At 65.2% G+C, this 56,767-nt stretch carries 52 protein-coding genes and 1 tRNA gene (1 of these 53 cut by a window edge); 35 read left to right on the forward strand and 18 right to left on the reverse strand.

What is annotated here, in order from left to right:
- Positions 1–247: 247 nt before the first annotated feature.
- From parC to CG50_RS12655, 5 genes are all read right to left on the reverse strand, one after another.
- A complete protein-coding gene (gene parC / locus CG50_RS12635; protein ID WP_036639000.1) occupies positions 248–2,506 on the reverse strand; it encodes a DNA topoisomerase IV subunit A in 2,259 nt (752 codons plus the stop codon).
- Positions 2,507–2,775: 269 nt separating this feature from the next.
- Positions 2,776–3,117 (reverse strand): 5-carboxymethyl-2-hydroxymuconate Delta-isomerase, encoded by a 342-nt coding sequence (locus CG50_RS12640; protein WP_051909987.1) that lies wholly within the window; start codon positions 3,115–3,117, stop codon positions 2,776–2,778.
- Between the two features lie 80 nt (positions 3,118–3,197).
- Positions 3,198–4,652 (reverse strand): glutamine synthetase family protein, encoded by a 1,455-nt coding sequence (locus tag CG50_RS12645; RefSeq protein WP_036639003.1) that lies wholly within the window; start codon positions 4,650–4,652, stop codon positions 3,198–3,200.
- Positions 4,653–4,721: 69 nt separating this feature from the next.
- Positions 4,722–5,966 (reverse strand): NAD(P)/FAD-dependent oxidoreductase, encoded by a 1,245-nt coding sequence (locus tag CG50_RS12650; RefSeq protein ID WP_081880430.1) that lies wholly within the window; start codon positions 5,964–5,966, stop codon positions 4,722–4,724.
- Positions 5,963–6,280 (reverse strand): 2Fe-2S iron-sulfur cluster-binding family protein, encoded by a 318-nt coding sequence (locus CG50_RS12655; protein ID WP_036639008.1) that lies wholly within the window; start codon positions 6,278–6,280, stop codon positions 5,963–5,965. Before CG50_RS12655 ends, CG50_RS12650 begins: the two co-directional genes overlap by 4 nt.
- A 464-nt stretch (positions 6,281–6,744) precedes the next feature.
- On the opposite strand from CG50_RS12655, the gene CG50_RS12660 reads away from it, so the two are divergent.
- The 5 genes from CG50_RS12660 to fghA all read left to right on the forward strand — a co-directional run bounded on the left by CG50_RS12660 (position 6,745) and on the right by fghA (position 11,407).
- Entirely contained in the window at positions 6,745–7,536 is a 792-nt protein-coding gene (locus CG50_RS12660; protein ID WP_051909988.1) for an IclR family transcriptional regulator, read from the forward strand.
- A gap of 93 nt (positions 7,537–7,629) precedes the next feature.
- Entirely contained in the window at positions 7,630–8,919 is a 1,290-nt protein-coding gene (locus CG50_RS12665; protein WP_036639011.1) for an O-acetylhomoserine aminocarboxypropyltransferase/cysteine synthase family protein, read from the forward strand.
- Between the two features lie 160 nt (positions 8,920–9,079).
- Entirely contained in the window at positions 9,080–9,334 is a 255-nt protein-coding gene (locus CG50_RS12670) for a metal-sensing transcriptional repressor (protein ID WP_036639014.1), read from the forward strand.
- 76 nt (positions 9,335–9,410) lie between these two features.
- On the forward strand, positions 9,411–10,520 hold the full coding sequence (locus CG50_RS12675) for an S-(hydroxymethyl)glutathione dehydrogenase/class III alcohol dehydrogenase (RefSeq protein ID WP_036639015.1): 1,110 nt from the start codon (positions 9,411–9,413) through the stop codon (positions 10,518–10,520).
- Positions 10,521–10,576: 56 nt separating this feature from the next.
- A complete protein-coding gene (gene fghA, locus CG50_RS12680; protein ID WP_036639017.1) occupies positions 10,577–11,407 on the forward strand; it encodes an S-formylglutathione hydrolase in 831 nt (276 codons plus the stop codon).
- Positions 11,408–11,515: 108 nt separating this feature from the next.
- Here the strand turns inward: fghA and CG50_RS12685 are convergent, their stop codons facing one another.
- A complete protein-coding gene (locus CG50_RS12685) occupies positions 11,516–12,091 on the reverse strand; it encodes a TlpA family protein disulfide reductase (protein ID WP_245615724.1) in 576 nt (191 codons plus the stop codon).
- A gap of 25 nt (positions 12,092–12,116) precedes the next feature.
- Here CG50_RS12685 and argH point away from each other — a divergent pair, with 25 nt between their 5' ends.
- From argH to CG50_RS12700, 4 genes are all read left to right on the forward strand, one after another.
- The gene (argH, locus tag CG50_RS12690) at positions 12,117–13,514 is read left to right on the forward strand and encodes an argininosuccinate lyase (protein WP_036639020.1); all 1,398 of its coding nucleotides are present in this window, start codon (positions 12,117–12,119) and stop codon (positions 13,512–13,514) included.
- Between the two features lie 38 nt (positions 13,515–13,552).
- Entirely contained in the window at positions 13,553–13,717 is a 165-nt protein-coding gene (locus tag CG50_RS17245) for a hypothetical protein (protein WP_169743353.1), read from the forward strand.
- Positions 13,718–14,218: 501 nt separating this feature from the next.
- The gene (lysA, locus tag CG50_RS12695) at positions 14,219–15,484 is read left to right on the forward strand and encodes a diaminopimelate decarboxylase (RefSeq protein ID WP_036639023.1); all 1,266 of its coding nucleotides are present in this window, start codon (positions 14,219–14,221) and stop codon (positions 15,482–15,484) included.
- A 99-nt stretch (positions 15,485–15,583) separates the two neighbouring features.
- A complete protein-coding gene (locus CG50_RS12700; RefSeq protein WP_051909989.1) occupies positions 15,584–18,103 on the forward strand; it encodes a DUF4175 domain-containing protein in 2,520 nt (839 codons plus the stop codon).
- Here CG50_RS12700 and CG50_RS12705 read toward each other — a convergent pair whose 3' ends face one another.
- A complete protein-coding gene (locus tag CG50_RS12705; RefSeq protein ID WP_081880434.1) occupies positions 18,104–19,309 on the reverse strand; it encodes a zinc-ribbon domain-containing protein in 1,206 nt (401 codons plus the stop codon).
- A 125-nt stretch (positions 19,310–19,434) separates the two neighbouring features.
- On the opposite strand from CG50_RS12705, the gene CG50_RS12710 reads away from it, so the two are divergent.
- Genes CG50_RS12710 through CG50_RS12720 form a run of 3 tightly spaced genes read left to right on the forward strand, consistent with a single transcriptional unit; the run spans position 19,435 to position 21,739 of the window.
- Positions 19,435–20,106 (forward strand): cell division ATP-binding protein FtsE, encoded by a 672-nt coding sequence (locus CG50_RS12710; RefSeq protein WP_036639030.1) that lies wholly within the window; start codon positions 19,435–19,437, stop codon positions 20,104–20,106.
- Positions 20,106–21,011, forward strand: coding sequence for a cell division protein FtsX (locus CG50_RS12715; RefSeq protein ID WP_152559515.1), 906 nt, complete (start codon positions 20,106–20,108; stop codon positions 21,009–21,011). Before CG50_RS12710 ends, CG50_RS12715 begins: the two co-directional genes overlap by 1 nt.
- The gene (locus CG50_RS12720; protein ID WP_338048282.1) at positions 21,011–21,739 is read left to right on the forward strand and encodes a lysophospholipid acyltransferase family protein; all 729 of its coding nucleotides are present in this window, start codon (positions 21,011–21,013) and stop codon (positions 21,737–21,739) included. The genes CG50_RS12715 and CG50_RS12720 overlap by 1 nt, the downstream gene beginning before the upstream one ends.
- A 103-nt stretch (positions 21,740–21,842) precedes the next feature.
- On the opposite strand, the gene queF is transcribed toward CG50_RS12720, so the two are convergent.
- Positions 21,843–22,307 (reverse strand): preQ(1) synthase, encoded by a 465-nt coding sequence (gene queF / locus CG50_RS12725; RefSeq protein ID WP_036639035.1) that lies wholly within the window; start codon positions 22,305–22,307, stop codon positions 21,843–21,845.
- A gap of 120 nt (positions 22,308–22,427) precedes the next feature.
- A complete protein-coding gene (locus CG50_RS12730; RefSeq protein WP_036639043.1) occupies positions 22,428–23,390 on the reverse strand; it encodes an acetyl-CoA carboxylase carboxyltransferase subunit alpha in 963 nt (320 codons plus the stop codon).
- A gap of 687 nt (positions 23,391–24,077) precedes the next feature.
- On the opposite strand from CG50_RS12730, the gene dgcN reads away from it, so the two are divergent.
- The 3 genes from dgcN to CG50_RS12745 all read left to right on the forward strand — a co-directional run bounded on the left by dgcN (position 24,078) and on the right by CG50_RS12745 (position 27,013).
- On the forward strand, positions 24,078–25,079 hold the full coding sequence (gene dgcN, locus CG50_RS12735) for an N-acetyltransferase DgcN (RefSeq protein ID WP_036639122.1): 1,002 nt from the start codon (positions 24,078–24,080) through the stop codon (positions 25,077–25,079).
- Between the two features lie 95 nt (positions 25,080–25,174).
- Positions 25,175–26,137: an N-acetyl-D-Glu racemase DgcA gene (dgcA, locus tag CG50_RS12740; RefSeq protein WP_036639045.1), complete on the forward strand. Its 963-nt coding sequence runs from the start codon at positions 25,175–25,177 to the stop codon at positions 26,135–26,137.
- A gap of 15 nt (positions 26,138–26,152) precedes the next feature.
- Complete coding sequence (locus CG50_RS12745; protein WP_036639046.1) at positions 26,153–27,013, forward strand: D-amino-acid transaminase; 861 nt, start codon at positions 26,153–26,155, stop codon at positions 27,011–27,013.
- A 258-nt stretch (positions 27,014–27,271) separates the two neighbouring features.
- On the opposite strand, the gene CG50_RS12750 is transcribed toward CG50_RS12745, so the two are convergent.
- On the reverse strand, positions 27,272–28,033 hold the full coding sequence (locus CG50_RS12750) for an N-formylglutamate amidohydrolase (RefSeq protein ID WP_036639048.1): 762 nt from the start codon (positions 28,031–28,033) through the stop codon (positions 27,272–27,274).
- Between the two features lie 134 nt (positions 28,034–28,167).
- Between CG50_RS12750 and pyk the strand changes: the two genes are divergently transcribed.
- The 7 genes from pyk to pheT all read left to right on the forward strand — a co-directional run bounded on the left by pyk (position 28,168) and on the right by pheT (position 34,639).
- Complete coding sequence (gene pyk / locus CG50_RS12755) at positions 28,168–29,613, forward strand: pyruvate kinase (protein ID WP_036639050.1); 1,446 nt, start codon at positions 28,168–28,170, stop codon at positions 29,611–29,613.
- A 35-nt stretch (positions 29,614–29,648) separates the two neighbouring features.
- The gene (locus tag CG50_RS12760; protein WP_036639053.1) at positions 29,649–29,870 is read left to right on the forward strand and encodes a hypothetical protein; all 222 of its coding nucleotides are present in this window, start codon (positions 29,649–29,651) and stop codon (positions 29,868–29,870) included.
- A gap of 123 nt (positions 29,871–29,993) precedes the next feature.
- Positions 29,994–30,194, forward strand: coding sequence for a 50S ribosomal protein L35 (gene rpmI / locus CG50_RS12765; RefSeq protein ID WP_036639056.1), 201 nt, complete (start codon positions 29,994–29,996; stop codon positions 30,192–30,194).
- Between the two features lie 15 nt (positions 30,195–30,209).
- Complete coding sequence (gene rplT, locus CG50_RS12770; RefSeq protein WP_036639060.1) at positions 30,210–30,575, forward strand: 50S ribosomal protein L20; 366 nt, start codon at positions 30,210–30,212, stop codon at positions 30,573–30,575.
- Positions 30,576–30,703: 128 nt separating this feature from the next.
- Entirely contained in the window at positions 30,704–31,786 is a 1,083-nt protein-coding gene (pheS, locus tag CG50_RS12775; protein WP_036639062.1) for a phenylalanine--tRNA ligase subunit alpha, read from the forward strand.
- Positions 31,783–32,205 (forward strand): hypothetical protein, encoded by a 423-nt coding sequence (locus CG50_RS16870; protein WP_152559516.1) that lies wholly within the window; start codon positions 31,783–31,785, stop codon positions 32,203–32,205. The genes pheS and CG50_RS16870 overlap by 4 nt, the downstream gene beginning before the upstream one ends.
- Before the next feature lie 13 nt (positions 32,206–32,218).
- Entirely contained in the window at positions 32,219–34,639 is a 2,421-nt protein-coding gene (pheT, locus tag CG50_RS12780) for a phenylalanine--tRNA ligase subunit beta (protein ID WP_036639064.1), read from the forward strand.
- Between the two features lie 88 nt (positions 34,640–34,727).
- Here pheT and aqpZ read toward each other — a convergent pair whose 3' ends face one another.
- Positions 34,728–35,414, reverse strand: a complete 687-nt coding sequence (gene aqpZ / locus CG50_RS12785) for an aquaporin Z (RefSeq protein ID WP_036639066.1) — start codon at positions 35,412–35,414, stop codon at positions 34,728–34,730.
- 249 nt (positions 35,415–35,663) lie between these two features.
- On the opposite strand from aqpZ, the gene CG50_RS12790 reads away from it, so the two are divergent.
- Complete coding sequence (locus CG50_RS12790; RefSeq protein WP_036639069.1) at positions 35,664–37,682, forward strand: M3 family metallopeptidase; 2,019 nt, start codon at positions 35,664–35,666, stop codon at positions 37,680–37,682.
- Positions 37,683–37,734: 52 nt separating this feature from the next.
- On the opposite strand, the gene CG50_RS12795 is transcribed toward CG50_RS12790, so the two are convergent.
- From CG50_RS12795 to CG50_RS12805, 3 genes are all read right to left on the reverse strand, one after another.
- Entirely contained in the window at positions 37,735–38,628 is an 894-nt protein-coding gene (locus CG50_RS12795; RefSeq protein ID WP_036639071.1) for a cation diffusion facilitator family transporter, read from the reverse strand.
- A 115-nt stretch (positions 38,629–38,743) separates the two neighbouring features.
- Positions 38,744–39,337, reverse strand: coding sequence for an SH3 domain-containing protein (locus CG50_RS12800; protein ID WP_081880431.1), 594 nt, complete (start codon positions 39,335–39,337; stop codon positions 38,744–38,746).
- A 126-nt stretch (positions 39,338–39,463) separates the two neighbouring features.
- Positions 39,464–40,246, reverse strand: coding sequence for an IclR family transcriptional regulator (locus tag CG50_RS12805; protein WP_036639073.1), 783 nt, complete (start codon positions 40,244–40,246; stop codon positions 39,464–39,466).
- A gap of 137 nt (positions 40,247–40,383) precedes the next feature.
- Between CG50_RS12805 and CG50_RS12810 the strand changes: the two genes are divergently transcribed.
- Positions 40,384–41,847 carry an NAD-dependent succinate-semialdehyde dehydrogenase gene (locus CG50_RS12810; protein WP_211248621.1) on the forward strand — a complete coding sequence of 488 codons (1,464 nt, stop codon included), beginning with the start codon at positions 40,384–40,386 and terminating at the stop codon, positions 41,845–41,847.
- Between the two features lie 24 nt (positions 41,848–41,871).
- Here the strand turns inward: CG50_RS12810 and CG50_RS12815 are convergent, their stop codons facing one another.
- A complete protein-coding gene (locus tag CG50_RS12815) occupies positions 41,872–42,969 on the reverse strand; it encodes an N-acetylglucosamine-6-phosphate deacetylase (RefSeq protein WP_036639075.1) in 1,098 nt (365 codons plus the stop codon).
- A 189-nt stretch (positions 42,970–43,158) separates the two neighbouring features.
- Here CG50_RS12815 and CG50_RS12820 point away from each other — a divergent pair.
- Positions 43,159–43,248 (forward strand) — tRNA-Ser (locus tag CG50_RS12820).
- 162 nt (positions 43,249–43,410) lie between these two features.
- On the forward strand, positions 43,411–44,679 hold the full coding sequence (locus CG50_RS12825; RefSeq protein ID WP_036639078.1) for a DUF6538 domain-containing protein: 1,269 nt from the start codon (positions 43,411–43,413) through the stop codon (positions 44,677–44,679).
- A gap of 224 nt (positions 44,680–44,903) precedes the next feature.
- On the opposite strand, the gene CG50_RS12830 is transcribed toward CG50_RS12825, so the two are convergent.
- Both CG50_RS12830 and CG50_RS12835 read right to left on the reverse strand, forming a co-directional pair.
- Complete coding sequence (locus CG50_RS12830; RefSeq protein WP_152559517.1) at positions 44,904–47,150, reverse strand: hypothetical protein; 2,247 nt, start codon at positions 47,148–47,150, stop codon at positions 44,904–44,906.
- 326 nt (positions 47,151–47,476) lie between these two features.
- Complete coding sequence (locus tag CG50_RS12835) at positions 47,477–48,193, reverse strand: hypothetical protein (protein ID WP_036639083.1); 717 nt, start codon at positions 48,191–48,193, stop codon at positions 47,477–47,479.
- 461 nt (positions 48,194–48,654) lie between these two features.
- Here CG50_RS12835 and CG50_RS12840 point away from each other — a divergent pair, with 461 nt between their 5' ends.
- From CG50_RS12840 to CG50_RS12860, 5 genes are all read left to right on the forward strand, one after another.
- Entirely contained in the window at positions 48,655–48,855 is a 201-nt protein-coding gene (locus CG50_RS12840) for a hypothetical protein (RefSeq protein WP_036639086.1), read from the forward strand.
- Positions 48,856–49,064: 209 nt separating this feature from the next.
- Positions 49,065–49,739 carry a tyrosine-type recombinase/integrase gene (locus CG50_RS12845; protein ID WP_211248622.1) on the forward strand — a complete coding sequence of 225 codons (675 nt, stop codon included), beginning with the start codon at positions 49,065–49,067 and terminating at the stop codon, positions 49,737–49,739.
- Between the two features lie 34 nt (positions 49,740–49,773).
- A complete protein-coding gene (locus CG50_RS12850; RefSeq protein ID WP_036639091.1) occupies positions 49,774–50,127 on the forward strand; it encodes a DUF3768 domain-containing protein in 354 nt (117 codons plus the stop codon).
- A gap of 2 nt (positions 50,128–50,129) precedes the next feature.
- Positions 50,130–50,747, forward strand: a complete 618-nt coding sequence (locus tag CG50_RS12855) for a hypothetical protein (RefSeq protein WP_036639093.1) — start codon at positions 50,130–50,132, stop codon at positions 50,745–50,747.
- Between the two features lie 57 nt (positions 50,748–50,804).
- Complete coding sequence (locus CG50_RS12860) at positions 50,805–51,848, forward strand: hypothetical protein (protein ID WP_152559518.1); 1,044 nt, start codon at positions 50,805–50,807, stop codon at positions 51,846–51,848.
- Between the two features lie 3 nt (positions 51,849–51,851).
- Here CG50_RS12860 and CG50_RS12865 read toward each other — a convergent pair whose 3' ends face one another.
- Entirely contained in the window at positions 51,852–52,085 is a 234-nt protein-coding gene (locus CG50_RS12865) for a helix-turn-helix domain-containing protein (protein WP_245615726.1), read from the reverse strand.
- Between the two features lie 305 nt (positions 52,086–52,390).
- On the opposite strand from CG50_RS12865, the gene CG50_RS12870 reads away from it, so the two are divergent.
- The 4 genes from CG50_RS12870 to CG50_RS12885 form a co-directional block, all read left to right on the forward strand.
- Positions 52,391–52,945, forward strand: coding sequence for a hypothetical protein (locus CG50_RS12870; protein WP_036639100.1), 555 nt, complete (start codon positions 52,391–52,393; stop codon positions 52,943–52,945).
- Between the two features lie 94 nt (positions 52,946–53,039).
- Positions 53,040–53,543 carry a hypothetical protein gene (locus CG50_RS12875; RefSeq protein ID WP_036639102.1) on the forward strand — a complete coding sequence of 168 codons (504 nt, stop codon included), beginning with the start codon at positions 53,040–53,042 and terminating at the stop codon, positions 53,541–53,543.
- A 385-nt stretch (positions 53,544–53,928) separates the two neighbouring features.
- On the forward strand, positions 53,929–56,145 hold the full coding sequence (locus tag CG50_RS12880) for a KAP family P-loop NTPase fold protein (protein ID WP_036639105.1): 2,217 nt from the start codon (positions 53,929–53,931) through the stop codon (positions 56,143–56,145).
- A 204-nt stretch (positions 56,146–56,349) separates the two neighbouring features.
- Positions 56,350–56,767: the beginning of a YiiX/YebB-like N1pC/P60 family cysteine hydrolase gene (locus tag CG50_RS12885; RefSeq protein WP_081880433.1), read on the forward strand. 569 nt of this gene lie beyond the right edge of the window; the window shows 418 of its 987 coding nt (coding positions 1–418); the start codon lies at positions 56,350–56,352; the stop codon falls past the right edge of the window.

Consider the following 56,767-nt stretch of genomic DNA (forward strand, 5'->3'; position numbering starts at 1 on the left):
GTTTCGTCCGTTCGTACTTTGCCTTTGCCATTTCGCGGGCGCCTCTGGGTTCGGGGGCCGGCACCGGCCCGTGTCAATATCGCCGGCTACCTATTGCTCCGGGCGGAAAAAATCAAGCCCAGTCCGCAGTCCCGGCGCAGATCGGACGTGGCGGCGTGGCCAATGCGCATACAGTCCGCGCCATGCCCCGCCGCCGCCCCGCGGAGGGACGCCGGAGCGGAGATCGACGCCGTCCCGAAGCCGGGTTTCAGCCGGTGAAGCGGTTGTCGCGCGGGAAGCCGCGCGGCGCCATGCGCCCCGCCGTCGCACGCTTTCCAAGCCATTCCGACAGGTCGGATTCGGTGCGGGTGCGTCCGGCCGGATCCTTCCAGCTCAGCCCCTCGGCGCGGGCGAAGGTGATGGCGTCGGCGAGCCCGCCGTCCTTGAACTTCTGCAACCTGACGCCCTTGCCGCGCGCCATCTCCGGCAGCTCGTCGAGGGCGAAGACCAGCATCTTGCGATTCTCGCCGACGCAGGCGACCGAATCGCCCGAGACCGGCCGGAACACCGCGGTGCGGATCCCCTCGCGCATGTTCAGCACCTGCTTGCCGGCGCGGGTCTGGGCGATCAGCTCCTCGGCGGGGGCGACGAAACCGTCGCCCTCGGACGAGGCGAGCAGGTATTTCTCGCCCGGTTTCGGCACCACGACATGGGTGATCTCGACCTCGTTCGGGATGTCGACCATCAGCCGCAGCGGATCGCCCATGCCGCGCCCGCCGGGCAGCGCGGCACCCAGCACCGTCCAGGCCCGCCCGTTCGAGCCCATCAGCACGATACGGTCGGTGGTCTCGGCATGGAGCGCGAAGGCCGGCCCGTCGCCGTCCTTGAACTTCACCTCGGCATCGAGCGGCTGCGTGCCCTTCATCGCGCGCACCCAGCCCATCTTCGACACGATGACGGTGATCGGCTCGCGCTCGATCATCGCCTCGATCGGCACCTCGACGACCTCGCCGGCCTCGGCGAAATCGGTGCGGCGCCGGCCGATGGCCGTGGCCTTGCCGAAGGCCTTGCGCACCGCGCCGAGTTCGGTCGAGATGGTCTTCCACTGCGCCTTCTCGGAGGCGAGCAGCGCCTCGAGCCCGTCGCGCTCCGTCATCAGCCCGTCGCGCTCGGCGCGCAGTTCCATTTCCTCAAGCCGGCGCAGACTGCGCAGGCGCATGTTCAGGATCGCCTCGGCCTGGGCTTCGGTCAGCCAGGCGGTGGCACCCTCGACCGGCCAGGGTTCGGCCATCAGGGCCTGCTTCGGCTCGTCCTCGTGGCGGATGATCTCGATCACCCGGTCGAGGTTGAGATAGGCGACGATGTAGCCTTCGAGGATCTCCAGCCGTTTCGCGATCTGGTCGAGCCGGTGCTGCGAGCGCCGGCACAGCACATCGCGGCGGTGGTCGAGGAAGGCGCGCAGCACCTCCTTGAGCGAGCACACCTTCGGCACCGTGCCGTCGATCAGCACGTTCATGTTCAGGCTGAACCGGACTTCGAGTTCCGAGTTGCGGAACAACATGCCCATCAGCTGCTCGGGGTCGACGGTGCGTGCGCGCGGTTCCAGAACGATGCGCACGTCATCGGCGCTTTCGTCGCGCACGTCGGCGAGGGCGGGGACCTTCTTCGCCTCGATCAGCTCGGCCAGACGCTCGATCAGCTTGGATTTCTGCACCTGATAGGGGATCTCGGTGACGACGATCTGCCAGTTGCCGCGGCCGAGGTCTTCCTTCGTCCAGCGCGCGCGGAGCCGGAACGCGCCGCGCCCGGTGCGATAGGCGTCGAGGATATTCTCGCGCGGTTCGACGAGGATGCCGCCGGTCGGGAAATCCGGGCCGGGGATCAGATCGACAAGGGCGGTGTCGTCGATCTCGGGGGTGCGGATCATCGCCAGACACCCCTCGATCAGCTCGTCGAGGTTATGGGGCGGGATGTTCGTCGCCATGCCGACCGCGATCCCCGAGGCGCCGTTCGCCAGAAGGTTCGGGAAGGCCGCGGGCAGCACCACGGGCTCGCTGAGCGTGCCATCGTAATTCGGGCGGAAATCGACGGCATCCTCGGCCAGGCCTTCGAGCAGCGCCTCGGCCGGGGCGGCCATGCGCGCCTCGGTGTAGCGGCTGGCGGCGGGACTGTCGCCGTCGATGTTGCCGAAGTTGCCCTGACCGTCGACCAGCGGATAGCGCATCGCGAAATCCTGCGCGAGTCGCGCCATCGCGTCATAGATCGCGGCATCGCCATGCGGGTGATAGTTGCCCATCACGTCGCCCGAGATCTTGGCCGATTTGCGGAAGCCCCCGGTCGAGCTGAGCTTCAGCTCGCGCATCGCGAAGAGGATGCGCCGGTGCACCGGCTTCAGCCCGTCGCGGGCGTCAGGCAGCGCGCGGTGCATGATCGTCGACAGCGCATAGGTCAGGTATCGGCTGCCGATGGCGCGCGCCAGCGGTTCGGAAGAGGTCGGGGGATGCTTGATGTCGTCGTGATCGCTCATGCGCGCGACATTACCGGCGGGGCGGCGGGGGGTCCAGAAGCAAAGCGCGCGGGCGGGCCGGGGCTTTGGACGGGGGAAGCCGCTTCGCCGAAGGAGAGGTGGGGTAGCTCTGCCCCGCAGAAAGTTAAGAGAGGGGGCTCTGCCCCGCAGAAAGAATAGCGAGGGGGCTCTGCCCCCTCGGGCCTTCGGCCCTCACCCCCGGGATATTTGCGGAAAGATGAAAGAGGGGGGGCGCTCTCGCGAGGGGAGGCAGAAAGGTTCGGGCCGGGTCAGGCGAGGCTTTTCTTGTAGCAATCGGGGTTCATGTCGCGGATGTCGGTGCTGATCGCGGCGATCTTCGGGAAGGCTTCGCGCAGGGCGGCGACGAGGGCGCGCGAGAGGCCGAGTTTCATCGCGTCGCTGCGTCCGGCGAGCAGCAGCACCGTCACATGGATGAATGAGCGCCGCCCGTCGCCGAACAGGATCGCTTCGGGCTGCGTGGTGCGGAGCTTGAGATCCTCGGGCTTGATGAAGCCGCAGCCGGCGCAGATGTCGAAGGCGAGGCGCATCGCGTGGGCGCCGTCGAAATCGGCAGGGGTTTCGGTGAAATGCTCGATGACGACATGAGGCATGGGGGAGACCTTCGTTCGGGGTGACATTGGCCGGACCGGGATATCCGGTCCGGAGGCGGGTGTATCTGCAGACGGGCGGATCAGAACAGGGCGAAATACTCGCGCTGTTCCCATTCGGTGACGGTCGAGAGGTAGCGCTTCCATTCGGCGCGTTTCAGGACCGACATGTAGTCGGTGAATTCGGATCCCAGCATGGCGCGAAACAGCGTGCCGGCCTCGAAAGCCTCGATCGCGGCGATCAGGCTCGGGGGCAGGGCGCGGGCCTCGGCGGTATAGGGGTTCTCGACCGGGGCCGGGGCGGCGAGACCGCGCTCGATCCCCGAGACGCCCGACAGGATCTGCGAGGCGAAGTAGAAATACGGGTTGGCGGCGGGTTCGGCGACGCGGTTCTCGATGCGGCTGGCGCTGTCGCCGGGCACCATCAGCGCGCGGATCATCGCGCCGCGGTTGTCATGGCCCCATTCGATCCGGTCGGGGGCGAGGGCGAAGGGGCGATAGCGCTTGTAGCCGTTCACCGTGGGCGTGGTCAGCAGGCAGCTTTCGCCGGCGTGCTCCAGCAGTCCGGCGATCCAGGCGCTCGCAAGCGGCGGCAGGCTGTCGCCTTCGGTGGGCATGAACAGGTTCGCGCCCGAGGCATCGCTCAGCGACTGATGCAGATGCCAGCCGCTCGAGGCGGTGTTCTCGACATTCGGGCGGCACATGAAGGTGGCGTGCATCCCCTCGCGGGCGCAGACCTCTTTCACCATGGTGCGGAACATCATCATGTTGTCGGCATGGGCCATCGGATCGGCGGGCTCGAAGGTGAACTCGAACTGGCTCGGTCCCATCTCGACCTCGGTCGAGCGCACCGGCAGCCCGAGGGCCTGGGCATGGCGGCGCAACAGGTCCATCACCGGCTCCAGCCGGTCGTAATTGGTTTCCGAAAGATACTGATAGCCCTGATCGAGCAGGCGGGTTTCGGGCGGGCGGCCGGGCATCCCGGTCTCGGTGTGGCTCAGGCCTTCGGAGACGCGCTCGAAGACGTGGAACTCGACCTCGAGGCCGACGGTCAGGGCAAGGTCGTGGCGCGCCAGCCGTTCGATGGCGCGGCGCAGCACCGGGCGGGCGGCGAAGGGCAGCGGCTGGCCGTCGCGGGTGCAGGGGTCGCAGAAGATCCAGGCGGAATGCGGGCTCCAGGGCAGGATGCGGAAGGTCGCGGGATCGGGCACCAGCAGCATGTCTCCCGCCCCCGCCATCGTCGCCATCGCACCCTCGGGGCGGCCGTCCCAGATCGGGAAGACGGTGCGGTTCGAGGTGTCCTTGAGCAGGAGCGAGCCCGGCACGCTCAGCCCCGAGCGGAACACCGAGGCGAGCGCCCCCGCCGTCACCGTCTTGCCGCGCAGCACGCCATGCTGGTCGGCAAAAAGGACGCGCACCGTCTCGACGGGGCCGGAGGCGATCTCGTCCACCAGCGTCGCGGCGGCGCCCGGATCGGCGAGCAGCCCCTCGCGCGCGAGGCGGCCGGAGCGGATGGCGTCGAAGGTCGGGGAAGTCATGTCGGATGTCCTTTCTGGATCATGCGACAGGTCCCGCCGGGGCCTGCCAGAGGGTATGAGGGCCGGGGGTCAGGCGGCGTCGGCCTGCGCGTGAAGCAACGGCTGGCCCGGGTCCGCGGCGCGTGCCGGGTCGAGCGGCACGCCCGCCGCGATCAGCCGCCGTGCCGCCATGTGATCGGCCGCGGCATTGAGCGAGACGGCCGAGACCAGCCGGTGGCGCGCATCGAGATGCAGGACCGAAAACCCGGCTTCGCCCGGCGTGCCGCGCAGCAGCGCCGGGGCGTCGGGGCAGGGGAAGCCCGCCATCTGCAACCGCAGATCGTATTGATGCGACCAGAACCACGGCACCGCCGCGAAGGGTGTCGCGGCACCGAGCAGCACCGCCGCGGCGTGGCGGCCCTGATCGGCGGCGTTCTGGATCGATTCGAGCCGCAGCGGCGCGCCGGCCCCCGGCGGGGTGAAGGCCGCGCAATCGCCGATCGCCTGGATCGCCGGATCCGAGGTGACGAGCGCCGCATCGACCGCGATCCCGCCCGCGGCGAGCGTCAGCCCGGCCGCCTGCGCGAGGCCCGTCTCGGCGGTGCAGCCGATGCCCGCGACCACCGCGTCGCAGCGGATCTCGCGGCCGTCGGCAAGGCGCAGGGCACGGGCGCGCGTCCCGTCGAGCACCGCTGCGACCGGGCCGCAGGCGAGGCGCAGGTCCACCCCCTCGGCGCGGTGGCGGGCGAGGAGGACCCCGGTCGCCACGGCGGGCAGCGCGCGGGCGAGGCAGCGCGGCGCCGCCTCGAACAGGATGACACCGGCCCCGGCCTTGCGCGCGGCGGCGGCGACTTCGAGGCCGATGAACCCGCCGCCGATCACCGCGAGCCGCTGGCCCGGGCGCAACGCCTTGCGCAGGGCGCGGGCGTCGGTCAGATCGCGCAGGACGTGGATGTTCTCGGCCGCGGCGCTCAGCCGGCGCGGCGTGGCGCCGGTGGCGAGGATCAGCCGGTCATAGCCGAGTGTCTCGCCGCTGTCGGTGTGCACACGCCTGAGGGCGCGGTCGATGGCCGTGACGCGGCAGTTCAGCTTCAGCGCGATGTCATTGGCTTCGTAGAACGGCAGCCCCTTGAGGGGCGGGGCGTCGGGGCGGTCCTCGGTCAGGAAGGCTTTCGACAGATCGGGGCGCTGGTAGGGCAGCCGGTCCTCGGCCGAGAGCAGGGTTATCGGGCCGCTCCAGCCGCCCTGACGCAGCGACTGCGCCGCCTGCACCCCGGCGTGCGAGGCACCGACGATGACCACATGGCCGGCCATTCCCGGGGCGCCGTCCATCATTCGGCCGCGGGGATGTCGAAGACGGCGCCGTCCATCGCGGCGGTCACCGCGATCTGGCACGACAGCCGGCTGCGGGGACCGCGTTCGACCTCGGTGCAATCGAGCATCGCGTCCTCGTCCGGGCCGGGCGTGCCCAACCCCTCGGGGGCGAAGACATGGCAGGTGGCGCAGGACAGGCAGCCGCCGCATTCGCCTTCGATGCCGGCGACGCCGTTCATCACCGCGGCCTCCATGACCGACTGGCCGGGGGTGGCGGGGACGCGGGTCTCGGTGCCGGCGGCAGTGCGGAAGATCAGGGTGATGGGGTCGGGCATGGGATCCTCGGACGTCTGGAAGGGGCGGGATGCGGGGGTGGAACGGGCCCCCGGAAGGCGAGTGACGGCGCGGTGTGGCGGCCGTCGGGTTCAGAAAGACCTTGTTCCGGCTGGGGTTTGCGGACATGAAGAAGGCCGGGCCGGGGTTTGTCGGCGCGCCGCGGACACTCGGTCGGCCGCCCCCGTCATGCGCAGCGCGGAGTGCATCGGTTTCGACATGGCTATCCAACCTTTCTGCCGGAGTCGCTGTGTGCCCGGACGGGCCGTGCCCGGAGCGCGCGCCCCGTGCCGGGGATCGCGTCGTCTGAGGTCGGTCCGTTGTGCGATAATACACCAAATGGTGTATCCGAAATCGGGGTTCAAACTGAATTGCGGGTGCGCGGGGAGGACCCCGACGGAAATGATGGGTTTCGCATATATTTTAGGCGGCACTGCGCCGAAAACGGCACGGAAGGAAAACGGGCGTGACTGAAAACGGTCCGGGCGACAGCCGGCAGCCCGGGATTCCGGTGCGCGACATCTCGTTGACCTTCATGAAGGGCATGACGGTGCTGCGCGCCTTCGACGAGGAGCACTCGCACCTGACGCTGGCCGAGATTTCGCGCCTGACCGGGATCGAGCGGGCGGTGGTGCGCCGGCTGGTGCTGACGCTGGTCCAGATGGGCTATGTCCGCAAGGAGGCGAACCGCTACGCGCTGACGCCGCATATTCTCGTGCTCGGAGGCTCGTTCCTGCGGGCGAACCAGTTCGGCCGGCTGGTGCAGCCGCTGATCGAGATGTGCGCGCAGGATCTGGGGTTCAGCGTCGGGCTGGCGATGGGCGACGGCACCGATGCGGTCTATGTGGCGCAGGGCTCGCAGTCGAACGCGCGCTATACCTTCGGCTTCACGGTGGGCAGCCGGCTGCCGTTGCTGACCACCTCGATCGGGCGGATGCTGCTTGCCTGGGGCGACCCGGACTGGGCGAAAGGCGTGATCGAGACCGCGCCGTTGCAACCCCACACGCCCGAGACGCTGCTGGACCGCGCCGCCATCGCGCGCGCCGTCGCCGACAGCCGGGCGACGGGGGTGAGTATCACGCAAGGCGAGTTCGAGGCCGGTGCGACCGGGATCGCGGTGCCGGTCGGCCCGCTCGGGGCGGCGAAGGCGGCGCTCGGGTTTTCCGAGCCCGCGGCGACCGTGCCGCCCGAGGATTACGACCGCTGCATCGCCGTGCTGCGCCGCTATGCCGGCAACATCGCCGCGGTGATGAGCTGAGCGATTGCCGCGCGGTGCGATGCGCCGGGCGGACCGAAGATTTCGCCGGGGCTGCCATTTCGGGCCCCGGCTCCGGAGAGGAGGACTGTAACAATGACTGACAAGACCCTTGGATTCGATACGCTCGCCGTCCATGCCGGCGCCGAGCCCGATCCCGCCACCGGCGCGCGCCAGGTGCCGATCTACCAGACCACGGCCTATGTGTTCCGCGATGCCGCCCATGCCGCGCGGCTCTTCAACCTCGAGGAAGTGGGCTACATCTATTCGCGGCTGACCAACCCGACGGTTTCGGCGCTGGTGAACCGGGTCGCGGCGCTTGAAGGTGCGGTGGGCGGCGTCGCCTGTTCCTCGGGGCACGCGGCGCAGATCATGGCGCTGTTCCCGCTGATGGCGCCGGGGTGCAACGTGGTGGCGTCGTCGCGGCTTTACGGTGGCACGATCACCCAGTTCAGCCAGACCATCCGCCGCTTCGACTGGTCGGCGCGCTTCGTCGATACCGACGATCTGGCCGCGGTCGAGGCGGCGATCGACGAGAACACCCGCGCGCTGTTTTGCGAGACCATCGCCAATCCGGGCGGCTATGTCTCGGATCTCGACGCGCTGGCGAAGATCGCCGAGCGCGCCGGCATCCCGCTGATCGTCGACAACACCACCGCCACGCCCTGGCTGGTGCGCCCGATGGAGCATGGCGCGACGCTGGTCGTGCATTCGGCCACCAAGTATCTGACCGGCAACGGCACCGTCACCGGCGGTCTGGTGCTCGATTCGGGCAAGTTCGACTGGTCGGCGAGCGACAAGTTCCCCTCGCTCAGCCAGCCAGAGCCCGCCTATCACGGGCTGACCTTCCACAAGGCGCTCGGCCCGATGGCCTATACCTTCCACTCCATCGCGGTCGGTCTGCGCGATCTGGGCATGACGATGAACCCGCAGGGCGCGCATTACACGCTGATGGGGGTCGAGACCCTCGGTCTGCGCATGGAGCGTCACGTGAAGAACGCTCAGGCCGTCGCCGAATGGCTGGAGGCCGATCCGCGCGTCGATTTCGTCACCTATGCCGGGCTGAAATCCTCGCCCTGGTATGAGCGCGCGCAGCGGATCACCCCCAAGGGGGCGGGGGCGCTGTTCACCGTGGCGGTGAAGGGCGGCTATGAGGCCTGCGTGAAGCTGGTGAGCAGCCTCAAGCTGTTCAGCCATGTCGCGAACCTCGGCGATACGCGCAGCCTGATCATCCATCCGGCCTCGACCACGCACAGCCAGCTCGATGAAGAGGCGCTGGTGAAGGCGGGGGCGGCGCCGAACGTGGTGCGCATCTCCATCGGGATCGAGGATGTCGCCGACATCATCGCCGATCTCGATCAGGCGCTGGCGCAGGCGACGGCCTGATTTCCGCCCTTTCGGGGAGTGCAGCGGCCTCCGGCAGTCTTGCCGGGGGCCGTTTTCGTTTGCGTGCCTTCCGGTGCTGGGGCGCCCCACTTGCATTCCGCCCGTGGTCTCATATACTCTCCCCCAGTATATGAAATCCCGGTCGGAGAAAGCCGCGCCGATGCCCAACAATCCCGAGGACAAGAAGCGCGTGCTGACCCGTGTGCGCCGCATCCGCGGTCAGTGCGACGCGCTCGAACGCGCGCTGGAGGGCGGCGAGGCCTGTGCCCCGATCCTGCAGCAGATCGCCGCGGTGCGCGGCGCGATCAACGGGCTGATGGCCGAGGTTCTCGAAGCCCATGTCCGCGACGAGTTCGGCGCGGACGACGCCCGCGGTCAGGAGCTTCTGGCTCTGCTGCGCAGCTACATCAAATGACCCGTTTCCGGCTGGCATATGCCCGGCCGACCTGTCCCGGCGCCACCCGCGCCCCCTGCCTTATGGAGAAGACCAGATGAAATCCCGTGCCGCAGTGGCCTTCGCGCCCGGCAAGCCCCTCGAGATCGTCGAGATCGACGTCGCGCCGCCGAAGAAGGGCGAGGTGCTGATCAAGATCACCCATACCGGCGTGTGCCATACCGATGCCTTCACCCTGTCGGGCGACGACCCGGAAGGTGTGTTCCCCTGCGTTCTCGGCCATGAGGGCGCGGGTGTGGTGGTCGAGGTGGGCGAGGGCGTGACCTCGGTCGCGCCGGGCGATCACGTGATCCCGCTTTACACCGCGGAATGCGGCGAATGCGAGTTCTGCAAATCCGGCAAGACCAACCTTTGCGTCGCGGTGCGCGCGACCCAGGGCAAGGGCCTGATGCCCGACGGCACCACGCGCTTCTCCTACAACGGCGAGCCGATCTATCACTACATGGGCTGCTCGACCTTCTCGGAATATACCGTGGTGGCAGAGGTTTCGCTTGCCAGGATCAACGAGCACGCGAACCATGAAGAGGTCTGTCTTCTGGGCTGCGGCGTGACCACCGGCATCGGCGCCGTGCACAACACCGCCAAGGTGCAGCCGGGCGATTCCGTCGCGGTGTTCGGGCTGGGCGGCATCGGCCTCGCGGTGATCCAGGGCGCGCGTCAGGCCAAGGCCGGCCGGATCTTCGCCATCGACACCAACCCGGAGAAATTCGTTCTGGCGCGGCAGTTCGGCGCGACCGACTGCATCAACCCGAAGGATTACGACAAGCCGATCCAGCAGGTGATCGTCGAGATGACCGGCTGGGGCGTGGATCATTCGTTCGAATGTATCGGCAACGTCAATGTCATGCGCGCGGCGCTCGAATGCGCGCATCGCGGCTGGGGCCAGTCGGTGATCATCGGCGTCGCGGGGGCGGGGCAGGAGATCTCCACCCGGCCGTTCCAGCTGGTGACCGGGCGCAAGTGGATGGGCACGGCCTTCGGCGGCGTGAAGGGCCGTTCGCAGCTGCCGGGCATGGTCGAGGACGCGATGCACGGCGAGATCGAGCTTGCCCCCTTCGTCACCCACACCCTGCCGCTCGGTGAGATCAACGAGGCCTTCCATCTGATGCACGAAGGCAAGTCGATCCGCACCGTCATCCATTACTGAGACCAGCGACCGTTTCCGGGCCCCGGCCCGGAGGCGGTCCGAACCCGGAGGCCCCCATGGACCTGATCGAGGAACACCGCGCCGCCGAAGGCACGCAGCGCGTTTACCGGCACCGTTCCGAGGTGCTCGACTGCGAGATGAAAGTTGCGGTCTTCCTGCCGCCCGCGCCCGAGGGCGCGCGCCTGCCGGTGATCTACTGGCTGTCGGGCCTGACCTGCACGGAGCAGAATTTCATCACCAAGGCCGGCGCGCAGCGTTACGCGGCCGAGCACGGGGTGGTTCTGGTCGCCCCCGATACCAGCCCGCGCGGCGAGGGCGTGGCGGACGATCCGGCCTATGACCTGGGGCAGGGGGCGGGGTTCTACCTGAACGCGACGGAAGCGCCCTGGGCCGCGCATTACCGGATGCACGATTACGTCGTCCACGAGCTGCCGGCGCTGATCGAGGCGGAGCTGCCCGTGTCCGACCGGCGCAGCATCATGGGCCATTCGATGGGCGGGCATGGCGCGATCGTGCTGGCGCTGCGCAATCCGGGCCGCTACCGGGCGGTGAGTGCGTTCTCGCCCATCGTGACGCCGTCGCAGGTGCCCTGGGGGCGCAAGGCCTTCACCGCCTATCTGGGCGCGGATGAGGCCGCCTGGGCCGAGTGGGACGCGCTTGCGCTGCTGGCGGGGGCCGCCGAGCGGCTTCCCATCGTGATCGAGCAGGGTGGTGGGGACGAGTTCCTCGGCCCGCAGCTGCGTCCGGAGGATTTCGTCGCCGAGGCGGAGCGGCTGGGCCATCCGGTCGCGCTGCACCTGCGGCCGGGTTACGATCACAGCTATTACTTCATCGCGAGCTTCATCGGGGCCGAGATCGCGCGTCATGCGATGGTGCTGAAGGGGTGAAACTTCCCCGCGCCGGTTTTTCGGCGCGGGCGGATGGGGGCTCTGCCCCCGTCTCCTTCGGAGACTCCCCCGGGATATTTTCGGAAAGATGAATGGGGAAGGGCGGGATTATCGGGCGATGGCGGCCTTGATGACGGCGCGGGCCTCGGGCGAGGACCAGTCGGCGCCGCCGATCAGCCGGGCGATTTCGTGGCCGTCGCGGTCGATCAGCACGCTCACCGGCAGGCCCATCACCCCCATGCCGCGCGCGATGCGCTGGCTTTCGTCCTGATAGCGCGGCAGGTGCGTCACGCCCGCCTGATCGAAGAACCGCGCGATCTGGCCTTGCGGGTTGCGCCCGCTCGCGATGGTGACGACGGCGAAATCGGGGCCGGCCATCGCGCCTTGCAGCGCGTCGAGTTCCGGCATCTCGGTGCGGCAGGGCACGCACCAGGTGGCCCAGAAGTTCAGCAATACCACCTTGCCGTGGAATTCGGTCATCGAATGGGCGGCGCCGGTCTCGTCGGTAAACGGCAGGTCGGGGACGGGGAGCGGCGTTTCCATCACCGCGAGGCGCGACATCTCGCCTTGCCGCAGCGCCGTGAGTTCGGCCGAAAGCGGGCTGGCCGCGGCCGGCAGCGCATTTGCGCAAAGGCTCAGGGCCGTATAAAGGACGAGGGAACGCAGTGTGAGCGGGCGCAGCATGGTGCCTCCGACGAAGGGCAAGACGATGACCGACAGCCAGAAATCCTCGAACGCGATGTGGGGCGGGCGTTTCGCCTCGGGACCGGACGCGATCATGGAGGCGATCAACGCCTCGATCTCGTTCGACAAGAGGCTCTACGCGCAGGACATCCGCGGCAGCCGGGCCCATGCGGCGATGCTGGCCGCGCAGGGCATCCTTACGCATAGCGATGCCGAGGCGATCCGGGAAGGCCTTCTCACGGTGTTGTCAGAGATCGAGAAGGGCGATTTCCCGTTCTCGACCGCGCTCGAGGACATTCACATGAACGTCGAGGCGCGGCTGAAGGCGCTGATCGGCGAGCCGGCCGGGCGGCTGCACACGGCGCGGTCCCGGAACGATCAGGTCGCGACCGACTTCCGTCTGTGGGTGCGCGATCAGTGCGATCTGGTGCTCAAGGCCATCGAGGGGTTGCAGCGCGCGCTTCTCACTCAGGCCGAGGCCGGGGCGGAGTGGGTGATGCCGGGCTTCACCCATCTGCAGACCGCGCAGCCGGTGACCTGGGGCCATCACATGATGGCCTATGTCGAGATGCTGGCGCGCGACGCGGGCCGCTTCGCCGATGCGCGCCGGCGGATGAACGAATCGCCCCTCGGCGCGGCGGCGCTCGCCGGCACGAGCTTCCCGATCGACCGTTTCGCGACGGCAGAGGCGCTCGGTTTCGACCGGCCGATGGCGAATTCGCTCGACGCGGTGTCGGATCGCGATTTCGCGCTGGAATTCCTGTCCTCGGCGGCGATCTGCGCGGTGCATCTGAGCCGTCTGTCCGAGGAGCTGGTGATCTGGTCCTCGGCGCAGTTCCGCTTCGTCGCGCTGTCGGACAAGTGGTCGACGGGCTCGTCTATCATGCCGCAGAAGCGCAACCCCGACGCGGCCGAGCTGATCCGGGCGAAGATCGCGCGCATCCTCGGCTCCACCGTGGCGCTGTTCACGGTGATGAAGGGGCTGCCGCTCGCCTATTCGAAGGACATGCAGGAAGACAAGGAACAGGTCTTCGATGCCGCCGATACGCTGGAACTGGCGCTGGCGGCGATGACGGGGATGATTTCGGACCTCACGGTGAACCGCGACAAGCTGGAGGCGGCGGCGGCCTCGGGCTTCTCGACGGCGACGGATCTGGCCGACTGGCTGGTGCGCGAGGCGGGCCTGCCGTTCCGCGACGCCCATTACGTCACGGGCGTTCTGGTGGCGATGGCCGAGAAGCGCGGTGTCGATCTGCCGGATCTGACGCTCGCCGACATGCAGTCGGTCAATCCGGCGATCACCGAGGACGTGTTCCGCGTGCTGGGCGTGCACAATTCGGTCGCCTCGCGGCAATCCTACGGCGGAACGTCGCCGGTGCAGGTGCGCGCTCAGATCGCGCGCTGGCGCGAGATCCTGCGTTGAGCTAACAGGATCTGGATGTGCACCCTGAGGAGGGGCAAATGACAGTTCTGGTCCGGGTTTTCGGTTGTCTCGCGCTCGGTGCGCTTCTGGCCGGATGCGGGGTCGACGGCGATCCTCAGCCGCCGCTCCGGGCCGATGGCACGCAGCCCTCGCCCGTGAGCATTCAGGGCGAGGCCCGCGTCGGGGTCTCGGGGTCGTTCTGATGCGCGCCGGTCTTGTGGTTGCCGCGCTGCTGCTGGCGCTGGCGGGGTGCGTGCCGCCTCCGGGGGCGACGAGTGTCACCTATGCGTATAACGAGCCCGCTCCGGCCTATTACCGGCCGCGGCCCGCCTATTATTATTACGCTCCGCCGCCGCCGCGCTATTATGCCCCGTATTACCCGCCCCGGCGGGTGATCGTGGCGCCGCCGCCCGGAAGGCCATACTGGGACCGGCCGGGGTATGGCCCGCGCCCGGACTATGGCCCGCGTCCCGGCAGGTGGGACGACGACCATCGCGGGCCGCAAAGGGGCGAGCCCCGGCCAGGACGCCCGAATGATGGCCGGCCGCAGAATGGCGGGCCGCAGAGGGGCGGGCCGGGCGGCTTCGGTCCGCGACCCTAGAGAGTATCCGCGCCACGGATCCGGCGCGATTGCGCCCGACGTGGTTTCGCGCTAGCCAAGGCCGGACGCCGGGGCGACCGGCCCCCGGATCAGAGGCTTTCGCATGGATCACTTCCTTTACCGCAACGGCATCCTGCACGCCGAGGACGTCGCGATCCCCGAGATCGCGGCCACCGTCGGAACGCCGTTCTACGTCTATTCCGCCGCCACCCTGACCCGGCATTTCCGCCTGTTCGACGAGGCGCTTTCCGGCATCGACCATCTGGTGTGCTTCGCCATCAAGTCGAATTCCAACATCGCGGTGCTGAAGCTGCTCGGCGATCTGGGGGCGGGAATGGATGTGGTCTCGGGCGGCGAATACCGCCGGGCCAAGGCCGCGGGCGTGCCGGGCGAGCGGATCGTGTTCTCGGGCGTGGGCAAGACCCGCGAGGAGATCCACCTCGCACTCACCGGCGGGATCCGTCAGTTCAACGTCGAATCCGAGCCCGAGCTGATCGCGATATCTGAGATCGCCACGGCGCTTGGCGTCACCGCGCCGGTCGCGCTGCGGGTGAACCCCGATGTCGACGCCCATACCCATGAGAAGATCGCCACCGGCAAGTCCGAGAACAAGTTCGGCATCCCGATCGCCAAGGCGCGCAAGGTCTATGCGCTGGCCGCCTCGCTGCCGGGGCTGAGGGTGACCGGGGTCGATGTGCATATCGGTTCGCAGCTGACCGAACTCGCGCCGTTCGAGGCCGCCTTCCGCAAGATCCGCGAGCTGACCACCGAGCTGCGCGCCGACGGCCATGACATCCGCCGGCTGGACCTCGGCGGCGGTTTGGGCATTCCCTACACCCGCTCGAACGAGGCGCCGCCGCTGCCCGTCGAATATGTCGGCGTGATCAAGGACGTGCTGGGCGATCTCGGCTGCGAGATCGAGATCGAGCCGGGCCGGCTGATTTCGGGCAACGCCGGGCTGCTGGTCAGCTCGGTCATCTATGTCAAGGAAGGCGAGGGGCGGAAGTTCCTGATCCTCGATTCGGCGATGAACGATCTGGTGCGGCCCTCGATGTATGGCGCATGGCACGACATCGTTCCGGTGACCGAGCCCGCGCCCGGCACCCCCGTCGCGCCTTATGACGTGGTCGGCCCGGTGTGCGAGACCGGCGATACCTTCGCGCGTGGCCGGGCGCTGGTGCCGTTGGCGCCGGGCGATCTGGTGGCGTTCCGTTCGGCCGGGGCCTATGGCGCGTCGATGTCGTCCGAATACAACTCGCGCCCGCTGATCCCCGAGGTTCTGGTGCAGGGCGACCGTTTCGCGGTGATCCGCGCGCGGCCGAGCTTTGACGAAATGCTCGCCCGCGATACAGTGCCCGAGTGGCTCTGATCCGGTCCGGCCTGCCGGCGCGGACCACGGGCGCGGCGAAGGGGCCGGAAAGGCATGATGCGCAAGACCCGCGACAGATCTGATCGGGCGGCCGGGGCAATGTCCCCGGCGCTTGTGCGCACGCTTGCGCTGACCCGCGCGGGTCTGGCGGCCGAACGGGGCGCGCGCGCGTTCTGGCCCGTGCTGTCCGTCGCGGGGGCGATCTTCACCGCCGGCGCGTTCCGCCTGCCCGCGGTGCTGCCCGACTGGGCACTGATGCCCGCGGGCTATGCCTCGGTTGCGGCGCTGGTGGCGGGGCTGGGCTATGGGATCTGGAAATTCCGCTTCCCCTCGCGGGCCGAGGCGGTGGCGCGGCTCGACGCCAGCCTGCCGGGCCGGCCGCTTGCCGCGATGGCGGACCGCATGGCGCTCGGGTCAAGCGATCCGGCGGTCGCGGCGCTGTGGCTGCGCCATGTGGAGCGGATGCGCGCCGAGGCCGAGGCCGCGCGCCCCGTCGCCCCTTCCCCCGATCTTGCGCCGCGCGACCCCTATGCGCTGCGGCTGAGCGCGCTGACCGCGGTGGCGATGGCGGTGCTGTTCGGCGCGCCCTGGGCGGGGGTCGGGATGCTGCGCCACGGTCCCGCCGGTCCGGCCGAGGCCGCGATGGCCCCCGCCTGGGAGGGCTGGGCCGCGCCGCCGCGTTACACGGGCAAGCCCGGGCTTTATCTGAATACCGTCGCGGGCGAGGAGCTGCGCGTGCCGAAGGGCACCCGGTTCTCGTTCCGCCTTTACGGTTCTGCCGGATCGGTGTCGTTCAATGAAAGCGTGTCGAACCCGGCCGAGGCGCCCGAGGCCGACACGGCCGGTTCCTCGGGCGTCACGGCGCGCGATTTCGTGGCGCTGCGCGATGGCGAGATCCGCATCGGCGGCCATGGCGGGCGGGTGTTCCGGGTGGCGCTTCTGCCCGATGCCGCGCCCGAGGTCGCCCTCGTCGGCCGGGCCGAGCGGCGCGCCGACGGCAAGTTCGTCCAGTCCTTCCGCGCAGGCGACGATTACGGCGTGGTTTCGGGCAAGGCGCGGATCGCGCTCGACCTTTCCCATGTGGATCGGCGGTACGGGCTGGCCATCGCGCCCGAGCCGCATCCCGATCTGGTCTACGATCTGGCGCTGCCGATCACGGCCTCGCGCGCGTCCTTCACCGGCAAGCTCAACGAGGACGCGGCGAAGAGCGCGCTCGCCAATCTGCCGGTGACGGTGACGTTGCAGGTCGAGGACGGGCTCGGTCAGACCGGCAGCTCCGCCCCCGAGGCGATGGTGCTGCCGGGGCGGCGGTTCTTCGACCCGCGCGCGGCGGCGCTGATCGAGGCGCGGCGCGATCTGATGTGGAACCGGGCGAATGCACCGCGCACCGCCGAGGTGCTGCGCGCGATCTCGAACCGGCCGGACGACATCTTTCCCGATGCCCAGACCGGCGCGGCGATCCGGGCTGTGGCGCTGCGTCTGGAAAAGGGCGAAATCGCCGACAAGACCCGCGACGATCTGGCGGAAATCCTGTGGCGCATGGCGGTGTTGCTGGAAGACGGCGGGCGCTCGGACGCGCTGGCGAAGATGCAGCAGGCGCAACAGAAACTGTCCGAGGCGATGCGCAACGGTGCCTCGGCCGACGAGATCCGCAAGCTGATGCAGGATCTGAAATCGGCGACCGACGATTATCTGCGGATGCTGGCCTCGCAAGACCCCGATCAGGATCCGCGCTTCGGTGCCAACCAGCCCGAGCAGCGCATCACCGGCGATCAGATCCAGCAGATGATGGACGCGATCCAGAAGCTGATGGAAGACGGCCGGATGGCCGAGGCGCAGCAACTGCTCGATCAGCTGTCGCGGATGATGCAGAACATGAAGGTGACGCAGGGGCAGGGCGGGTCGGACAACTCGCCCGGCGGTCAGTCGATGCGCGACCTGCAGGAGACGCTGCGCAATCAGCAGCAGCTTTCCGACGATGCGTTCCAGGACATGCAGGAAGGCCCTTCGGGCGGGGCGGGGGCGCAGCCCGGATCGCCCGGAACCGGAACGCCGGAAGCGGGCCGCCCGGATTCCGGCAGTCCCGAACTCGGCGGCAGTCTCGCCGATCGTCAGCGCGGGCTGCGCCAGGATCTCGACCGGCAGCGGGCGCTGATGCCGCATCTCGGCGGAGACGCCGGAGCCGAGGCGCAGCGCCGTCTTGACGATGCCGGGCGTGCCATGGACGAGGCGGGCCGCGCGCTCGATCAGGGCGACACGGGATCGGCGATCGACCGCCAGGCCGAGGCCATCGGGGCGCTGCGCGACGGCATGAAGTCGATGCGCGAGGCATTGAGCGCGGGCCGGCCCGACAGCGCGGCGCAGGACGACCCGTCCGACGACAGCGCCGATCCGCGGCAGGGGGCCGCAGCGGGCGGGCAGGGCGCGACCGGGCGCGATCCGCTTGGCCGGCAGGCGGGCGAAGGCGCGCAGCCCGGCACCGATCGCAACATGCTGCCGGGTGAAGACGTCTACAGCCGGGCGCGCGATCTTCTGGACGAGTTGCGCCGCCGCTCGGCCGAGCGGCAGCGTCCGCAGGAGGAACTCGATTATCTGGGGCGGTTGCTCGACCGGTTCTGATCAGCCGCGCAGGGCGTGGACGAGCGTCGCGATGGCCCCGATCAGCGTGTGGTTGAACCAGATCCGCCCCGCATCGACCCAGCCGACCCAGATGTCGAGCGTGGGTGCCAGCGGCGGCACCAGCGCGGCGAGCGCGCCGGCATAGATGTAAAGCAATGTGCCGAGAGCCGCGATCAGCAGCACGCCGAAGAATCCGGTGCGGAACCCGCTGCCCTGCGGCGCTGCCTGAACGGCCTCCTGCGGGGGGGCATCGCGGCGATCCTGCGCCGCCGCCAGCGTCGAGGCGAGCGCCGCCGCATCGGGAAGTTCCGGGGGCAGTTCGGGCGGGAAGGGCGGCGGGGGAAGATCGTCCGCTGACCGCTCCGCTCCGCCGAGGGATCCCGGTGCGGTTTCGGCGCTGACCGGCGCATCGGGGGAGTTGAGGTCGCTGAAGTCCGGCAGACCGCGCATCGTCGGAGACGGTGCCGGTGCGGGCGGGGCCTCGCGGGTCAGCGGCGGTTCCGCCCTGGGGGCAGAGGCGGGCGCATCGTGCAGGGGCGTATGCAGTGCCACCACCTTGGCCGCATCGCCGGCCGCATCGTCGAGGCTGCCTTCGGCACGGCGGGCCTCGGTCTCGCGCTCGGCCTCCTCGCGCAGGATGCTCAGCACATTCGAATCGAGCGGGCGGCGCGGCGGAGCCGGAGGCTCTGCCTCCCCGTCGTTCAGGGCCGCGCGCAGGGCTGCCGTCGCCGCGGACAGCGCGGCCAGAGCATCGGCCGGATCGGCAGGCTTCGCCGCGGTGGCTTCGGTTCCGACGGCCTCGGGCTCGGGCGATACCGGAGACAGACTGTCGGATTCGGTGGTGGTCTCTGTGAAAGCGGTCTCGGCGAAATCGTCCGGTGCGAGGTTTTCGTCGGGGTCGGGGGGCAGCTCTGCCGGTTGCGCCTGTTCCGTCACGATGGGCGCCGGCCCGGCCGCCGGAGGCGTCTCCGACCCGGCGGGCGTTTCCAGCTCGCTGACGATACGCGAGATCGCACGCGCGACCGGATCGTCGCCCGACTCCGTCCCCGCGGGCTGACCGAGCGGCAGCGGCGCCGGGGTCAGCGCGGCGCCGGGCTGGAACCAGATGTCGCCGCAGGCCGAACACTGCACTTCGCGTCCCGAATCGGGGATCGCGGCGTCATCGACCTCGTATTGCGCAGAGCATTTCGGACAGATCAGCCTCATGCCGGCTTTCCCTCTGGTTCGCATCGCCATTCTGGCAATTCTTTTGCACATGTTGTAGCAAGCATGGAAACAATATCCAAGCGTTAGCCGGCTGGCTCGGCGCGGCAGGCAGGAAAGGGTCGGCAGTGATCGAGCTGCAGAACGTCTCCATGGGCTACGGCGGCATCGAGCTGCTGACCGAGATGACCTTGAAACTGGTTCCGGGCTCGTTCCACTTCCTGACCGGGCCGTCGGGGGCGGGCAAGACCTCGTTCCTGAAACTGTGCTATGCCGAGCTCTTGCCGAGCGCGGGGTTCGTCAATCTGTTCGGGCAGGATGTGCGCCAGATGGGGCGCGACGACATCGCCCGCACCCGTCAGCGCATCGGCGTGGTGCATCAGGATTGCCAGTTCCTCGACCACCTGCCGATGACCGAGAACGTCGCGCTGCCGATCACCGTTTCGGGGCGCACTCCCGACATGGCCGAGCTGCGCGAGCTGCTGGCCTGGGTGGGGCTGCGCGGACAGGCGAATGCGCTGCCGCCCGAGCTGTCGGGGGGCGAGCGTCAGCGCGCCGCGCTCGCCCGCGCCGTCATCATGTCGCCCGAGGTGATCCTCGCCGACGAGCCCACCGGCAACGTCGACTGGGAGATGTCGAAGCGCCTTCTGGCGCTGCTGATCGAACTGAACAAGATGGGCAAGACCGTGGTGATCGCGACGCACGATCTGAACCTGATCCGGCACGCGAAATCGCAGGTCTCGGCACGGGTGCTGCGCATCCAGAACCGGCGGCTGCATCTGGCGGGGGCGGATCTGTGATGGCGGGGCTCGACGGTTTTCTGGCGCTGCTGCGCGGCGATGGCACCCCGGCTGACCGGGTGGTGCCGCCCTCGGCACAGACGGCGAATCTGACGGTGCTGACGGCGGCGGCGATGGCCTTCCTCGCCGTCTTCGCGCTGGCGCTGTCGCTGGCGACGGGGCGTCTGGCGGACCGCTGGTCGGAGGCGCTGGCGCGCTCGGCGACGATCCGGATCTCGGCCCCGCCCGAGCAGATGGACGCCCAGACCAAGGCGGTTCTGGCGGCGCTTGCAACGACACCCGGGGTGGCGAGCTTCCGCCCCCTCGACGATGCCGAGATGAAGAAGCTGCTCGATCCCTGGTTCGGTCCGGATCTGCCGGTCGACAGCCTGCCGCTGCCGAAGCTGATCGAGGTGACCGAGAGCGCCGAGGGCATCGACACCGACGGTCTGCGCCTGAGGCTTTCGGCCGAGGCGCCCGGCGCGGTGTTCGACGATCACACCCGCTGGCGCCAGCCGCTGGTGTCGGCCGCGCACCGGCTGCGGCTGCTGGGTGGGCTGTCGCTGGTGTTGATCGGCGGCGCGATGGCGGGGCTGATCACGCTGGCGGCGCAGGCGGCGCTGGCGGCGAACGGGCAGGTGATCCGCACGTTGCGGCTGGTGGGCGCGCGTGACAGCTTCATCGCCCATGCTTTCGTGCGCCGTTTCACGATGCGCGGCTTCGTCGGCGCGGTGGTGGGAACGGTTCTCGCGATGATCGGGCTGGCGATCCTGCCGGCCGCGAACGAGGCGGGCGGTTTCCTGACCGGGCTCGGGTTCAGCGGCTGGGGCTGGTTGTGGCCGCTGTTGATTCCGCCGGTCGCGGCGATTGTCGCCTATGGCGCCACGCGCGGTGCGGCGCAACGGATGCTGCGGGGAATTCGCTGATGATCGTGGTGCAATACCTGCGCTCGGTGCTGTTCATCGTTCAGATGTATGTGCTGATGGTGGTGATGGCGGTGGTGATGTTCCCGTTCGCGCTGATCGGCGGGCGGGGGACGGCGATCTGGGTGTGCCGGACCTATTCGCGCTGGATCCGGGTGTCGCTGCGCTGGTTCGTCGGCCTGCGCACCGAGATCCGCGGCACCGTGCCCGAGGGCGACGTGATCGTCGCCTCGAAACATCAGAGCTTCCTCGATATCCTGCTGCTTTATTCCGCGCTGCCGCAGGGCAAGTTCATCATGAAGAAGTCGCTGCTGTGGGCGCCGTTCCTGGGCTGGTATGCCTGGCTGATCGGCTGCATCCCGGTCGACCGGGCGCGCGGCGCGGCGGCGATGAAGGCGATGCTGGCGGCGGTGCGCAATCCGCGCTTCGCGGGCGGTCAGCTCATCATCTTCCCGCAGGGCACGCGGGTCGCGCCGGGGGTGCGGGCCGAATACAAGATCGGCGCCGGCGCGCTTTACCGCACGATGAAGCTGCCCTGCGTTCCGGCGGCGGCGAATGTCGGGCTGTTCTGGCCGCGCCACGGGCTGTTGCGCAAGCCGGGCCTTGCGGTGATCGAGTTCCTTCCGACGATCGAGCCGGGCATGGATCCGCACCGTTTCATGGCGGAACTCGAAGCGCGGATCGAGCCCGCCTCGGACGCGCTGATGGCCGAGGCCGGGCGGAAGGCCTGAGTCTGGGAAGGCCTGGGTCTGGGAAGGTCTGGGTCTGACCCGTCGGACTGCGAAAGGGGCGGCCTGCGGGACCGCCCCTTCGTGTTTCTGGGCCCTGACTGCCTCAGCCGCGGCCGCGGTAGGGCGGCACGCCCTGATCGGGGATCCACACGCCTTCCGGGGCGGCGCCGGTCTGCCAGAACACGTCGATCGGGATGCCGCCGCGCGGATACCAGTAGCCGCCGATGCGCAGCCAGCGCGGGTCCAGCGTCTCGACCAGCCGGCGCGCGATGGAGATCGTGCAATCCTCGTGGAACGCGCCGTGATTGCGGAACGAGCCGAGGAACAGCTTCAGCGATTTCGATTCGACCAGCCAGTCGCCCGGCACGTAGTCGATCATCAGATGCGCGAAATCGGGCTGTCCGGTCAGCGGGCAAAGCGAGGTGAACTCGGGCGCGGTGAAGCGCACCAGATAGCCGATGCCCTGCTGCGGGTTCGGCACGCGTTCGAGGATCGCCGCCTCGGGGCTTTCGGGCAGGGGCGCGGCATGGCCGAGCTGGGTCAGCCCGTCATAGATCGTTTCGCTCATCGGATGTCCTTTCGGGCCGTTGCCCCGGTGCGGGGGGGGCGGTGAGATCGGGCGTGCAGGCCCCGACATGAAAAGGGCGGACCCGCAGGCCCGCCCTTTTGGTTGGGGATCGGGACGGGATCAGGCCGCGAGGCCCTTGCCGCCCATGTCCAGATACTTCTTGCGACGGTCGCGGATCAGCTCGGCCGGCTTCATGTCCTTCAGCTCGGCGAGCATCAGCGCGATTTCCGAGCCCACCGCGGCGATGGTCGCGGCGCGGTCGCGCTGCGCACCGCCCGTCGGCTCCTTGATGATCCGGTCGATCACCCCGAGCTTGAGCAGATCCTGCGCGGTCAGACGCAGCGCCTCGGCGGCTTCGCGCATCTTCTCGGCATCCTTCCACAGGATCGAGGCGCAGCCCTCGGGCGAGATCACCGAGTAGATCGAATGTTCGAGCATCGCCAGACGGCTGGCCGTGGCGAAGGCCACCGCACCGCCCGAACCGCCCTCGCCGATGATGACCGAGACCAGCGGAACGCCGATCTGCAGGCATTTCTCGGTCGAGCGCGCGATCGCCTCGGCCTGACCTCGTTCCTCGGCGCCCTTGCCCGGATAGGCTCCGGGGGTGTCGACGAGGGTGATGACGGGCAGGCGGAACCGGTCGGCCAGATCCATCAGGCGGATCGCCTTGCGATAGCCCTCGGGGCGGGCCATGCCGAAGTTGCGCTCGATCCGGCTGGCGGTATCGTTGCCCTTCTCATGGCCGATCACCATCACCGGCTTGTCGTTGAACCGCGCGATGCCGCCCATGATGGCGTGATCGTCGGCGAAATTGCGGTCGCCGGCCAGAGGCGTGTATTCGGTGAACAGCGCCTCGATGTAATCCTTGCAATGCGGCCGGTCGGGATGGCGCGCCACCTGGGTTTTCCGCCAGGGGCTCAGATCCTTGTACAGGTCCTTGAGCAGTTGCGCCGCCTTGCGGTCGAGAGCGGCCGCTTCCTTCTCGACGTCCATTTCCGAATTCTGCCGGGCGAGGGCGCGCAGCTCCTCGGCCTTCCCCTCGATCTCGGCAAGGGGTTTCTCGAATTCGAGGTAGGTAGTCATGCAGCCCTCCGTTTTCGGTCAGGACTATATGCCGTCGCGGGGCGGAAAATGCAACTGGCGGGCGTGGACCCGCCGCGATCGGGGCGGATTGACCTGTTTGGCAAGGGGGTGAGATGGGAAGCAATGCAAATGGAAACGCCCCGGACCAGCTCTGGCCGGGGCGCTCCGGGTTCCCTCATGCTGGCGTGGCCTCCCCTCCTCGCCGCTCCGGGATCCTGTGACATCGTGTCGCATTTCAGCGTCACGAATCATTCACGTTTCGATGAACTCTTCATCATTTCAGTCCGTCTGGCAACTTATTCTGCTTATCTCAAAGCCGTTTTTTTCATGGTGGCCGTCTCGGTGCCGGGGGTGAGCAAATGTCGCATTGCTGGAGGCCCGGACGGGCTACGGTCAGGGTGCTGAAAATCCTGCGGGAAAGTATCTGTCTCGTTTGTCTTCGTGCGTGATAGAATCTTGCGTGCCGGATTGCAATACCCCTCATGCAGGCGGAATCGTCACGGTGCCGCATCCCGGGTTCCGGCGTCATGCCAAAAATCCGCGCAAGTATTTGCGCAGAATTTCGGCACAGACGCGGAATTCTGCGACATGTCGGGCAGGTTCGGTGCGATTTTCATCGGTATTGCCCGTGGATCGCGCTATCTTCCGCCCACGTGACCAATCCAACCACACGAGGCTCTCATGTCGCTGATCGAAACCCCCTACCTTCTGTTCCTCGGCGATGCGCCCGATCAGCTGGCCGCCAAGGTGGCGCAGGGAATCAAGGACTGGCGCCCGGAATACGCCATCGGCCAGTTCCGCATGGAAGGTTGCAACGCCGACATGGGCCTGCCGGATCTGAGCCTCGCCGAGGCGAAGGCGAAGGGCGTCAAGACGCTGGTCATCGGCGTGGCGAACCGCGGCGGCATCATCAGCCCGGCGTGGAAGAAGGTTCTGGTCGAGGCGCTGGAAGAGGGCTTCGATCTGGCGTCGGGGCTGCACAACCTGCTGCGCGAAGAGCCCGAGCTCGTCGCCGTGGCAGAGGCTACGGGGCGCAAGCTGCATGACGTGCGCGTGCCGAGCGTGGCTTATCCGATCGCCAATGGCGTGAAGCGCTCGGGCAAGCGGATGCTGGCCGTGGGCACCGATTGCTCGGTCGGCAAGATGTATACTGCGCTGTGCATGGAAAAAGAGCTGCGCGCCCGCGGCCACAAGGCGACGTTCCGCGCCACCGGCCAGACCGGCATCCTGATCACCGGCAATGGCGTGCCGCTCGATGCGGTCGTCGCCGACTTCATGGCCGGTGCGGTCGAATGGCTGACGCCCGACAACGACGCCGATCACTGGGATCTGATCGAGGGTCAGGGCAGCCTGTTCCACGTCTCCTACTCGGGCGTGACGATGGCGCTGGTCCATGGCGGTCAGCCCGACGCGCTGGTGCTGTGCCACGAGCCGACCCGCGATCACATGCGCGGTCTGCCGGGCTACAAGCTGCCCTCGCTCGAGGCTCTGCGCGAGCTCGCTCTGACCTGTGCCAGGGTCGGCAATCCGAACTGCAAGGTGGTCGGCGTTTCGGTCAACACGCAGCACATGTCCGAGACCGAGGCGAGCGCCTATCTCGCCAAGATCGAGGCCGACATGGGCCTGCCCGCGACCGACCCCTTCCGCTTCGGCGCCGCGAAGCTGGTCGACGCGCTGGAAGCGATCTGAGAACGCGACTAGGCTGCGCCCGCGTCTTGCCCTTTCGGGGGCCGGATGCGGGCGCTTCCATGAAAAGCGGGCACTTCCGGGATAAAGGGACAGGCATGATTTCCGTTACCGCAGACGTCTTCAAACTGGCCGAGGTGTTCACCATCTCGCGCGGCAGCCGCACCGAGGCAAAGGTCCTGACCGTGCGGATCGAGCGCGGCGGCATTCTGGGCTGGGGCGAATGCGTGCCCTATGCGCGCTATGGCGAGAGCCTCGAAAGCGTCACCGCGCAGATCGAGGCGCTGCCCGCCGACATCACCCGCGCCGAGTTGCAGGACGCGCTGGAACCCGGTGCCGCACGCAATGCCGTCGATTGCGCGCTGTGGGATCTGGAGGCGAAGGCCGCCGGCAAGCGGGTGTGGGATCTTGCGGGACTGAGCGCGCCGGGGCCGGTCACTACGGCCTATACGCTGTCGCTCGACACGCCCGAGCGGATGCAGATGAAGGCGGCCGAGAATGCGCATCGCCCGCTCCTGAAGATCAAGCTCGGCACGCCCGACGACATGGGCCGCCTCGAAGCGGTGCGTCGCGGCGCCCCCGAGGCGACGATCATCGTCGACGCGAACGAGGGCTGGACGGTCGAGACCTATCTCGACCTCGCGCCGCATCTGAAGCGTCTCGGCGTCGCGATGGTCGAGCAGCCCTTGCCCGCCGCGGCGGATGAGGAGCTGATCGGCCTCGACCGGCTGGTGCCGGTCTGTGCCGACGAGAGCTGCCATACCCGTCACAGCCTTGCCCATCTGAAGGGCAAGTATGACATGATCAACATCAAGCTCGACAAGACCGGCGGTCTGACCGAGGCGCTGGAGCTGCGGGCGCTGGCGCTGGCCGAGGGCTATAAGGTCATGGTCGGCTGCATGGTGGGTTCGTCGCTCGCCATGGCGCCGGCGGTGCTGGTGGCGCAGGGCGTCTCGGTCGTCGACCTTGACGGACCGCTGCTTCTGGCAGAAGACCGCGACACGCCGCTGCGTTACGAGAACGGCAAGGTATTTCCGCCCGAACCGGGCCTCTGGGGCTGACTTGAGGAGAATTCAATGAGCCGCACCGTCTATCTGAATGGTCAGTATCTGCCCGAGGAAGAGGCCAAGGTCTCGATCTTCGACCGGGGCTTCGTCATGGGCGACGCCGTCTACGAGGTGACCTGTGTCCTCGAGGGCAAGCTCCTCGAATTCGAGGGCCACATGGCGCGTCTGCAGCGCTCGCTCAAGGAGCTGCAGATGCATTGCGACATCAGCCGCGACGAATGGCTGGAGATCCATCGCAAGCTCGTCGAGCTGAACGGGCTCGAGAATGGCGGGGTCTATCTGCAGATTTCGCGTGGCAATGCGGGCGACCGCGATTTCCATTTCCCGAAAGCCGGCACGCCGCCGACCGTGGTTCTGTACACCCAGTCGAAGGCCGATCTGCGCAACGATCCCCATGCCGAGACCGGCATCACCGTGGTTTCGGTGCCGGATCTGCGCTGGCATCGTCGCGACATCAAGACGGTGCAGCTGCTCTGGGCCTCGATCGCCAAGATGACGGCCGAGCAGCAGGGCAAGGACGATGCCTGGTTCGTCGAGGACGGGTTCGTCACCGAGGGTTCGTCGAACAACTGCTACATCGTGAAGAACGGCGAGGTGATCACCCGGCCGCTGTCGAACGACATCCTGCACGGCATCACCCGCGGCTCGCTGCTGAAGATGATGGCGGAGCGTCAGCTGAAGCTGGTGGAGCGCCCCTTCACCATCGCCGAGGCGCAGCAGGCCGACGAGGCGTTCTATACCTCGGCCTCGTCCTTCGTGATGCCGATCGTCGAGGTCGATGGCGTGAAGCTCGGTTCGGGCAAGCCCGGCCCGGTGGCGAAGCGGCTGCGGGAGATCTACATCGAAGAGGCGCTGAAGGCCGCGATCTGATCCGGATTGCGGGGCACTCTGCCCCCGGATGGAGAGGGAAAGCCCCGGCCGGAAGGTCGGGGTTTTTTCTTGTGACGGGGGCCGGGGTGCGTTGAGCCTGGAGTGCTGCCCGCACAGAAAAGAAGGGGGCTCTGCCCCTCAGTAAGGTTAGGGGCTCTGCCCCACAGAAGGTTAAGAGAGGGGGCTCTGCCCCCTCGGGCCTTCGGCCCTAACCCCCGGGATATTTTCGGCGAATCGAAAGGGGGAGGGGTGGCGCCGTCAGAGGCCGCTGTCGCTCAGCACGGCGTCGAGAACGGGGGCGAGGCGGGCGGCCCAGGCGGCTTCGCCTTCGGGGGTGGCGATCAGGTCGTTCCTGACTTCGATCAGCAGGTTCGGGCGGCGCGGCGCGAGGGCGTGGCGGTCGATCGAATCGCCGTCGAGATGGCCCGCATAGGGCTCGTTGTCGCCGGTGACGATGCCGAGCGCGCGCAGCCGGGCGATGAACGGTTCGCTCAGCCGGCGGTCCTTGTGCGAGGACAGCACGCCGATTTCCCATGGCCGGGGCGGCTTGCCCCTGAGTTGCGGGGTGAAGGAGTGGATGGCGCAGATCGCCCGGTCGGGGCGGGCGGCCGCGAGAGTTTCGAGTGCGTCGTGATAGGGGCGATGGAGCCGGGCGAGGCGGGTTTCGGTTTCTGCGGCGTCGACGGCGCGGTTGCCCGGGATCACCGTGCCGTCATAGAGCTGCATCACCAGGGTCGGATCGTCCTCGCCGCGGTTCGGGTCGATCACCAGACGCGAGAAATCGCTGTGGATCAGGGGCGCGTTCAGCCGCTCCGCGATGCCCCGTCCGGTGCCGAGAGCGCCGGGATCGAAGGCGATGTGGCGCGCCATCTCTTCCCCGGGGAGGCCGAGGCTGCCGCCGCCCACCCAACCGGGCACCCGGTTGGTGGCGTGATCGACCGTGACGAGCCAGCGCGACGGCCGTTCCGCGCCCTCGATGGCGAAGGCTTCGCTCGCGGATTGTTGTGACGAAATGGTCATTTCCGTGTCGTCTCCCTGTGCTAGGACGGATTTACGGCAGTCGGGCACGCTCCACCAGTTGCCGCGCGCGCGAAATTGCGCCATACCTGAAAGCGGCCCGGCAAATGACTGAAACGATAAAGAAACGAGGACGCATGAGACGCCTCCGCAATGTCAAGATCGTGGCCACGCTCGGCCCGTCATCTTCTGACTACGCTACAATTCGCGCGCTGTTCGAGGCCGGGGCCGATGTGTTCCGCCTGAACATGAGCCACGGCACCCATGACGAGCAGCGTGCCCGCTATGACATCATCCGCCAGATCGAGGCCGATACCGGCCGGCCGATCGGCGTTCTGGCCGACCTTCAGGGTCCGAAGCTGCGTGTCGGCACCTTCGCGAACGGCTTCGAGGATCTGGCCGAGGGACAGAAGTTCCGCTTCGACCTCGACCCGGCCGAGGGCAACGCGAACCGCGTCTGCCTGCCGCATCCCGAGATCTTCGCCGCGCTCGAGGTCGGCACGACGCTGCTGATCAACGACGGCAAGATCCGCATGAAGGTCGATGCCTGCGGTGCCGATTTCGCCGATTGCACGGTGACGACGCCCGGCACGATCTCCAACCGCAAGGGCGTGAACGTGCCCGACGTGGTGCTGCCGCTGGCCGCGCTGTCCGAGAAGGACCGGGCGGATCTGGAATTCGCCTGCGGGCTGGGCGTCGACTGGCTGGCGCTGAGCTTCGTGCAGCGCCCGGCCGACGTGCTGGAAGCGCGCGAGCTGGCCAAGGGCCGCGTCGCGATCCTTGCAAAGATCGAGAAGCCGGCGGCCGAGAAGGCCTTCGAGGAAATCCTCAAGGTTGCCGATGGCATCATGGTGGCGCGCGGCGATCTGGGCGTGGAGCTGCCGGTCGAGGCGGTTCCGCCGATCCAGAAGCGTCTGGTGCGCAAGTGCCGCGCTGCCGCGAAGCCGGTGATCGTGGCGACGCAGATGCTCGAGAGCATGATCGAGAGCCCGATGCCCACCCGCGCCGAGGTTTCGGACGTGGCGACGGCGATCTACGAAGGCGCCGATGCGGTGATGCTCTCGGCGGAATCGGCCGCGGGCAAGTATCCGGTCGAGGCGGTGAAGACGATGGATGCGGTCGCGCGTTCGGTCGAGAGCGATCCGACCTACCGCGACATCATCGTCGCCTCGCGGGTGATCGAGCGCAAGACCATCGCCGACGGCATGGTGGCTGCCGCGCGCGAGATCGCCGAGGCGACCGAGATCGCGGCGATCACCTGCTACACCCAGTCAGGCAACAGCGTTGCCCTGGTGTGTCGCGAGAAGCCGAATGTGCCGATCATCGCGCTGTCGCCGCTGCAGCCGACGTTGCGCAAGCTGTGCCTTTACTGGGGTGTGCACGGCGTTCAGGGCGAGGTCGTCGACCGCTTCAAGCAGGCGGTGATCGACGCGGCGCGCGCCGCGCGCGATGCGGGTTTCGCCGACGAGACCAAGCAGATCGTGGTGATCGCGGGCGTGCCGTTCAACGTCGCGGGCTCGACCAACATCCTGCGCGTCGCTTCGTGCGACGAGCGGCTGCTGTCGCTGACCGACCCGGAATGACCGGGCCGGCCGCGACCCGCCGGTGAGGGCAGGCGATGAGTGACGTGCTTCTGGTTTCAGGCATCGTCCTTCTGGCCTTTTCCTTCACCGGATGGCTCGCGGCCTTTGCTGAGAACTGGTGGCGCTGGTCCTCGGTCATCGGCGCCGGTCTGGCGCTGATCCTGATCGCGGCCGCCTGGGTGACGCACCCGGGCGGCTATCCTCCGGCCGAGGCGGCCCGGGCCTTCGTGCGCGTGCTGGCGATGATCGTGAACTGAGCCGCGATTCAGCCCTTGCCAAAGCCGCCGGGCCTCTGTATCCCCCGCATCCTGAACTTCCCCGCGTGGCCGGCCAAGTGGCATGCCGAGTTGCGCGTTCACGACTCGCAAGAGGAGATTGAAATGCCCAAGATGAAGACCAAATCGGCCGCCAAGAAGCGGTTCAAGTTCAGCGCGACCGGCAAGGTCATCGCTGGCAATGCCGGCAAGCGTCACGGCATGATCAAGCGCTCGACGAAGTTCATCCGTAACACCGCCGGGACCATGATCCTGTCGGCGTCGGACGAGAAGATCGTCAAGACCTACATGCCCTACAACCGCTGATCAGGAGGCTGACACATGGCACGCGTCAAATCCGGCAAGGTCACCCACGCCTCGCACAAGAAGGTCCTCAAGGCCGCCAAGGGCTACTTCTCGGCCCGCTCGCGCAACTTCCGCACCGCCACCCAGGCGGTCGACAAGGCGAACCAGTACGCGACCCGCGACCGCAAGCAGCGCAAGCGCAACTTCCGCGCGCTGTGGATCCAGCGCATCAACGCCGCCGTGCGCGCCGTTGATCTGGAAATGACCTACTCGCGCTTCATCAACGGTCTGGCGCTCGCCGGGATCGAAGTGGACCGCAAGGTTCTGGCGGATCTCGCCATCCACGAGCCCGAAGCGTTTGCGGCCGTCGTCGAAAAGGCGAAGGCTGCCGCGGCTGCGTAATAATCCCTTTCGGGATTGCATCACGAACCCCGCGCCGGCAGTCGCCGAGCGCGGGGTTTTGCGTTTCACGAACTTGAAAACGGGCCGGGGCAAGGATAGCACCGCCTCGACCAGTCAGGAGATACGGCATGGACGCGCTCGACGAACTCAAGTCGAAATATCTGGAGGGGATCGGCGGTGCCGGGGATGAACCCGCGCTGGAGGAGATCCGCCTCGCCGCCCTCGGCAAGAAGGGCGAGATCAGCCTGATGATGCGCGAGCTGGGCCGCATGACGCCCGAGGAGCGCCAGACCCGCGGCGCGGCGCTGAACGTGCTGAAGACCGAAATCGACGCCGCGCTCCGCGCCAAGAAGGAGGCGCTGGCGGATGCCGCGCTCGACGCGCGTCTGAAGGCCGAATGGCTCGACGTGACGCTGCCCGGCCGGCCGCGCCCGCAAGGCACCATCCACCCGGTCAGCCAGGTCATGGACGAGGTCACCGCGATCTTCGCCGACATGGGCTTCGCCGTGGCCGAGGGCCCGCAGGTCGAGGACGACTGGCACAATTTCGACGCGCTGAACATCGCCCCCGAGCACCCCGCCCGGCAGGAGCATGACACCTTCTTCATGCACCGCGACCCGGCCGATCCGCGCCCGCCGCATGTGCTGCGCACGCATACCTCGCCGGTGCAGATCCGCGCGATGCAGGAGAAGGGCGCCCCCGTGCGGGTGATCGCGCCCGGCCGCGTCTACCGCATGGACATGGACCAGACCCATGCGCCGATGTTCCATCAGGTCGAGGGCATGGCGATCGGCAAGGACATCTCGATGGCGAACCTGAAATGGACGCTCGAGGAATTCTGCCGCGCCTTCTTCGAGGTGCCCTCGGTCGAGCTGCGCTTCCGCGCCTCGCATTTCCCGTTCACCGAGCCCTCGGCCGAGGTCGACATCCGCTGTTCGTGGGAAGGCGGCCAGCTGAAGATCGGCGAGGGCGATGGCTGGCTGGAGATCCTGGGCTCGGGCATGATGCAGCCCAAGGTTCTGGCGGCCGGCGGCATCGACCCCGAAGAGTGGCAGGGCTTTGCCTTCGGCATGGGCATCGACCGGATCGCGATGCTGAAATACGGCATCCCGGACCTGCGCGCGTTCTTTGAATCCGACCTGCGCTGGCTGAAGCACTACGGCTTCGCCGCGCTTGATCTGCCGACGGTTTTCGGGGGGCTGAGCAAGTGAAGTATGATCTGAAGTTGGAGCGCGAGTTCCTTCGCTGGGTCGAGGATGAGTGTTTTGACCCAGATGGGCCGGGATACGGAGCGCGTTACGATGAACCTAATGCTCATTCTCTTCTTCCGGGTTTGAAGAGAATTGCAAAGAACGACGCAGATCAGGCCAATCGCGTTTTCGTCGCCATGAAAAACATTGCGCTTGATCGCGGCTGGGTTCACGAGGACGCGCTTACTGATGACACCGGGCGATTGAGGCTGTCACAGGGCGGATATGCTCGCCTTGATTGGCATGTTGAGCAATCTTGGTGGACGCGCCTGCGGAAGTTCACTCGTTCTGCGGTTGGAACCGTCATTGTAAACCTCATGCTCCCGGCAGTTGTGGCTTATGTCACGGTTCAACTGACGAACGCTTACTCGACAAAATGAGAGGCAAAGACCAATGAAATTCACCCTCTCCTGGCTGAAAGACCACCTCGACACCGAGGCGTCCGTCACCGAGATCGCCGATACGCTGACCGACCTCGGTCTCGAGGTCGAGGAGGTCACCGACCCGGCGGCGCGGCTCGGGGCGTTCACCATCGCCAAGATCCTCGCGGCCGAGGATCACCCCGACAGCGACCATCTGCATGTCTGCAAGGTGCTGACCGACGAGGGCGAGAAGCAGATCGTCTGCGGTGCGCCGAACGCGCGTGCGGGCATCACCGTCGTTCTCGCCAAGACCGGCGATTACGTGCCGGGCATCGACGTCACCCTGAAACCCGCCGTCATCCGTGGCGTCGAGAGCCAGGGCATGATGTGCTCGGAGCGCGAGCTGGAGCTGTCGGACGAGCATAACGGCATCATCGAGCTGCCCGAGGATTCGGAGAATTCCGATGTCGGCTGCCGCTTCGTCGACTGGCTGGCGGCGAACCGTCCGGCGGCGGTCGATCCGGTGATCGACATCTCGATCACGCCGAACCGTCCCGATGCGCTCGGCGTGCGGGGCGTGGCGCGCGATCTGGCGGCCCGGGGCCTCGGCACGCTGAAGCCGCTGGAGATCGAGGCGGTTCCGGGCGGCTATCCCTGCCCGGTGAAGGTCGAGATCGCGGATGCGCTGAAGCGGAAGGGCTGCCCGCTCTTCGCCGGTCGTCTGGTGCGCGGCGTGAAGAACGGCGAAAGCCCCGAGTGGCTGAAGGCGCGGCTCGAAGCCATCGGTCTGCGGCCGATCTCGGCGCTGGTCGATATCACCAACTACTTCACCTACGATCTGAACCGTCCGCTTCACGTGTTCGACGCGGCGAAGGTCAGGGGCACCGTGCGGATCACTGACGCGGTCGAAGGCGATGAGATCCTCGCCCTCGACGGCAAGACCTATGCGCTGAAACCCGGCATGATGGTCATCCGCGACGATGCGGGCGTCGAGAGCATCGCCGGCATCATGGGCGGTGAACTCTCGGGCTGCACCGCCGAGACCACCGATGTCTTCATCGAAAGCGCCTATTGGGACCCGATCACCATCGCCGCCGCCGGGCGCGCGCTGAAGATCGTCACCGATGCGCGCTACCGCTTCGAGCGCGGCGTCGATCCGGCCTTCACCGTGCCGGGCCTCGAACTCGCGACGCAGATGGTGCTGGAGCTGTGCGGCGGCGAGGCCTCGGAGCTGGTGATCGACGGAGCGGTGCCCGATACCGCGCGCGCCTATCGTCTGGATCCCGAACGCGTGGTCAGCCTCGTCGGCATGGAGATCCCGGCCGATGTGCAGCGCAAGACGCTGACCGATCTTGGCTTCACCTTCGAGGGCGACATGGCCCGGGTGCCGAGCTGGCGCCCCGATGTGCTGGGCGAGGCCGATCTGGTCGAGGAAGTGGCGCGCATCGCCTCGCTGACCAAGCTGGTGGGCAAGCCGCTTGCCCGCGAGAACGTCGGCGTGCCGAAGCCGGTGCTGACGCCCGCGCAGGTGCGCGAGAAGACGGCGCGGCGCACCATCGCGGCGCTCGGCTACAACGAATGCGTGTCCTACAGCTTCATCGACGCGACCGCGGCAGGTCTGTTCGGCGGCGGCTCCGAGGCGACGCGGATCGAGAACCCGATCAGCTCCGAGATGACGCATCTGCGCCCCGATCTGCTGCCGGGTCTGCTGGAGGCGGCGGCGCGCAATCAGGCGCGTGGCTTCATGGATCTGGCGCTGTTCGAGGTCGGTCCGGTGTTCTCGGGCGGCGAGCCGGGCGAGCAGGCGGTTCTGGCGACAGGGCTTCTGGTCGGCTCGACCGCGCCGCGCGATCCCTGGCAGTCGCGCCGTCCGGTCGATCTCTATGACGCCAAGGCCGATGCCGAGGCGGTCCTGGCCGCCATCGGCGCGCCGGCGCGGGTGCAGATCAACCGCAAGCTCGACGCCTGGTGGCATCCGGGCCGCGCGGGCAACATCGCACTCGGGCCGAACGTTCTGGCGACCTTCGGCGAGCTGCATCCGAAGGTGCTGCGCGCGCTCGGCATCAAGGGGGCGGCGGTGGCCTTCACCATCCGCCTCGCCAACGTGCCCTTCCCGAAGGTGCATGTGCCGACGCGGCCGGCGCTGACGCTGTCGGATCTGCATTCGGTGGAACGCGATTTCGCCTTCGTCGTCGATGCCTCGGTCGAGGCGCTGACGGCGGTGAACGCCGCGATGGGCGCCGACAAGGCGCTGATCGCCGCGGTCTCGGTGTTCGATCAGTTCACCGGCCCGAAGGCGGAAGAGCAGATGGGCCCGGGCAAGAAGTCGATCGCGCTGTCGGTGCGGCTCCAGCCGAAGGACAAGTCTCTGACCGATGCCGAGATCGAGGCCGTCGCGGCGAAGATCGTCGACAAGGTGGCGAAGGCGACCGGCGGCACGCTGCGCAGCTGATCGCGCCGTCCGGGGCAATGAAAAACGGCGGGCCGGAGAGATCCGGTCCGCCGTTTCGTTTTCAGGGTGAGGCCCTGGGGCAGGGCGCTCAGTCGCGCTCGCCGAAGGCCTTCCAGATCAGCCCGCCCAGCATGCCGCCGAGGATCGGAGCGACCCAGAACAGCCACAGCTGATTGAGCGCCCAGCCACCGGCGAACAGCGCCTGGCTGGTCGAGCGCGCCGGGTTGACCGAGGTGTTGTCGACCGGGATCGACACCAGATGGATCAGCGTCAGCGCCAGACCGATGGCGAGCGGCGCGAAGCCCGTCGGCGCCCGGCCATGCGTGGACCCCAGAATGACGATCAGGAAGCCCGCGGTCAGGATCACCTCGATCAGCAGGGCCGAGACCATCGAATAGCCGCCCGGCGAATGCTCGCCATAGCCGTTCGAGGCGAACCCGCCCAGCTCTGCCCCGGCCTTGCCCGAGGCGATGGCGTAAAGCGCTGCGGCGGCGATGATCGCGCCGACGACCTGCGCGACGATGTAGGGCAGAAGCTGGCCCGCCGGGAAGCGCCCCGCGACCGTCAGCCCGACCGAGACCGCCGGGTTGAAATGCCCGCCAGAGATGCCACCGACCGCATAGGCCATGGTCACCACGGTCAGGCCGAAGGCCAGAGCGACGCCGGCGAAGCCGATGCCCAGCTCGGGAAAGCCGGCGGCCAGAATCGCGCTGCCGCAGCCGCCGAACACCAGCCAGAACGTGCCGATCATCTCGGCGAAGAGTTTCTTTTGCATGAATGGAACCTTTACAGGGGTGACTCGTCTTTGGAATACGGACCTGACGGGCCATGGGGTCCGGCTGCTCCGGTCCACGCGGAGGCAGCACCGGCGTTTTAACCATGAAACCGGAACCGGGCTATGGCGATTTCGGTCCCACCCCGCGCGAAAACCCGGCGTGAGGGGATGGAAACCCCTGAAGCCGGGCCTTACCTTGCCCTCAACGGCCGGGTCCGCCCCCGGCATCACAGGACAGGAGATCTTTCGATGGGCAATCCGCTGCTTTCCGACTGGACCGGGCCTTTCGCCCTGCCGCCCTTCGCCGAGATCCGTGACGAGGATTTCGCCCCCGCCTTCGAGGCGGCGCTTGCCGAGGCCCGCGCCAATGTCGCGAAGATCGCCGAAAACCCCGCCGCCCCCGATTTCGCCAATACCATCGACGCGCTGGAACTGTCCGAGGAGGCGCTGAACCGCGTCGCGGGCGTGTTCTACAACCTGTCGAGCGCCGACAGCACCCCCGCGCGCGAGGCGCTGATGCGCGATCTCGCCCCCAAGATGGCCGCCTATTCGTCCGAGGTGACGATGAACAAGGCGCTGTGGGCCCGCATCGACACGCTGTGGCAAAACCGCGACAGCCTTGGCCTCGGGGCGGAACAGGCGCGGGTGCTCGACCTTTACCACAAGATGTTCCTGCGTGCGGGCGCGGGCCTCGACGGCGATCAGGCGCGGCGCATGGCCGCGATCAAGGAACGCCTCGCCGTGCTCTCGACGGCGTTTTCGCAAAACCTGCTGGGCGACGAACGCGACTGGTCGCGCCCGCTCGCGCCCGAGGACCTCGAAGGCCTGCCGGACTTCGTGATCGAGGCCGCGACCGAGGCCGGACGCGAACGCGGCGCCGAAGGCCCGGTGCTGACGCTGAACCGCTCGCTCATCGTGCCCTTCCTGCAATTCTCGCCCAAGCGCGAGCTGCGCCGCATCGCCTATGAGGCCTGGACCTCGCGTTGCGCGAATGGCGACGGGCATGACAACATCGCCAATGTGACCGAGATTCTCGCCCTGCGCGAGGAACGCGCGCATCTTCTGGGCTTCAGGAATTTCGCCGAGTTCAAGCTCGATGACGAGATGGCCCGTAAGCCCGAAACCGTGCGCGATCTGCTGATGCAGGTCTGGGGCCCGGCGAAGCGCAAGGCCGAGGCCGACGCCGCCCGCCTGACCGAGCTGATGCGTGCCGACGGGCTGAACGGCGAGCTGGAGCCCTGGGACTGGCGTTACTACTCGGAAAAGCGCCGCGTCGCCGAGCAGGCCTTCGATGAGGCCGAGGTGAAGCCCTATCTGTCGCTCGACGCGATGATCGGCGCGGTGTTCGATACCGCCCACCGGCTGTTCGATCTCGACTTCCGCGAGCTTCCCGGCCCGTTCTACCACCCCGACGTCCGCGGCTGGGAGATCACCCGCAAGGGCGCGCATGTGGCGGTGTTCCTCGGCGATTACTTCGCCCGCGCCTCGAAACGCTCCGGCGCCTGGGAGACCGAGTTCCGCCCGCAGAAGAAGCTCGGCGGCGATCAGAAGACCATCGTGATGAACGTGTGCAACTTCACCAAGGGCAGCCCGTGCCTGCTCAGCTATGACGACGCGCGCACGCTGTTCCACGAATTCGGCCATGCGCTGCATCAGATGCTGTCCGATGTCACCTATCCGCTGATCTCGGGCACCAATGTCGCGCGCGATTTCGTCGAACTGCCGAGCCAGCTTTACGAGCACTGGATGGAAGTGCCCGAGGTGCTGGAAAAGCACGCCCGCCATTACAAGACCGGCGCGCCGATGCCGAAGGCGCTGCTCGACAAGGTGCTGGCGGCGGCGACCTATGACCAGGGCTTCGCGACGGTGGAATACATCGCCTCCGCGCTCGTCGATCTGGACCTGCACGACGGCCCGGCGCCCGCCGATCCGATGGCGAAACAGGCCGAGATCCTCGCCTCGATCGGGATGCCGCACGCGATCCGGATGCGCCACGCCACGCCGCATTTCAGCCACGTATTCTCGGGCGACGGCTATTCCTCGGGCTATTACAGCTACATGTGGTCCGAGGTCATGGATGCCGATGCCTTCGAGGCCTTCCGCGAGGCAGGCTCGGCCTTCGATCCCGCCACCGCCAAAAGCCTCGAGGATAACATCCTGTCCAAGGGCGGTTCGGCGCCCGCCGATCAGCTCTGGCTCGCCTTCCGCGGCAAGCAACCGGGCGTCGAGGCTCTCTTGCGCGGCCGCGGTCTTCTGGACCCGGCCTGATCTTTCGATTCGCGACAAATATCCCGGGGGTGCGGGGGCAGAGCCCCCGCGCTCAGGCGCTTTTGCCGCGCCAGACATCCATGTGAACGATCACGTCGGCATCGGGGTAGCGCGCCAGAATGCGCCGCTTCATGCCCGCGGCGATCCCGTGCGCGGTGCGCAGCGGCTGATCGCCATCGAGCTCGACATGGATCTGCACGAACAACCGCGCCCCGGAGGTGCGGGTCTTCAGATCGTGGAACGCACGCACGCCTTCGGTGGAGGCAGCGATCTTGCCGATCTCAGCCACGGTTTCCTCGGGCGCGGCGCGGTCCATCAGCGCGTGCCAGCCTTCGCGCCCGATCTTCACCGCGCCCCAAAGCATGAACAGCGCCGCGCCGATGGCGAACAGGCTGTCGACGCGCTGCACCCCGAAGGTGCCGGCCACCACCAGCGCCACGATGGCGCCGACGGTCGGGATCAGATCGCCGATGTAATGCAGCATGTCGGCCGCGACGACCTTGTTGTGGGTGCGCCGTGCCACGCGGCGCTGCCAGGCCACCAGCCCCATCGTCACCATCGCCGAGACCGCCATCGCCGCGATGCCATAGCCTTCCGAGGTGATCTCGGGCGGCTCGTCCTCGAGCAGCCGGTGCCCGGCCGCCCACAGGATGGCGCAGGCCGAAGCGAAGATGAACACCGATTGTCCGAGCGAGGCCAGATCCTCGGCCGAATCGTGGCCGAAGGCATGATCCTCGTCGGCCGGGCGCGCGGCATAGACGATGGCGGCGAGCCCGGCGAAGGACACCAGCAGATCCATCGCCGAATCCGCGAGGGAGGCGGCGATCGCCAGCGCCCCGGTCTGCCACAACGCCCAGAGTTTCAGCGCGACCAGCACCGTCGCCGTCGCAACAGAGGCGAGGCCAGCCGAAAGGTTCAGGCGCAGGCGGGGGGGAAGATTCGTCATGTCAGTCGGACCGGAAGCGGGCGGAAACGGGCCCGGCAGGTGAACGGGGCCTTTCCCTAGCGGGTTTCGCCCGCCACGTCACCTGTTTTTACAGTCTTTCCGGGGGGACCGGGGCTCAGTCGCGGGTTTCCTGCGCATCGACGCCCCAGACCTTGGTCTTGCGCACCCAGCCGTCGGCGTCCTTGGAGCTGACATCGCACCACTCGACGGAGCATTTGCCGAGCTTGGCGATCGCACCGGCCTCGGCATAGGCGGTCAACGGGGCCTTGTCGTCGGGGCGCGAGTGCAGCTCGGTGTGGTCGTCCTCGAACACCACGGTGCGCACGCCAGACAGCAGAGTGTAATGGATCCAGCCGCCGGCGCCGTCACGGTCCTCGATCCGGCGCCAGTTGCCGAATTCGGCCGTCACCTTCAGCGGCATTCCGGCGTGCTTGAACACCCAGTCGATGCGGTGGCTGAGCGAGGGCCCGCGCCGCGCATTGCCGTCAGAGCCCTTGAGCGAGACATAGCGCGGCAGCGGCAGATTGGTGACCGCGCCGCGGTTCTCCTGGCTTTCCAGCGTCATCGACGCATCGAGATCGGCTGGCATCGCGGTGTCGTCCTCGGCGTCCTGAGCGTGCGCAGTGCCGGCCAGACAGGCCGCGATCAGGCCGGCGGCCAGCGCCGGCAGGAAAATCCCGCGCCGGGGCGCCGGGGTCGAATGGGTCATCTCTGCTCTCCGGGCCAGAAGGCCGGGCCGTCTGTGCGCGGCCCTTCGTCCACGCCATTGTGCCGCAAACTGCACGGCATGGGAAGACGGGCCCCGGACGTCGTGCAGCGGGCAGGGGTGGCCGGCTCAGTCCGGGAGCGGCCGATGCGCCGACAGCCGGTGCGCCAGCGCCGCCACTGCCCGGCCGAGGGCTGCGCGCTCGTCTCCGGCCGCCTCGGCGCTGGTGAACGAGGTTGCGAGGCCCGCGACGGGGCGGCCCTGCGCATCGCGCACCGCCGCGCCGAGGCAGACCATCCCCTCGCGCACTTCGCCGTCGTCGATGGCATAGCCGAGTGTCTGCCAGCGCGCGGCCTGCGTTTCGAAGCGCGCGGCATCGGGAACGCTGGCGGGGGTCAGCGGGGCGGGCCAGTCGCCGGCGAGGAGCGCCTGACGCTCGGTCTCGCTCAGTGCGCTGAGCATCGCCTTGCCGGTGGCGGTGAACGGCGCGGGCAGGCGTTCGCCGGCGCGGAAGGTGAAGCCGAGCGGCCGGTCCGAGTTGTGGCAGGCGAGATAAACCACGTCGCGCCCGCTGAGCACCGACAGTGTCGTCGTGGCGCTGCGCAGCGCATCGTCGGAGGCGAGCAGCGCCTCGAATTCGCTGATCAGCGAGGTGCGCCCGAGATAGGCCGCGCTCCAGCGCAGGGCATGGGGGCCGATGGCATAGCCCGCCGCCTCGCTGCGCAGCAGACCGAGCGCCGAGAGCGTCTCGCAGATCCCATGCGCCGAGCTTTTGGCGAGGCCTGCCGCGCGGGCGATCTCGGACAGGCTGAGCGGGCGGGACGATCCGGCGAGCAGATCCATCACCGCGCTGGCGCGTTCGATGGCCGGAACCAGACGGCGTGCCGGTGCCGCATCGGGTGAGAGCGTCATTGACAAGCGGCCTTCCCTGTCGCTACGTTCAATATAGAGAATAATGTTCAATATATTGAACGGTTGCCGGAACTGCAACCGGAAAACGCGACCTGAAGATCCCGCCTGAAACCCTGCCATCCGAAACGGAGCCTGACATGACCGAGCCAACCGCGATCCCCGCGCTGAAAGATCCGAGCCTTCTGAAAGACGCCTGCCTCGTGGATGGCGCCTGGGTGCAGGCGGCTTCGGGCGAGACCATCGCGGTGACGAACCCGGCCGACGGTTCGGTCGTGGGCCATGTGCCGAGCCTGTCGGGGGCCGAGGTCGAGGCGCTGATCGCGCGTGCGGCCGTCGCTCAGAAGGGCTGGGCGGCGCTGCCCGCGAAGGACCGTTCGGCCCGGCTGCGCCGCTGGTTCGAGCTGATGCTCGCGAATGTCGACGATCTCGGCCTGATCATGACGCTCGAACAGGGCAAGCCGCTCGCCGAGGCGAAGGGCGAGATCCTCTATGCCGCCTCGTTCATCGAATGGTTCGCGGAAGAGGCGAAGCGGATCTATGGCGATACGATCCCGGCGCCGAAGGCCGATCAGCGCATCACCGTGCTGCGCCAGCCGATCGGCGTCTCCGCGGCGATCACGCCGTGGAACTTCCCGGCGGCGATGATCACCCGTAAGGCGGCGCCGGCGCTGGCGGCGGGCTGCGCGATGATCGTGCGTCCGGCCGATCTGACGCCGCTTTCCGCGCTGGCGCTCGGCGAGCTGGCGGTGCGGGCGGGGATCCCCGCGGGCGTGCTGCAGATCGTCACCGGCCCGGCGCGCGAGATCGGCAAGGTGCTGACCGACAGCGATACGGTGCGCAAGCTCTCGTTCACCGGCTCGACCGAGGTCGGGCGGCTGCTGATGGCGCAATGCGCCCCGACGATCAAGAAGATCAGCCTCGAACTTGGCGGCAACGCGCCGTTCATCGTGTTCGACGATGCCGATCTGGATGCCGCGGTCGAGGGCGCGATGGCCTCGAAATACCGCAACGCCGGGCAGACCTGCGTCTGCGCCAACCGGCTTTACGTGCAGGCGGGCGTCTACGATGCCTTCGCCGCGAAGCTCGCCGAGAAGGTGCGCGCGCTGAAGGTCGGCCCCGGCACCGAGCCCGGCACCACCATCGGCCCGATGATCGAGCCGAAGGCCCTCGACAAGGTCGAGGCGCATATCCGCGACGCGCTCGACAAGGGGGCCGAGCTGATCCAGGGCGGGCGCCGCCTCGGCGGTCTGTTCTTCGAGCCGGCGATCCTGACCGGCGTGACCTCGGACATGCTGGTCGCGCGCGAGGAGACCTTCGGCCCGCTCGCGCCGCTGTTCCGCTTCGAGACCGAGGAAGAGGTGATCGCGCTCGCCAATGACACGATCTTCGGCCTCGCCGCCTATTTCTACACCCGCGATCACGGCCGGATGGTGCGGGTCTCGGAGGGGCTGGAATATGGCATGGTCGGCCACAACACCGGGCTGATCTCGAACGAGGTCGCGCCCTTCGGTGGCGTGAAACAGTCGGGCCTCGGGCGCGAGGGCTCGAAATACGGGATCGAGGATTACCTCGAACTGAAATACGTCTGCAGCGCGATCTGAGCGCTGTTTACCTGGGCCGGATCGCTACAGCGCGATCCGGCGCAACCCTGCGTCGAGCAGCACGAATTCGCCGTTCGGCGTGCCGTCGGCAAGGCCCGGCGCCGTGCGCCCCATGACCGAGGCCGGCACCAGCGTCGCCGCCCGCACCGCCTGATCGAGCGGCACACCGACGTGGTGAACCAGATTGGCCATGCAGGTCATCAGATCGACATGAGCGCCCGCCAGCGCGCCCGCCGCATTGACCAGCGCGCCGTCGCGCACCTCGATCCGCTCGCCGTAAAGCTCGAAGTGATCCGGGCCGCCGATCGTCGCCATCGCGTCCGAGACGAGGAACATCCGCTCGGGCAGGGGGCGGGCGCGCCAGGCGATGCCGGCCATCTCCCAGCTGACATGATGGCCGTCGACGATCATCCCGGCATAGGCATCGGATCCGATGGCGGTGCCGAGAACGCCGGGCGCGCGCGAGCTCATCGGCGGCATGGCGTTGTAAAGATGAGTGAAACAGCTGATGCCGGCGGCAAGGCCTGCGCGGGTCTGCGCCTCGCTTGCCGCCGTATGCCCGGCCGAGACGACGACGCCCATGTCGACGATGCGGCGGATGGTGTCGGCGGGGACGATCTCGGGCGCGAGGGTCAGCATCACCGGCACATCGGCGCGGCGCAGGATGGCGAGGGCGTTCAGCGTGTCGTCATCCATCGGCCGGACATAGCCGAGCCGGTGGGTGCCGCGTTTTTCGGGCGCGATATGCGGGCCCTCGATATGGAGCCCGTAGAAGCCCGCGCTGCTCCAGGCCTCGAGAGCGGCCTCGGCGGCGCGCAGGATCCGCGGCCCCTCGCAGGTGATGAGCGTCGGCATTACCCAGCCGGTGCCGCGCGCGCGCAGGGTGTCGACGATATGGCGGATGCCGTGGGCGCTGGTGTCCGAGTTCAGCATCACCCCGCCCGCGCCGTTCACCTGCAGGTCGATCCCGGCGGGCATCAGCAGATGGGCGCGCAGATCCGGGCTCTCGTCCGAGTGGAGCGGGCGCAGCCGGCGAATGCCTTCGGCGCCGATCTCGGCGGCGTATCCGGCAACGAGGCGACCGTTCAGGAAGGTATTCTCGGCGGCGACGAGGCGGATCATTTCTCGGGGCTCCTTGGAGATTCGGCGGGCGGAGACCTCGCTCCGCGGATGAGGCCTGTGATAGCGCGCCCTGCCGTCCGATGCAGCCGCGATCATGCCCGCTTTCCGGCTAAAAACAGTGGCTGCCGGGGTGGGGCGGGGGCGGAGACCTCTTGCCACCTCGCGAAGTTGTCGATACAGCTCCGCCTCGGACGGGTGGCCGAGTGGTCGAAGGCGCACGCCTGGAAAGTGTGTAGGCGGGGAACCGTCTCGTGGGTTCGAATCCCATCCCGTCCGCCAGATCCCCTACATGTGTCCAGATTTAAATCATTGAATTGATTTATTTTTCTATTCAGATCGTATTGTGCCACTGATCTGATGTCGGATTTTGCTGCACATTTTGCTATACAATTTGCTGCACATCGCCTTGTTTGTTCGTGCAGGGGTTGCTAGCGTTTCTCCATGAAACCCATCTTGCGCGGCTCCACCTATCACCTTCGCAAGCGTGTTCCGCAGCGCTTTGCCGCTGTCGAGCCGCGCAAAACGGTCTGGATCAGTCTGCACACCGATTCCGAAACGGCAGCTTTGGCCAAGGCCCCGGCTGCATGGGCCGGGCTTTTGGAGGCGTGGGAGGCCAGACTTGCCGGGCAGGACGGCGATGCCGAGGCGTTCTTCGAGGCGGCAAGGAAGCTCGCTCAGTCGCGGGGCTTGCGGTATCTGCCGGCCGAACGGGTCGCGGCTTTGCCGCTCGATGAGCTGCTGGAGCGTGTCGAGGCCGTCGGCGAGGTCGCGGGCAAGCCAAGCCCGGTAGAAGCGGCTGCGTTCCTCGGCGGTGCTGCCGAGCCCGCGATCACCGTGACCCGTGCGCTGGAGCTCTACTGGACGCTCGCGAAGGACAAGACTTTCGGGAAGTCCGAAGATCAGCTGCGCCGCTGGCGCAATCCTCGCCTGAAGGCGGTGAAGAACTTTGTCGATGTTGTCGGAGACAAGCCCATCGCGGAAATCAGCGGCGATGACATGCTCGATTTCCGGCAATGGTGGATCGATCGGGTCGAGGCCGAAAACCTGACGCCGAACTCTGCGAACAAGGACCTTGTGCACCTGTCCGACGTTCTGAAAACCGTGAACCGGATGAAGCGGCTGGGGCTTGTGCTGCCGCTGAGCGATCTGGCGTTGAAGCAAGGCGAGAAGCGTCAGCGCCCGCCGTTCTCGGATGCGTGGATCCGCGACAAACTGTTGCAGGAGGGCGCTCTGGCCGGCCTGAACACAGAGGCGCGCTGCATCCTTCTGGGGATGGTGAATACGGGCTACCGCCCCAGCGAGGGGGCCAGCCTCGGCCGCGATCAGATCCGGCTGGAGGGGGCTGTGCCGCATATCTCCATCGAGCCGAACGGGCGGCAGCTCAAGAGCGCCTATGCGCGCCGGATCATCCCTCTGGCGGGGGTCAGTCTTGCGGCGTTCCGCGAGTGCCCGGAAGGCTTTCCGCGCTACGCCGACAATCCGGGCCTCTCGGCCACCGTGAACAAGTATCTGCGCGAGCATGGCTTGCTGGAGACGCCGGGGCACAGCATGTACAGCCTGCGCCATGCGTTCGAGGACCGGATGCTGGCGGCCGGAGTTGACGACCGGATCCGTCGCGACCTCTTCGGCCATAGCCTCGACCGCGAACGCTACGGGAAGGGGGCGAGCCTTGAACAGCTGCATGAGATCGTGCAGCGCATCGCGTTCTAAGTGACGGCGAGAAATGCAGCGCCCCGCACTGGGGTGCCGCTGGGGCCTCTTGCCTGAACCGTTGGCGCTCTCGGCCCTCTGCTGCCTGTCAGATCCGCCGCCGGGCACCGGAGTGCCCGGCCCTGACCGGACCTTCCCCACGGGTGCCATGCCGCTACGCGGCTTCTCCAAACCTGCCTTCCGGCCCCCAGCACAGCAATTTCCCATGCTCAATGTTGCTTCTTCTAAACCTTCGAGAAGAATGAACTGTCCTCATATCGTTTTAGAAAATCTGATTGTAGTTGAGCAGATGCATTTGCAAGCAGAACCTTCGCTCTCGAATGGTCGACATCATCGTAAACCTCACGCGCCTTAGAGATAATCCTCTTAAATGCGGATTCATCCATCCGATTTCCCAGCTTCACACCAAGAATAGTCGGGAAGATGCGATCATAGCTCGTCTGAACAGCTTTCGCAGATGGAAGCGCAGCAAGGAAATGAAGCACAAACTCAGGTCTCATCATATATCGTGACCCCTCTTTTGCGATCAATGGACCAGTAGCATTCTGAACTCTGGTCTGCTGAGTTAACCACCACGTCTTGAAGCCATACGGGTTGCCTCCGCTCCTTTCTCCCTCGATCTTACGCCTCTGGTAAACACGCAAAACAGTCAGCGCCGCATTTCGGCAAAGTATCTCTTCACTTGCTTCGTCTCTTCCTTTTTTGTTCCTTGTTTTTTGAATGGTTGCTGCAAGCTCGTAGAGCTGCTCTGGATCAATGCCCGAGAGCATGGCCTTTTCGTCTTCAAAAGTGAAACCAAACTCATGAATTAGATACTCCCTCAGCTCGCCGCGGGCAGTATCTCTTGCTATTTCAGTCACGGTGAGGAATTGACCCAAATAGTTCGCCCATCCAAATGGCTCCTTCTTTCGAGAGGCTCTCTCGATCTTAGCGTAGAAGAAAGCCCGGATGAGGATGCGATCAATCTGGCTGGCAAGGGAAAACGTCATATAATTCTGAACATCTTGATAATTATTTATGAACTCAAGGTGGGTTGTCCTGAAATGGTGCCATACCTCATCAAGTGTCTTGTCGGTCAAAATTAGCTGCGACCCCGCTGCCTTAAGAAGTTTAAGTGCATTCTTGGTCATTTGGTCATTCTTGGACAGCAAATGCTCGGATAGAGCCCTCACAATAAGGTCGGCGCCAACGTATAGATTGAAATTGGAGGTCATGCTTCGGAAGTACTCAACCACCCTTGGTTCGTTCTTCAGCATGAACAAAAGAACATACGTTCGAGAAAGTTTCCGAAGGTAGCGCCGCTCTTCCTTGGTGCTGTTGTAGTATGTGCCCCGAAGTATCGAAAGGCATACTTGTGCGATTAGTCCTGCATCTTTGCCGGCCAAACCTCTCTCGGAAATAGCTTGATCTAATACATCATTGATCGAGGGAAGGTCACTATCACTTCCTTCTTCGCGTTCTAAGAATAGGGCAATCTCAAGCCCCTGGGCATGATATGATTTGTGGATCACATCGTGGCAGATGGCGATACACTGTTCGATTAGGCTTGAGTTGTCTGTGGCTAAGGACGCGTTCTCCGAGGCCCTATTCCTAAATATCTCGCTAACTTGAAGTTTTAGCGCTTCATCCTCAACATTTTCTTCGCGAATCCTCTTTCGAGTTTCGAATGGTAGACAATATCCGTTTTCCTTTTTATGGAAATTTACTTTCCTTCCGCCATCACCTTTTGAGATCAGCTCAGAAACCCGATTGGGCAGGACGCCCTTGAAGAAAGTCTTCGCCGACGGGAGTGCCTCAATCACTCTCGCCTCAATCTCTTTAAGAGTCAAAAATACGCCTTTGTCGGGATCCGTTCCCTCAAGTGACCAAAGGATCAAGCTGTCTGCTACCGCCTCAAGCAGGTCGCTTTTTCCACGCCTTCGGTCCAACTCTTGCCCGAGAAAGACGCAAAGCGTCTTGGCAGGGAGTCCTTGAATTGCCGGGATGGTATCAGCGGCACCAACTCCATCCAGGTAGGACGCAGCCCCTGCCACATAAGATTTGTAAGCCTGCAACGCCCCCGGTGTGCCATTAATTTGGTGCTGAAAGTAATGGCCGTCTCTAATGACAATCCTGCAATCCAGCTCGTCGCTAAGTTCTTCCTGAATCTGGTCAATAAGGGGGAGTTTTTGACTGGTTGCATACATGAGGCTTTTGGGGTCGCGACCAAATTCGCGCAGCCTCTTTAAGGTCTTTCTGATCTTAGCCTTCGGTTCGGCGCTGATGGACGCCTGCATGAATTTTTGGGTACCCGCGGCTTCGAACAAGCGGTCGTCTAGCGCACCGTCGGCACCACCGTCGTGAAAGCCGCCCATCGGCAGATAGTCTGCGCCAAGAGTTGCCGCAAAGAACCCTTGAGCAAAGTTCTCAAAATCGGTTCCACCAACCCGCGACAGCGCGATTTCAATGACTCTGGGGTCAACAGTGTCCACGGTAGTTTTCCCACTTCAATCATGAGGCTTGGATCGAAAATGCACCACATCCTGAGCGCCGCTGCAAGCGTGACGACGAGTGACAGTGCTGACAGATGAGTGCCCGTGAGCGAAAGTCTGCATTCCGCCCCTTACTGTCGGTCAGACGTCTGATCGCGTCTGTCCCTTGCCTGATGTTCCCGGAAGCCGGAGACGAGCTGCGTTACCGTTCGCCCTGCTTTTCCGACGCCACGCCCAGTGCAACCGCACACGAACACCGTTCCCCACTCCCTGAGGCCTGCACCTCGGTGGCGTGAGTGAGCCCGCGTCTCTCTGGAATGGAGGGCTCACTTGTCCCTTTTGCTCGGCGTGCGAAGGAGACGGGACGGTTGCGAAGAGGGCGAAGCGCGTTTCCCGGAGTCTTTCGGCAACTTGGCCGGCTTCTCCTTGGCGCTCGCCCTGCTGCTTGGGTGCCAGCTTTCCCATTCGTTCGCGCGCTCCTTCTGTGCAGCTTTCTCGAAGTGCACTTCGCTCAGAAAGCCGTTCAGAAACGGGAACGGCACGTCGTGTCTGTGGGCATAGGCCAGCTGATTGGAGATCTCGCCGATGGCGGGACTAGGGAGGAGAACGTTGCCTGTCTCATCGTCGCGCAGGATGTAGTGCAGCACGTCCGCATACCGTTTGGCCGTGATGCTTCGAGCGCGCTTCCCCGGAGACTTGCGCTGCACGAGGTTCTCGACATGGCGCCACCACTTCAGTCCGTCGAGGTCGCGCATCAGGATGTAGACGTTGCGCCTGAGATCGTTGCGCAGCGCTTCTTCTGCGCTGTTGCGTCGCCCCCGGGGGGCCTTCTTATCGGTGGTCTGAAGTTGTGCTGACCGGGCGGATACTTCGTCATGCAGCCTGCGGCGAATCTTCCGAAACTTTTTCTGAACGTCTGCTTCGGTGGCTTCGTCAGGGTTGGAGAGCTTCCCAAAAGTTTTGAGGAAGAGATCGGGATACAGCGCGCGAACGCGGCTTTCTTCCTGAGTGAAAGTCTTCTTGTGAACCCGATTGCTCGTCATCGTAACCTCCGTAGCTACGGATTTATTGAAACATTCCTGCCGGCCCGTGTCTGCGGAAAACGGCAGAAATGCAGATAACGTCTGTAACTATCATCTATAATCTGAACGATAAAGTCCGTATCTGTAGAGCTTTCATTAGGCTGCGTATGAAATAATGATTATATTACAGTGTCGTATGAGATTTTCGCGCCGCCCGTGAAAAGGTCTCACTGGTGTGAATTGTAAATGCTTGGCACCGTTTAAAAAGGACCAAAACGATGCCAGCAATCACACGCAAACTTCGCATCAGATCTACCGTCGGCACGGCGACGAATGCGCGCTTCATCGTGTCTGCGCTTCCGCCTGCCGCAGGCCGAAAGCGCCGTCGCGGCTCTGCACGCATCTCAAAGTTCCGAGCTGTCTGCCGGCCTGCATCGCAAAGCCCTGTGCCTGTCTCGCTCCGCGGGGTGAGGTCATGACCCATGGCCGGAAGTCAGCTCGCAAGATTGCGCGCAGCTCACCGCAAGGTCGCCGAGCTGGTGCTGCAAAACAGCGTCTACCTGCCAATCTTCCGCCGGCTCGATGCTGCGCTCTCCGTCGAAGAAGCCCGTCTCGAACGGGATGCCGTCTCCTATGCGCGTGCGGTGATGGCGATGCAGGACGCTGCCGCAGTTCATTCCTAAAGCCACGCCGAGCCCCACCGGATCGGCGCCCGGCTGAACCTGAAGCTGAAGCCAGGAAGCAACATACGATGGTGCGGAAGAGCTGCGTTCATGGTCTGGACTGCGACCGTGGCAATGCAGACCGCGAATGCTCGCGAGTGAACCGGCTCAGGGCTGTGTTGCCATCGAAGCGGGGGGCGCTTTCCCTGCGGCGGCGCTCGGCGGTGACAATGGGCTCTGAACTGCCCCCGGACGGGCGTGCCTTCACATTTTCAGTGTTTCATGCTAAAATACTGAAACTAATCATTAAAAATGTGAATGCTATGCTCAGGCAACCAGCAATGGTTCTCGGGGACGACGACGTGCGTCGTTTGCTCCGGGCTATCACTCAAACACGCCATCCGGTCCGCAATCGCGTTATCGTCCTCCTCAGCTTTCATGCGGGGCTCAGGGCTTGCGAGATAGCAGGATTGACCTGGCCCATGGTGCTCGGCCCTTCGGGCAAGTTCAGCGGGGCGTTGTCGCTCTGCGGCGGGATCACGAAGGGCGGCAAGTCCCGCGTTGTCCCCATCTCCCCCGTGCTGATGAGCGCCCTGAAGGATCTGCACCATGCGTTGGGGCGCCCGCAGACCGGCCCGGTGGTTCACTCGGAACGCGGCGGCGCGATGACGCCCCGGTCTGTCGTCAACTGGTTTCGCCAAACCTATGACGGCCTCGGGATGGCGGGCTGTTCGTCGCACTCAGGGCGGCGAACGTTCATCACCAAAGCCGCCAGGTTGCTGCCGAAGATCAACGGGTCTCTGCGCGATGTGCAGGAACTGGCCGGGCACGCGGCCCTCAGCACGACCGAACGGTACATTCAGGGAGACCGCGCGATCCAGCGCAAGCTGGTCACGCTGATCTGACCCCCTCACACTCTCAACTCAAAGGAACGATGCCATGTCTGGCACTCAATGGCGGACGGCTGCCGAAACCACGGCCATGATCCGCGACCTGAACGATGCCTTCCGCAAAGACCTTCGGGGAGGAAAATTGCTGCTGAGCAGCGGCATCATCGCAAAGCTGGGCAATGAAACGGCGGCTCTGTTGCGCGCGATTTCCGACTTTGACCATTTCAGCGCGGATGACGATCCCTACGGCGAGCACGACTTCGGCTGCACGTCGTGGCAGGGCGATCCGATCTTCTGGAAGATCGACTACCTCGATGCCGATACCGTGCTTGGCTATCCAGATCCCGCCGATCCCGACCAGACGGTCCGGGTCCTGACGGTGATGATGGCGTGGGAGTACTGAGCATGACAAGCAAGATGCATCCCGGTGCCGCGATGACCGAGCCGTGGCAACAGGGCAATCTCGACGCGCTTTGTGGTCTCTATGCGATCATCAACGCGCTTCGGCTTCTGCACGCCCCGACGGGAGGACTGTCGCGTCAGGTCTGCAAGACGCTGTATCGCGATGGCCTCGAAGCGGCCTGTCGCACGCGCGATGGTCTCGCCCCGATCTTCGACGGAATGACGCAGGCACGACAGATGAAGGTGGCGAAGGCGATCTTCAAAAGCCGGGCGTTGCGCGACCGCGCGCCTTCAGTCCTGCGCAAGCCGCAAACGGGGATTGTCTGCAACGCAGATCTGGACCGGATCTGGCAAGACTGTCTGGGGCGCGGAGATGTGCTTCTGGCCGACTTCGACGGCAGGATCAGTCACCATACTGTGATCTGCGGGCTGAGCGATGCCCGCATCTTCCTCTTCGACAGCGACAACATGCGGTTCGTTTTTCGACGGACTTTGCAGCTCTCCGCGACGCCGGACGGGAAACTGATCCTGAACAGCGTCGTCCCGATTGGCCCGTGCAGCAGATCCTTAGGGCGCAAAGCTCACACCCGAAACGGTCGATCTGCACGTCAAACGCTTTGAATAAGTGAATGGGATATGGGGAACTACACAATGCACATGTCAGAAGCGTTCCAATCAATGCTGAAACAGAAAAAACTCAACGATAAAAAGTACCGAGCACAATCTCATTCGCGAAGCACAGAGGAACACCGACTTCTGAGTGAAGCCGATGCGCGGAACTTGCAGCAAGATCGGTGTTCCGCGTTTCTGGCTAAGTGCTTCGACGCGATCGAGCGACTTGACTGCGGCGCTTCGTCTCTGTCTCGGAGTGAACGGAATCTGGTAATCAGCATTCTCGGCGGCTCAGGTGCTTCCCATCGGAAGACGAAGCAAGGGCTCTCTCCGCTCGCGAGCAACATCAACGCCAGGAACATCTTCTTCGGCGAAGTGTATGCGGGGCTGAAACAGGTCTTTGAGGACCCGGAGACGAAACTCTACTTCGCCACGTTGGTGGATCGAAAGTGGCTTCTCCCGCTCAACGCGCAAAGTCTCGATCTGCACTCTATGACGCGGCGGGTGAAAACAGCGCTTCGGGACGTCGGCTGGGAAGGTATCCTGTTTGTCGAGATACAGACCCTGACCGGGATGCCGGCAGGACACTTCCTTGCGCATTTCCACGGGTTCATGTGGCGCGCAGACGGTAGCGAAGAAACGGTCAAACAGGTCAAGACGCTCTTCAACAAGCGGTTCCGCGGGGTCGGTAAAGCCGTAGGTCTGGACCTGCAGCTTGTGGACCCGGATACCCCGAAAGCGCTGCCGACCCGTTTCTTCTACGCGACGAAGCTTTCGGAGACTGCCAAGACCTATGTCAAACCCGATGATGCGGGGTTGGGCCTCGTAACCGTGGACACCCCCGGGAAGATGAAAACGGCGCATGAGAAGAACTTCACGGATCTGGACGCACTGAGGATTGTCCGGCTCCTCGCGCAGCATGAGGTGGATGAAACGACCGTCGCTGTCGGCAAGCGGGCGACGAAGCTGCGCAAGGCCGCATCGAAGGCGCTGAAGCAGGAAATCGAAAAGCGCAACGTTGCGTCTACCCCTTCGCGGACGCGGGTTCGTGCGTTTCTCTCCAAGCTGTTGCGGGAGGCACCTGACACAAAGGCCGGTGATCTTGGATAAGGACTACCGCTTATCTTCGTTCGCAGACGCTCTGATCGCGAGAAGGTCCTGTATCAGCGGCTGCAACTGATCCGCCGCGTTCACGGCCTCCAACCAGTCAATGAACTCAAGGACGTCCATCCTGCGTTCGCCGCCCTCGATCTTCGCAACATAGGATTGAGGGCGCCCGAGCCGCTCGGCCAGCTCAACCTGTGTAATGCCCGCGCCTTTGCGCAGCGTGCGCAGTTTATCAAGCAACAGCAGGTGACGGGGTGAGCGCAGGGATTTCACGGGCAGACAGGGGGCTGGATACGTCTGTTTCCCTGTAACTGTCGCTGCACAGTATCCCATTTCGGGATATATCCGGCTGTCCGGCCGGTGAGCCGCATCTAACGTTGTGTCGCACCCATGGCACAACGTCTTGCGTGAAAATATCCTATATTGGTATATTCCGGACGGGCCGGATTGCAGAACTCTGCCCACGTTTATGCCGAAAGAAACGCGAAGCCTGCTCTCTAATCGTTGTCTGGCTCGCTGCCTCCCATCATCTTTTCGAGAAGAATATGCTAAGTAAAATCTGGAACTTACTGATCGTCGTCGGCCTCGGCGCAGCCGCCTATGCCTATGTGACAGGCCGGGATCTGAACGGGGTGCCGACCTCGACTGCGAACATGGACTGCGATGTGCTGGTCAAGCACTTCGTCGGTCAGCAGATGGAGATGAACTATTCGCTGAGGAAGGTGCAGCGGATCGACCCGCTGGAAACGATCCAGCACGACGATCAGACCTTCATCTGCCTCGGCCGCGCCTATCTTGAGGGGACCCCTGCCACATATGTGCGTCTGTCTTCAAACGAGCGCTCGGCAGGCAACTTCGACCTTCTGATCGAGCAGGCGCATCCCTCCGACTACAACTGTGATCGCCTCGCCGACGAGATCGTCATGAAGTTCAGCGGCCAGACCGTGGCGGATGTCGGCGTGCTGATGGAGATCGGCGACACCAAGACAGAGGCAAACAAGCCCCCGCTTCATTGCCGGGGAATGGCGAGGTTCACGAACGGGCTGACCTGGCCGGTGAGCTATTCCTACGACGGGGACGAATTCTGGGTCAGCCCCTGATCCCATCCCCCTCCCTGTGCCCCGCTGTTGGCACTTGTCCGGTGTCGTTCACCGGCAAACAGCATTTTCGTCAAAACTCATAAGGATCAGATTCATGACCGACATGCAGACAAGCAAAGTCGAAAACGACAAGCGCGGCGCGCCCGCACCGTCCCGGCCGAACCAGAGGCCGTCCTTCCGGCGGGGGAGCGACCCGATCGACAGGCTCCCGTTCGTCGCCCATTGGCTGCTCAGCGTGGTCCTGCTCATCGTGGTGCCGCTCGTGATGCTTCAGGTGGTTGACGTGGCGGGTCTTTTCGCTCTGTTGGGGCCGTTGATGGTCCTCTCGATTGTTCCCGGCACGTTGCTCTACGTGATCTCTGCTCGTCGTCGGCTGATCGGCATGGGGGCGCGCCCGCAGTGGCTGCTGCTGATCGTCCCGTTCGTTCTGGTTTTGCTGGCCAATGGGTATGACGGGTTCATGCGGGCAACATTGCCGGGCGCAGAGATGCCGCCAACACTTCCGCCTGCCGTGTCGATCCTGATGTTGCCGGCGATAATCCTGCATGTCGTTCTGATGGTGCGGCGAGGCAAAGGGGCGAGCGCATCAGATCGCTAAGTCACGCAGGCTGCCGCTGCGGGTTCCTGAGCGGCAGCCTTTGAGACGATGGTACAGGCATCTTTGGCTTTGCGCGGGGACGGATGGCTTAAGGGGCTATGGGTCGCCGGCTTGGTATGCTCGGTTGACTGTTGAGGGCGGGGAGCTGCCGTTCGCTGCAGAGTGCGCAAATGACCGAGATGGGCGCATAGGAAATATGCCACTTGGAGAATGTGGACCTTTCTCATGAGATGGCTTGGCAGACGACTAATCATCCAGAATAGTTTGATGCAAGTTGACATTATCTCTTCAGTAGCGCCACGTTGATTACGTTCGGGCTTCCAGTTTTGGGTGCACACGGTAAGAACAGAAGCGCTTGATCGTTAATATAAATTCCAGAGGGCACATGGCTATTGGGTTAGATTCCGATCGGGCGCTTGAAGATGAAACCGAAGATCAGTTTGGATTTGTGGGCATGGCCAAGCGCCTCGCTCCGTCGATTATTGAGGCCTCAAAAGGTGACGGTATGGTCGTGGGGCTGGAAGGTCGCTGGGGGTCGGGAAAAACCTCGCTCCTGAACTTCCTGCGCGAGGAACTGGCTGCGGGCGAATCTGAAGACATCCACACGATAACTGTTTCCCCGTGGCTAAACGGTGACTCGGCCACCTTGGTGATGTCGCTGTTGGGGCCGATTGCAGATGTGCTTGAAAAGAAAGAAGCGAAACAATCTGAAGCCAAAGGCATCCTGGGAGCGTTCAACCGGAAGAAGGCCAGTGAAATCGGAGGCCTGATCAGCCTCTACGGCCAAAAAACAGCACGGACATTGGTGCCTCTCGCCAGTCTGGCAGGTTTTTTTGTACCAGGCGCTCAAGTTGCCGCTGGCGCACTGAAAGCCGGTGGCGAAGCGCTTGGACAGTTTTCAAGCCGGCAAGCCACGCCCTCCGAACTCAAGCGCGCAATTGCTGAAAAGATCGAAGCGCTTAGAGTTGGGTTTGTTGTCATCCTAGACGATCTCGACCGACTCGAACCCGAGCAAGCGGTCGAAGTTGTTCGACTTGTGCGTTCTGTCGCCGACTTCCCCAGGGTTGCATATCTTATGTGCTATGATCGAGAAGTCTTGGCGCAAGCCCTGAAAGAGGGTCTCAAGGTTCAGGATGGCGACTTGTTCCTACAAAAGATCGTTCAACTAACTTTCGCCATTCCTCTTCCAGAGCCTTTCGATCTCCGAACACAGTTTCGCAAAGAAGCCGAAGCCATTTTTGCGGAAATTACCGGTGCAGCTCCGGACGGTGAGCTGCTGGAGGATCTTGCTTCGGCCGTAGATCGCGAGGGGATGGGGTTGAGCACACCGAGAGAAGTAAAGCTCGCCCTTAACGGCATACGGTTTGTCTACCCCTCTGTAGCCGATGATGTCTATTTCCCAGATTTTTGTCGTCTTCACCTAATCAAGACCACGAACTTCAAGCTCTATAAGTGGCTGGAAGAATATCTGTCGGTCCGCTCAATTTTGGTCACTGGTGACGGATCGATAACCAATGATTCAAAGGCTACATTAGGCACATCCCTGAAAGAGCTCCTGCCATCCGAGGAGATCGGTGCGTCGCGATCAATATGGGCTTTGAGGCAATTCATTCCTGGCATTGGGAAAAATGAAGTCGCCTCAAAGCGAGTTTTTTCCGAGGTTTCGCTTAGGGAGGCAGGCGATGCTATTCAACTTAAACGTCTCGGAAGTCCTTTACACTACCGCTATTACTTTGCCCTGACGGGGCCCAAGACGGTAATGCCCGATGACGATTTCAAACAGCTCCTTGAGTTTGCGAGATCAGATTTACCTTCTTTGAAGGCTCACCTCGAACATTTCGCAAGAAGTCTTCGTCAATCGGGCCGGACATGGTTCGAGCATATTCTGGACCGGCTCGATGACGCCCTCGTATCAAAGCTGGACAAGGAAACTGTCGCTGGTATTTTTCTGGCAATGTCCGATACCATGGACTCAGTCATCGCGACCAATAAAAACCCCCGCGCATTTGACTTTTCCATTACCAGTAAAGCTGTGCGAGTGGCTGAACGTTTGTTGGTTCGATTGAGGACCGTTGACCATGAAAGATTCGAGAAGGTCTCAAAAGAGGTGGCTGAAAAAGGCACTGCGTTGAACTGGCTTGTGGGTAACTTCTTCAGAGAGCAAATGTGGGACCATGGTAGAGTTGGAGACCGACCAAACCAGCCTGGTCAATGGGTCTTCACTGATGATTTCCTTGATATGCTTCTGGAGATCATGAGAACGCGGCTTTCATCAACTGAAGTGCAAGAGAAAATCTCTGAAATGCCCGACGTTTCGACATTCCTGTTCGGGTGGCGGGACATATCGGGTGAGGCAGAGGCGCGAGAATGGGTGGCTTCTAACAGTGCTACCGATGCGGGCTTTCTTTCTATTCTCAATCATCTTCGTAGTTGGGCCATGAGTGACAGCGTTTATTACCCTCTGCACAAGTCGTCCATCGAAGCATTTTTCGATTTCGAAAGCACTGTTGCACGACTAGAAGCACTTCGGGGAGGCGCACACGGCGAGATGGTTAGAGAATTGGAGACCGCCATGGAGCAAGCGCGCCATTACGAGACTTAAGCGGTCATTCGATGCGTGTAATCTGAGTGGCCGCAAAGGGCCGGGGATGTCGATACGGCGGCGCGGGTCTCAAGAATGGCGCGCGGCGCCGCCGCATGACCGCTCCGAGCTCACATAGACGGATGCTGCAACGAGCACCAATGTCAGCTTTGCGGTTTCCATATGCGTCGTTAAAATAGGAAAACAGTTCCGCATGGTGGAGAGATGAAAAAGCGATTGAACGAAAAAGTATTGAAACGTGGAGATGTGATCCTGACGACCAGCGACGCGAAGATCAGTAAATTCATCCGTTCCACCACCATTAGCCCGATTTCACACGCCATGCTCTATGTCGATAACTGCTCGGTCATTGACGCGACGGGAGATGGAGTCCATTCGGCGAACACTCAGCGACTGTTCTTTGAACAGCACAACGCCGTATTTGCCCTACGTCTCAAGGGCGGGCTGCCCCCCTCCACGTCAATCAAAATATGCAACTATGTCCGAGAACGTATAGGGAGTGAATACGCGACATGGGAAGCTGGCAGGGCTGGGCTGGGGCTGGGAAAAAGGGGCACGCCGAAACAGTTCTGTAGTCGCCTCGTTGCGCAAGCTTACGCTGCCAACGGGTTTGCTCTCGTTA

Origin of the sequence: Paenirhodobacter enshiensis (genome assembly GCF_000740785.1) — a bacterium.
Lineage (GTDB): Bacteria > Pseudomonadota > Alphaproteobacteria > Rhodobacterales > Rhodobacteraceae > Rhodobacter > Rhodobacter enshiensis.

Bases quoted from the DNA above. Each gene is read 5' to 3' on its own strand.
- aqpZ (WP_036639066.1), bottom strand. From the start codon at position 35,414: ATGCAAAAGAAACTCTTCGCCGAGATGATCGGCACGTTCTGGCTGGTG.
- CG50_RS12645 (WP_036639003.1), bottom strand. From the start codon at position 4,652: ATGACTTCCCCGACCTTCGACGCCATCCGCTCCGGCCGCCTCGCGCGC.
- CG50_RS12675 (WP_036639015.1), top strand. From the start codon at position 9,411: ATGAAATCCCGTGCCGCAGTGGCCTTCGCGCCCGGCAAGCCCCTCGAG.
- CG50_RS12705 (WP_081880434.1), bottom strand. From the start codon at position 19,309: ATGAGGCTGATCTGTCCGAAATGCTCTGCGCAATACGAGGTCGATGAC.
- CG50_RS12855 (WP_036639093.1), top strand. From the start codon at position 50,130: ATGACAAGCAAGATGCATCCCGGTGCCGCGATGACCGAGCCGTGGCAA.
- fghA (WP_036639017.1), top strand. From the start codon at position 10,577: ATGGACCTGATCGAGGAACACCGCGCCGCCGAAGGCACGCAGCGCGTT.
- pheS (WP_036639062.1), top strand. From the start codon at position 30,704: ATGGACGCGCTCGACGAACTCAAGTCGAAATATCTGGAGGGGATCGGC.
- parC (WP_036639000.1), bottom strand. From the start codon at position 2,506: ATGAGCGATCACGACGACATCAAGCATCCCCCGACCTCTTCCGAACCG.
- CG50_RS12790 (WP_036639069.1), top strand. From the start codon at position 35,664: ATGGGCAATCCGCTGCTTTCCGACTGGACCGGGCCTTTCGCCCTGCCG.
- CG50_RS12845 (WP_211248622.1), top strand. From the start codon at position 49,065: ATGGGCTCTGAACTGCCCCCGGACGGGCGTGCCTTCACATTTTCAGTG.
- CG50_RS12730 (WP_036639043.1), bottom strand. From the start codon at position 23,390: ATGACTACCTACCTCGAATTCGAGAAACCCCTTGCCGAGATCGAGGGG.
- CG50_RS12715 (WP_152559515.1), top strand. From the start codon at position 20,106: ATGGCGGGGCTCGACGGTTTTCTGGCGCTGCTGCGCGGCGATGGCACC.
- pyk (WP_036639050.1), top strand. From the start codon at position 28,168: ATGAGACGCCTCCGCAATGTCAAGATCGTGGCCACGCTCGGCCCGTCA.
- CG50_RS12815 (WP_036639075.1), bottom strand. From the start codon at position 42,969: ATGATCCGCCTCGTCGCCGCCGAGAATACCTTCCTGAACGGTCGCCTC.
- CG50_RS12720 (WP_338048282.1), top strand. From the start codon at position 21,011: ATGATCGTGGTGCAATACCTGCGCTCGGTGCTGTTCATCGTTCAGATG.
- CG50_RS12860 (WP_152559518.1), top strand. From the start codon at position 50,805: ATGCTGAAACAGAAAAAACTCAACGATAAAAAGTACCGAGCACAATCT.
- CG50_RS12850 (WP_036639091.1), top strand. From the start codon at position 49,774: ATGTCTGGCACTCAATGGCGGACGGCTGCCGAAACCACGGCCATGATC.
- CG50_RS12670 (WP_036639014.1), top strand. From the start codon at position 9,080: ATGCCCAACAATCCCGAGGACAAGAAGCGCGTGCTGACCCGTGTGCGC.
- rplT (WP_036639060.1), top strand. From the start codon at position 30,210: ATGGCACGCGTCAAATCCGGCAAGGTCACCCACGCCTCGCACAAGAAG.
- CG50_RS12840 (WP_036639086.1), top strand. From the start codon at position 48,655: ATGGCCGGAAGTCAGCTCGCAAGATTGCGCGCAGCTCACCGCAAGGTC.
- CG50_RS12700 (WP_051909989.1), top strand. From the start codon at position 15,584: ATGTCCCCGGCGCTTGTGCGCACGCTTGCGCTGACCCGCGCGGGTCTG.
- CG50_RS17245 (WP_169743353.1), top strand. From the start codon at position 13,553: ATGACAGTTCTGGTCCGGGTTTTCGGTTGTCTCGCGCTCGGTGCGCTT.
- dgcA (WP_036639045.1), top strand. From the start codon at position 25,175: ATGATTTCCGTTACCGCAGACGTCTTCAAACTGGCCGAGGTGTTCACC.
- CG50_RS12750 (WP_036639048.1), bottom strand. From the start codon at position 28,033: ATGACCATTTCGTCACAACAATCCGCGAGCGAAGCCTTCGCCATCGAG.
- CG50_RS12800 (WP_081880431.1), bottom strand. From the start codon at position 39,337: ATGACCCATTCGACCCCGGCGCCCCGGCGCGGGATTTTCCTGCCGGCG.
- pheT (WP_036639064.1), top strand. From the start codon at position 32,219: ATGAAATTCACCCTCTCCTGGCTGAAAGACCACCTCGACACCGAGGCG.
- CG50_RS12795 (WP_036639071.1), bottom strand. From the start codon at position 38,628: ATGACGAATCTTCCCCCCCGCCTGCGCCTGAACCTTTCGGCTGGCCTC.
- rpmI (WP_036639056.1), top strand. From the start codon at position 29,994: ATGCCCAAGATGAAGACCAAATCGGCCGCCAAGAAGCGGTTCAAGTTC.
- CG50_RS12760 (WP_036639053.1), top strand. From the start codon at position 29,649: ATGAGTGACGTGCTTCTGGTTTCAGGCATCGTCCTTCTGGCCTTTTCC.
- CG50_RS12870 (WP_036639100.1), top strand. From the start codon at position 52,391: ATGCTAAGTAAAATCTGGAACTTACTGATCGTCGTCGGCCTCGGCGCA.
- CG50_RS12880 (WP_036639105.1), top strand. From the start codon at position 53,929: ATGGCTATTGGGTTAGATTCCGATCGGGCGCTTGAAGATGAAACCGAA.
- CG50_RS12640 (WP_051909987.1), bottom strand. From the start codon at position 3,117: ATGCCTCATGTCGTCATCGAGCATTTCACCGAAACCCCTGCCGATTTC.
- CG50_RS12745 (WP_036639046.1), top strand. From the start codon at position 26,153: ATGAGCCGCACCGTCTATCTGAATGGTCAGTATCTGCCCGAGGAAGAG.
- CG50_RS12805 (WP_036639073.1), bottom strand. From the start codon at position 40,246: ATGACGCTCTCACCCGATGCGGCACCGGCACGCCGTCTGGTTCCGGCC.
- CG50_RS12655 (WP_036639008.1), bottom strand. From the start codon at position 6,280: ATGCCCGACCCCATCACCCTGATCTTCCGCACTGCCGCCGGCACCGAG.
- lysA (WP_036639023.1), top strand. From the start codon at position 14,219: ATGGATCACTTCCTTTACCGCAACGGCATCCTGCACGCCGAGGACGTC.
- queF (WP_036639035.1), bottom strand. From the start codon at position 22,307: ATGAGCGAAACGATCTATGACGGGCTGACCCAGCTCGGCCATGCCGCG.
- CG50_RS12835 (WP_036639083.1), bottom strand. From the start codon at position 48,193: ATGACGAGCAATCGGGTTCACAAGAAGACTTTCACTCAGGAAGAAAGC.
- argH (WP_036639020.1), top strand. From the start codon at position 12,117: ATGACCGACAGCCAGAAATCCTCGAACGCGATGTGGGGCGGGCGTTTC.
- CG50_RS12825 (WP_036639078.1), top strand. From the start codon at position 43,411: ATGAAACCCATCTTGCGCGGCTCCACCTATCACCTTCGCAAGCGTGTT.
- CG50_RS12685 (WP_245615724.1), bottom strand. From the start codon at position 12,091: ATGCTGCGCCCGCTCACACTGCGTTCCCTCGTCCTTTATACGGCCCTG.
- CG50_RS12875 (WP_036639102.1), top strand. From the start codon at position 53,040: ATGACCGACATGCAGACAAGCAAAGTCGAAAACGACAAGCGCGGCGCG.
- CG50_RS12665 (WP_036639011.1), top strand. From the start codon at position 7,630: ATGACTGACAAGACCCTTGGATTCGATACGCTCGCCGTCCATGCCGGC.
- CG50_RS12810 (WP_211248621.1), top strand. From the start codon at position 40,384: ATGACCGAGCCAACCGCGATCCCCGCGCTGAAAGATCCGAGCCTTCTG.
- CG50_RS12650 (WP_081880430.1), bottom strand. From the start codon at position 5,966: ATGATGGACGGCGCCCCGGGAATGGCCGGCCATGTGGTCATCGTCGGT.